Below are 57,671 nucleotides of genomic sequence, written 5' to 3'. Positions count from 1 at the left end.
GGTCAAAAGCGCTTCTTTCGTCGAGGCTAAATCTTGATTTTTAGTACTAACATGTAAATAAGTATCCCACTTAAATAACGGTGACAATATTAGAAACAAACAGACAAGCGCCAATGCGGCTGTAAAACTCATTGAAATGATTGTGATATCATGCATTTTGTTCACATCCTAAAGATACTTTTTGCGTTCTTCATCGATCATAGAAGAAAGAATTTCCCCTTCTACTTCATCCTCGGTGTTCTCATATTCAGTGACTACTACTTCTTCTGCTCCTTTTTTCTTCACCCATTTCCGAATGATGATAAACAAAGCCGCTGCACCTGCTCCTAATACTACAAATGGAAGAACCCAAGCCATTAAGCTAAAACCGCTTTTCTCTGGAGAAGTCAATATTTCTTCCCCATAAATATTGACATAGTATTTACGGATTTTATCCTTATCCCAGCCCTTGTTCATCATCTCAACAAGGTCTTTTTTAAACTCGGTTGTAAGATTACACGTATTGGGATCGCATTCATAATGATCTTGTCCGCAGCCGCATGTGCAGGCGAATTGGGAAGCGACGGCTTTAAATTCGGCAGATTTATAGTTTATTTGTCTGGCCTCCACCTGGAATATTGATCCTTGAAAGATAAACGCTATAAGGAGGAGCCCTATATAAATTTTATTTTTCATATTAAGACACCTCTCTACGTACTCCTGTGTATCTCGGAGTGACATTACCATATTTTCCGTTCCAAACCGCGAACAGAGCACCAATGACAATCATGAAAGAACCAAACCATAACCAGTTCATCATTGGATTAACCTTTACGACAAAGGTTGCTTTGCCATCGTCTTCCCAAGCACTTAATACAATATATAAGTCTTCCTTGATTGAAGAGATGATGGCTACCTCGGAAGAAGGCTGTTCCCAGTTGCCATAAAAAACTTTTTCCGGTTGGAAGGAACCAAGTTTTTTACCATTTTTGAAAACCGTTATATCTGCATAAACAATATCGTTAATACCTTCTCTTTTTTGATCGAGACGCTCGTAATTGAGTCGGTAATCCTTAATTTCAATCGATTGTCCCAAACCAACTGTCTTCATCGTCTCTAAGTCATAGTTTTGTGAGCCGATAATCCCCATGGTAATAAACGCGATGCCAAGGTGGACGATGTATCCTCCATACCTGCGGCGATTTCGTATCATTAATCGGTACAACGCAACAAAAGGTGTTTCTTTCGTCATTTTCCTTCTAGCTTTGACACCTCGATAAAACTCTAAGTAGTGGGTGATTAATAATAGAATAATAACTCCGTAGCCAATGACTGCCCATGCTTTTTGGATACCTAACAAAACCATTAGAATCATCCCAAGAACAGCAAGGATAGCAGGCATCATGAAGTTTTTCTTCAAATTTTTTACCGTTGACCGCTGCCAGGCAAGCATTGGACAAACTGCCATAACAAACATCATTGATAATAGGATTGGCGCTTCTACTTTATTAAAGAATGGAAGCCCCACTGTTACCTTCGTTCCACGGACAGCTTCAGAAACTAGTGGGAAAATCGTTCCCCAGAAGACAGCAAATGCGGCACCAACTAATAATAGATTGTTAACCAGGAAGCTGCTTTCTTTTGAGACAAACGATTGGAATTCACCGGCGCTGCGTTTAAGCATATTGTAGCGGCTCATTAACACATATAATGCTAGGATTACGGCTACAGCCATAAAGATTAAGAAGTATAATCCTAGATTTGAATTAGCAAACGCATGGACTGAAGTCAAAACGCCGCTTCGTACTAGGAATGTTCCAAAGAGTGTCAGTGCGTAAGAAACGATGATTAGGCTGATATTCCATATTTTCAGCATGTTTTTTCGTTCTTGAATCATGACGGAATGTAAGAAGGCAGTAGCCGTCAACCATGGCATAAACGACGCATTTTCAACTGGATCCCATGCCCAGTAGCCGCCCCAGCCAAGCTCTACATATGCCCACTGGCCGCCAAAAATATTTCCAAGACTTAAAAACAACCAAGCAATAATTGTCCAGCGTCTCGTTGCTTTTATCCAGAAATCATCGACATTTTTCAAGATTAGGGCTGCCATCGCAAAGGCGAATGGAATGGCAAGACCGACATACCCAAGGTACAGTGTTACTGGATGAATAATCATTCCAGGGTTTTGGAGCATTGGATTTAGACCTTTCCCTTCGATTGGAACAGTATCTAATAGAAGGAAAGGTTTTGCTACAAACCCTAGGATAAAGAAGAAGAAAACCGCGTTAGCCAAAAGAATAGCTGAAATATACGGAACCATCGGATTTCCTTTCATCTTCCTTGAAAAAACAATCATTACCAGGTATAGCGTTAAGAAGAAGGTCCACAATAGCAAGGAACCAGCGTTACCAGCCCATAAGGCAGTTAATTTATAAATGATTGGCAGCTCACTGCTGGTATAATCATGAACGTATTCATATTGAAATTGTGATGTTGCTAAGAGGTAGAACAAGGAAAGCATTGCAAGTGCTGCACAGACAAATAATGCAATCAAACCGCCTTTACCGCTGTTAATAAACTTCTGATTTTTTGTACTAATCCCCAATGTGATAATGAGGAGTGAATAAATTGCAATGGCTAATCCGATATAAATGGTTGCGTTAGCAAATAAAAACATTTCGTCACCTTCTTAAGTTTGCCTGTTATTTTTCTTTCGGTGGTTGATTTAACATATCTTTATGTGTTTCAGGATCATAGTCCTTTACATCTTTTCCTTCGTATTTTGAAGGACATCTCGTTTTCACTGACTCTGCTTCAAAAGTATCTTTCTTTGTAGGAGATCCTTGAAGAATAGTGATCACACCTTCAGAGAAGTTATCTGGTTTTGGTCCGTTATGAATAACATGCATAACCTGGCCTTCGTTATTTTTCACATCAAATTTCAACTCAATTTTGTCAGGATTCCATTTAATCGAGTCTTCAATTAATAAACCTTCTACCGTAACAAAATCATCTTTATGCTGATTCTGAGTAGCGAGCAGCTCTTTCATTGTCAACTCCACCCCACTAGAGCCAGGTGTTGCTGCCATCAGTAAGAAAACAATGGCCCCTGCAATAATAAAACCGCCTAGCATGACAATCGTGTTTTTTTTCATCCTTCACACCTCATTAGATTAATTTCTTCATTTCTTCTTCGTACATTTCTTGGTCTATCTTTCCGGTTAAGAGTTTCTTGCGGAGTTCCTTTTTTTCCTCAGCATTTGCAACTTTGTTATCTCTTTTTTCAGTTGGTTTCTTTGGCTGCTGTTTATTATGTTTTGGACCCTTTGCTGCTGTAGGAGTTGACTTTGCGTTACCTTTCAATCCCAGGTAAACGAATAGACCCGCGATAATAATCGCGATTCCAATAATCGATGCACCGCCAACTCCGATAATTGGACGTTTTGAGCTGTCCTTTCCGCCACTCAAAACTTGATCTGTTGCAGTCCCATTTACTCCTGTATGGTTTTCATCATTTGGCGGCTGCGCTTTGTTAATTGCTTCCATTGTTGATTCCGTGCCATCTTTCTTATATGTGAAGGTATAGTTCAAGTTTTCTCCGGCTTTTACATTTTTGTATTGATAGTAGTAAAGCTCTTCTCCATAGTCATTTTTGGAATTGTTTGGCGCCTTCGGTTCTAACTGAATATCCATAGCGTTCATTGGCGCATAGAAGATAACATCAAGCAGATCGATATCAGCATTGTTGATGAGTTGATATGTAAAGCTCTTTTTGTCCCTTACATCAATTGTTTTCGTGTAATATTCGATGACAAATTTGTAAGCCTCGTTATTTTTAATCGGTTTTGCTGGTTTCCAGCTAATGATTCCCTTTTCTTTATCAACATCAAATGGACGCTGTACTTCTGGTTTGTTTTCCTCTGGAAATTCTGCAACTAAAGCAGCTTCAAAGCCTTTATCATTAGCAGGAACGGAAATTTCAATTTTTCCATCATAATCTTGGCCGCTTTTGTTTGTAATCGTTCCGTACTGACCTACTAGTAATGAAGGAACATCTCTGGATTCCCAATCCTCGGGGTAATCAAACTCTGGCATAACTTGAACTTGCATTTCCTTCATCGGAAATTTTTCTGCCTGAAAGGCTGTTTCAGCACTTGCCTTTGGTAGGATAAAGCTAGAGACAAATGATGCAGTAACGAATAATGCCAACCACTTTTTCTTACTCATATTAATCCTCCTTGATATGGAAAACTCATCACTAGGGAGCATTATTTTCCACTATAGTCCTCTTTGAAATAAATATAATCGTTATCCAACCCTAATTGTTGAGACACTCTTGAACATTTTGTTAAAGGATGAAAAACGTTCTCTTTTCGTCAAAAAACCACCACAAAGTTGACACAATTAGAAAAGCGAAAGCGCCATTTATATAAAAAAACCTCGAGCCCATTTGCATGGCTCAAGGTTTCAGGTAATCGTTAGGGGCGCGCTTTTTTTCTTTTATTGAACGTATATAACTTATGATGTCTGAAATATCTTGCTTCTTTAACTGGCGCACACCTTCCTGGCCCTTTAATGACGGACCCATCTTTGTTTCTTCGCGCCCATATGCGGTGGCAATCCAGATTTGCTTATCTGTTGTATATTTTAAATATTGCGGATTAGAAAGAGCCGTGCCCATTTTAATTTTGCCAGCTCCTGCCTCACCATGACAGTTTAGACAATAGACATTGTATTGTTTCATACCACGATCAGGATCACCGGGTACCGTTTTTGGCACATTAAATTCAAGCTCTTTTGTTTGCCAATTTCTCATAAACGCTGTTAGGTTGTCCAAATCCTTTTCCGACAATCTTGGACCATAAGCAGGCATTGCGGTACCTTCTCTGCCATATTTCACGTAATTATAAAGGTCTTTATCGGATACAACACTTAAAAAATGCTGATTATTAATGGCAGTCCCCGCGTTTGACCCTTCGCCTTTTCCTGTTTCACCGTGACAGACAAGACAATTTTTGATATAGACTTTTTCCCCTGAAGCAATCGCTTTTGAATTCTCGCTGTCAAAAATACCACTATTTCCAATGCCAAAAATAACTCCAATAATAATCAAAACATAACTTCCGATTAATATTTTTTTCATGGCTACTACCTACTTTGGTTCAGGTGTTGGAGTTGGTTCCCCGTAATTTTCATATTTCTTCGTGATTAAATCATGAATTTTCTTGGGGCTTTTACCGTCAAGATGCATATCTACTGCATCCCTGGCTATATCAACACAGGTGTCACATGATATACCGTGCGAATCCCATTCTGTTACTGCATTTTCTCCACCAACTTGCTTAACAAAACAATCAAGATTACTCTTATGACCCTCTACACTGCAACCACAATAGCAAGGGACAGATGCTATGACTTCAGGATACGTTGCTGCCATTACGTATGTTTCTTGAACTTTTTCTGAAGAACTTAAAACATAATCAGGTAATGGCTTATGCTTTTTATCAAGTGCCCATTTTTCGTTATCGAGTTTGGAACCGCAGCCTGCAGCTATCAGGGCTATTGTAAAACAGAAAAATAAAAGAGCGGTAATTCGTTTCATTGTTGTATCACCTCTTCCTATTCATTTATACAATATAATCTTAACAAAAAGCGATTACATAAATAGTTGCAAATTCTTACTATTTAGTGAAGTTTTTAAGATAGATTCCTTTAATATAGAAAAAAGGCCTTTCTCCGATATTTTCGGAGTAAGACCTTTAAACTAATTACGCACGAGAAACGTAAGCTGCTTCTGATGTATTAATGATTAACTTGTCACCTTGGTTGATAAAGAAAGGAACTTGCACATGAAGTCCTGTTTCAAGGGTAGCGGACTTTGTTCCGCCAGAAGATGTATCCCCTTTAATCCCCGGCTCAGTTTCCGTTACTTCTAAAACAACCGTGTTTGGTAATTCAACACCAAGGGTTTCATAATTAAACATCATAATGTGTACTTCCATGTTTTCCTTTAAAAACTTTAGTTCATATTCAATGTTCGCAGCAGGAAGTTCTACCTGTTCGTAGGATTCCATATCCATAAATACATGTTGATCACCGCTTGCATACAAATATTGCATTTTGCGGTTATCAATTTGTGCTTTTTCTACTTTCTCGCCAGCACGGAAGGTTTTTTCTTGAATCGCTCCATTACGAAGGTTACGCAGCTTGGAGCGAACAAATGCTGCTCCCTTACCTGGCTTAACGTGTTGGAAATCCAAAACGCGCCATAGGCCGCCATCCACTTCAATTGTTAAACCTGTTTTAAAATCGTTAACAGAAATCATCTTTAATATCCTCCTATGGTTTTACAATATAATTAGTTCTTTTGTAGAATGAGTAAGGGCTTGGTTCCCATCTTCGGTTAATAACGTATCATCTTCAATACGAACGCCGCCTAGTCCGGGAATGTAAATACCTGGTTCACATGTTACCATCATTCCCGTTTCTAAAATAACTTCAGATTTCATCGAAAGACTAGGACCTTCGTGAACCTCAAGTCCAATACCATGTCCTGTTGAATGCCCAAAGTATTCTCCATAACCCTTTTCTGTTATGTAGTCTCTTGTTAACGCATCTGCTTCCTTACCTGTAATCCCAGGTTTGATTCCAGCCATACCTCTTAGTTGTGCTTCAAGAACAATCTCATAAATTTCTCTTAGCTTCCCGTCCGGGTCACCCACAGCAACTGTCCGTGTGATATCAGATACATACCCATTATAGTAAGCACCATAATCCATTGTGACGAAATCGCCAGCTTCAATTACTTTATCACTCGCAACACCATGTGGAAGTGCAGAGCGATACCCTGAAGCAACAATCGTATCAAAGGAAGATGAAGTCGCGCCGGCCTTTCTCATAAAGAACTCTAATTCATTCGATACCTCTAATTCCGTTTTTCCAGGTCGAATAAAATCCAAAATATGTTTAAAAGCTGCATCGGCAATATCTGCCGCTACCTTTAATATCTTAATCTCTGCATCGGTCTTTATCAAGCGTAATTTTTCAATGACTCCTGTGATAGGAACAAGTTCAGCTTCCACTTCTTTATCATATAATTTAAAAGAGGAGCATGTTAAGTAATCCTCTTCAAAACCAAGTTTCTGAATCCCTAAATTTTTTGCAAGTCGCGCGACTTCTTCAGGAATGGAACTAGAAAATTTTACAATTTCAAATCCTTGGCATTGCTTTGCGGCCTGTTCAATATAACGGAAATCGGTAATAAACTGTGCCTTATCAGCACTAATTAATACAACGCCGGCAGAGCCAGTAAAGTTTGATATGTAGCGGCGGTTAAATGGGCTTGTTATCAGAATCCCATCAATTCCGTGATTTGAAAAATTGGATCTTAGTCTTTCTATTTTTTCCAATCGTCTCCACTCTCCTTTTCTAATCCTATAAGGACAAAAATATTTTATCACAACCTAACAATTCCGACTAATCCGAACTTAAGTTGAAGCCTCTTTCTCTTGTACATTATTAATTTGATACTCGTAATTAATGGAATAACCAATGAAAATTCCATATAGGATATATAAGCAAATCGAGGTTATGATTGTATCGATGTTTAAATCGTTAAACGGTTTTATCCCGGGAAATAGAGGATTTAGAATAAAAAACACTAATAAGAACAAAACGATTCCATAGCCAATACCGAACCAATATCCTTTGAACTTTTTTAGACATGCATAATAAATAAAGGCAGCGACAACAGAAAACACGCCCAGGAAAATAATGGATATCACAGTTCCCAGCCACCCAATTTTCCAATCTCCCAGAGCCCATGGTTCCAGTATGACATTTGGACGAATTTCTGTAAAATTAAAATAGTAGGCAAAAAAGCCAACCGTTCCCCAAAAAACCCCTCCAAATAAACCGGTCCAAAATACCATAGCCAAAAAAGACATCGGTTTCGGATAATTTACACTTTCCTGTTCATTTACCATTGTACCATCCTCCGTTTACTTTAAGTTTTTGGGATTGTGCTTATCACTAGAGGTGATTGTTCAAGTATCACAATAAAAATGGAAAATCTATACTAAATTCGATAATATTATGCCCTTAGAATGTTAATCCTTACATGTAAAAATATTTTTTCTAATTTTAAATGGAAATATTATGTCATCCTAGAGGTTTTTTCATTTTTCTAGTAGAATAAAAGTAAGTACAAACAGATTTTATTTCTGCTATTGTGCAACTTTTGATATAGGTTGGTGTTAAACTACATGTCCAATTCTCAAAAACCTGTTTATGGCGGCCAAGCGGTCGTTGAAGGAGTCATGTTTGGCGGGAAACATCATTATGTGACTGCAGTTCGCAGAAAAGATCGCTCTGTTGAATACTTTCATTTACCGCGGAAAGCAAATCCAGCTTTAACGAGCTTAAAAAAAATCCCTTTCCTTCGTGGAATCATTGCTATTATTGAAGCTAGTGCCAATGGATCAAAACATTTAAACTTTTCTACTGAAAGATTTGATGTCGACCCAAAAGACGATGATACAATAAAGGAAAAAGAAGTCTCTAAGCTGACAATGTACTTAGGAGTTGCTGCGATAGGAGTGATTTCATTCTTATTTGGAAAATTTGCCTTTACATTAGTCCCTGTTTTCCTAGCAGTTCTAACGAAACCAATATTTCCATCGGATTTTGCACAGGTTTTAGTGGAGGGGTTTTTTAAGCTTGTACTGCTCCTATGCTATATCTATTTTGTCTCGCTAACCCCGCTTATCAAAAGAGTGTTTCAATATCATGGTGCTGAGCATAAAGTAATTAACACCTATGAATCAGGGGCAGAGCTGACCGTTGAAAATGTTCAGGCCCATTCCCGCCTGCATTATCGCTGCGGCAGCAGTTTCATCCTATTTACTGTCATCGTTGGTGTTTTTGTCTATATGCTGGTTCCTACGACACCGCTCTGGTTAAGGGTTGTCGATCGTCTTCTTTTAATACCTGTTGTACTGGGCATTTCTTTTGAAGTCCTTCAGGTTACTAACAAGCTAAGAGATATTCCCGTGTTGAAGTATTTAGGCTATCCCGGACTTTGGCTCCAGCTGTTAACGACAAAAGAGCCAAATAATGACCAAGTTGAAGTAGCAATTCTTTCCTTTAATGAACTGCTAAGAAGAGAAAAGGAAACTGAGTACGAAATAGAAAATAAAGAAATTGTCTAAATCTTAGTTTTCATGTGTTTAAAAGCTAGTAAAAATGCTTATGATGCTCTTAGGGAGGTGGCTTTCTTGAAAAATCGGACATCAGTTTTTATTGTTTGGGGACTTATCATTCTAGCCTTACTTGGTTTATTTAGTTCATTTACAGCTAATCCTGCCGGTTTCCTACAGAAAATAGCTGTCTTTGCCATAATCGGTCTGCTCATTTTTTTCCTTGTTCGGAAGTTTTCATCTTCAAGCCCTCAAAAAAAAGAGCAGCGAGCATTTCTTAAAGCAGCAAAAAAGTCAAAAAAGCGATTGCAGCAAAAGAGCGGAGACGGGGCTGCTAAGACCTCCTCTATTGGGGCGTTAACAACTTTAAAGAAGGGCAACAAGATAAAAAAGAAATCTCCTGCTCACCTAACCGTTATCGATGGGAAAAAGGGGAAAAAGAAAAATCGAGCGTCTTTATGACACTCGATTTTTTTAATAACCCCAATTATTTAAGAATTTTTTTGCATGTTCTCGGCCTATTTCAAATAATTTCTGCTTTTTTTCTTCGGTTAAATTAAATTCGGTTAGCGAAACTCCTTCCGCCGTAATAAAAATAATATTCTCCACATGCTTTTTGGAAATATATCTTTGATCATGGGCATCCTTCATCGTCTCAAATAATGCGCCAAATAATTGAATACCATTTTTTATTTTATGTTTTTCATGTTCATATTCACTTGGACTAAGTTTGATACCTAGTACAGGTCTGACCTTTTTTACATTATCCTTATCAAAAAGCCACATTGGAAAATTACTAAGTACTCCCCCATCCACGATTATGCTCATTCCATCCAGCGAGCGCAATTTAACTGGTTCAAAAAAATAAGGGATACTGCAGCTCATTCTGATGGCTTTTGCGATAGAGAACGAACCTGGTGGTATCCCGTATTTTTCTAAATCATCCGGCAAAACAATCATTTGTCCCTTCGAAAGGTCTGAAGCAATTACCCTAAGGGCTTTGGGAGGTAGATCTGAGAATGTTCTTATCCCCTTTGCTTCCAGTTTCTCTTTCATCCATTTTTCAAGCTCATTTCCTTTATAAAGTCCTAATCTCCAGTATAAGAGCAGCCATTTAGCAATCGAAAAAGGAATGATGGATTTACGGGTATCGAGCATTTTGGGCAGATCAAACTCATCCACCAATTGATAAATTTCTTTACTCGTATACCCAGCCGCAATTAAGGCGGCTACGATGGACCCTGCACTTGTTCCTGCGACCCTCGCAAACTGAAATCCCCTGCTTTCAATTTCTTCATAGGCACCAACGAGTGTAAATCCTCTAATTCCGCCTCCTGCAAAAACACCATCTATTTTCATGGCAGTCACTCCTAAAGATGAACTCATTGTTACATCTTTAATCGGTATAATAAGAAAATAGTACGGTGGACGAGGATAAAATTTTTAGAATACAGGTTTTCGATAGTGTAAAAGCAGAAAAAAACTGACAATTTTTTTGTCAGCCTTTTTCATTCAGGTTTTCAATTTTTATAGTTTCACTTTTTGTAAACGCAATGCATTAAGAACAACCGAAACGGAACTGAATGCCATCGCTGCACCGGCCAGCCATGGTGCAAGGAACCCTAGGGCGGCAACAGGGATGCCAAGCGAATTATAGGCAAGTGCCCAGAATAGATTTTGTTTAATATTGGTAATCGTTTTTGTGCTCATGAAGATTGCGTCCGCGATACTATTTAAATCACCGCGAATCAGTGTGATATCGGCCGCTTCCATCGCAACATCTGTACCAGTGCCAATCGCCATTCCAATTTCAGCAATGGCCAGTGCCGGAGCATCGTTAATGCCATCTCCAACCATAGCAACTTTTTTGCCCTGAGCCTGCAATTTCTTAATTTCAATTGCTTTCCCCTCTGGAAGAACCTCTGCAATTACATGTTCAATCCCTGCCTGGGCAGCGATTGCCTTGGCCGTCTGCTGATTATCACCGGTAATCATGATAACATCAAGTCCCATTTTTTTGAGGCGGCTAATCGCTGTTTTAGAGGTTTCCTTAATTGTGTCCGCCACCGCAACCGTACCGGCATATTGACCGTCAATAGCAGCAAGCATCGCAGTCTTTCCGACCTTTTCCAGTTGATCCATTTTAGCTAGGGCATCCTTTATTTCTACCTGAGATTTGTTCATTAATTTTCTTGTTCCAACTATTACTTGTTTTCCATCAACGACTGCTTTAATTCCAAAACCCGGAACGGCTTCAAATTCTGTGACATCCATTAAAGAAATCCCTTTATCTTTAATCCCTTGAACAAGCGCTTGGGCAAGGGGATGCTCTGATTGTTTTTCTGCAGAACCTACTAATGCTAAAAATTCTTCCTCAATAAAAGAAGTTTCCGTAATAACATCCGTTAAAACCGGTGTTCCATTTGTTACCGTACCAGTTTTATCCAAAACAACCGTGGCAATCCGGTGAGTCATTTCCAAATGTTCTCCACCCTTAAAAAGGATTCCGTATTCAGCCGCCCGGCCGGAACCAGCCATTATAGATGTTGGTGTTGCCAATCCTAATGCACAAGGACAAGCGATAACAAGGACAGCAATCATTTTTTCTAAGGCATCTGCAAAATCTCCAGGGGCTACCCATACATACCAGATAATAAAAGTGATAACGGCAATAACAACAACAATTGGAACAAATACGCCAGAAATCTTATCGGCTAGTCGTTGGATGGGAGCTTTTGACCCCTGCGCTTCTTCTACCACTTTAATGATTTGTGCCAGGACTGTATCCCGGCCAACTTTTGTCGCTTCAATTTGCAAGAAACCATTTTTATTCAATGTTGCTCCGACTACCTCGTCCCCGATACTCTTATCCACTGGCACACTTTCACCTGTCAGCATTGACTCGTCAACAGCAGAACGCCCTTCAATAATTTTTCCATCCACAGGTATCTTTTCACCGGGCTTAATATACAGGAGATCACCGGCAACTACCTCTTCGATTGGAATTTCTAATTCTATTCCATTCCTAACCACGGTTGCAGTCTTTGCCTGTAGACCCATTAATTTTTTGATTGCTTCTGAGGAGCGCCCTTTTGCTTTCGCTTCAAAAAGCTTCCCTAATATAATTAATGTAATGAGGACAGCACTTGTCTCAAAATATAGATCTACGCTATGAGCACTTTCGATAAGCGACATAATTGATAAATATAAACTATAGAAATAAGCTGCCGATGTACCTAAGGCAACAAGTACATCCATATTGGCCCCTTTATTTTTAATTGCCTTGTAAGCTCCTACGTAAAACTGACCTCCAATAACAAATTGAACTGGTGTAGCCAAAATTAACTGGAACCAAGGATTCATAAACATATTGGGTACATAAATAAACGAGGTAAACGAAAAGTGACCTACCATTGCCCATAGAAGGGGAAATGACAAGATGGCAGAAAAGATGAACTTTTTTGATTGTTTGGCAATTTCTTTCTGGCGATGGTCGCTCGTATCTTTTGCCTCTTCTTTTATAAGTGCACCGTAACCGAGGTTTTCGACCTTTTTAATAATATCACTGATTGAAAGTGCGGAATCGTTGAACTCAACGGTTGCTTTTTCAAGCGCCAGATTCACGTTTGCTTTTACAACGCCATCTAACTTATTTAGTCCCTTTTCAATTCTGGTTGCGCAGGCAGCACAAGTCATCCCGGTAATGTCCAATTCCGCCTTTTCTGTAACGACATCGTACCCTAGGTCTCTGATCTTCTTTTCAATATCTTCCACTTTTATTACTGTTGAATCGTATTTAATCGCTGATTTTTCCAAGGCCAGATTGACCGTGGCTGTCTCTACTCCTGCTAATTTCTTTAGACCCTTTTCAATTCGTGTTGCACAGGCTGCACAAGTCATTCCAGAGATTTGTAAATTTGTTTCCTTTAAACTTTGACTCATGAATGTCAGCTCCTCATACCCTATAGAGGTATATTTTGTTGAGAAAAGAACGTGCTAGCAACTAGCACGTCTTTATTACTAACTATTTCACATCGTATCCTTGGTCTTCAATTGATTCTTTAATTTCATCTAATGATACCACTTGTGTATTAAACTCTACATCAACAGTAGCTCCTTTTAAATTTACCTTTACAGAAGAAATGCCTTTAAGTGCACCAACATTTCCTTCTACCGCTTTCACACAGTGATCGCATGACATTCCTTCAACGTTTAATATTACTCTTTCCATCGATAATCTCTCCCTTTTATCAGCTTTTAAATATGTCTCGCTTAACCTTATCTTACTATACCCCCCTACCCTATGTAAAGGGGTTTTTCAACTTTCACAATTTGTTTATAAAGACCAATACGTTATCGTATCAAATATTCCTAATAAAAGTATTACAGCGCCTGCCACCCGTTGAATAGCGATACCAAACTTTCTACCTTTTTTCATTAATGCACCGCTTCCGCCAAAGTACCAAATTAGGGAAATGACAAATAATACTGGCAAGGCGGTACCTATCGCAAAGATGGACGGGAGAATAACTCCATAGGAACTAGATAAGACGAGTGGCATTAAAGTAACAAAAAACAAAATGAACATAGTTGGACAAAAAGCAAGCGAAAAACTAAATCCCAGCATAAAAGAACCGAATGGATGTCCAAGCTTGTATTCCTTTGACCTCTTAAACAAATTGAATGTCCCTGTTAATTTGATGAAACCTAACAAATAAATACCAACAATGATTAATAACGGACCCATTAGCTTGCGGATCCAAGGAAAATAGAGTATTAAGTTTTGTTCGATTCCCTTTCCGAGCAGCCACACTAGACCGCCTAATAAGGAGAAGGCAGTTATTTTTCCAAGTGTAAAACTGAAAACTTCTTTCCACAGGATTTTCTTTTGGATGGAACTGTTCCCATAAAGTGTAACAGCACTAATATTGCCTGTAAGCTGACACGGCGCAAGTGCACCCACGAGTCCTAAAATAAAGGCAAAAAGAATCGGCCAGGATTCCAGACTACTTGCCATCTCAAAAAACGGCTTACTTATAAAAGAACTGAATTGACTCATTAAATTGTACATAGGATCACCATATTGTTTTCCCTTGTTTTTAATAAACTACATTTGTCTTGTTAATACAATAGTAACCTGACAATATGAAGAAAATATGTAGAGATTTCGACAATTTTGCGGCAGCTCCTCAATTAATTTGAAACAGAAAAAAACATCGGCCGGGCCGATGTTTTCATCCATTGCTTATATACGTTTTGCACCAATAAATTTTGGATTCCAGTAGCTGTTATTAGTATAGGTTATCATTACGCCTTTTGACGAAGAAGCCATAATCATCTTACCTGCTCCGATATACATCGCGACATGTGTTGGTTTACTTGCTTTACTTGGTGCGTAAAACAGTAAGTCTCCTGCTTGTATAGAACTTACTCGATATCCTTTTGTATAGTACATTTCAGCCGCTGTTCGTGGTAAAACTTTACCTGCCTGAGCGAATGAATATTTTATAAGACCGGAGCAATCGAAGCCTCTTGGTGTTATTCCGCCCCATTTATATGGAACACCGAGATTCGCTTTGGCAACCGAAATTGCTTTTGTATGATAGTACGCCGCTTCAGCTTTATCACCCGTAGTGGCAAACACCGAGCTAAGTCCAATTGTAATCGCAAGTGCTGTGATGAATTTTTTTAGCATAATGTTATTCCCCCTTGGTGTGATTTGATACTCATACTATACAAGGAAAGGATAACAGGGACATCACGTAGAGATTACAATTTGGTTACAAAGTTATATTGATATAGTTTATTGATGCTGTGTATTCTTCTTAGTGAGTGACTGGGCGACAAGGTTCTTTTTTGAAGCAGCTTGAACACTTCTTTGGGTAGAAAAAAGGATGGAAAAATTAATCTCCATCCCTTTTGAAATCCTTATAGACCGCACCTTAATTGGGCACCGCAGTTTGTACAGGTATTACAGCCGCCGATTTCTTTTACTTTCCCTTTACGGCAGACTGGGCATGTGTTGCCAACTTCGGAACCTATTGTTACATCCGTTGATCGTAGGTCAGTGATGGTATCAATAAGAACAACATGTTGCTTTGGTTTTTCATCAAACATTGATAATTGTTCATTGGTATTTTCTTCAGCTTTAAGTGTTAGGACCTGGGAATCCCTTGATCCGTCTACATAGACAGTACCGCCTTTGGCACCGCCAAGATAAAGGCGCTCGTAAACTTTTTCGACCTGTTCTACGCTATACCCTTTCGGCGCATTGACGGTTTTACTAATCGAGCTGTCAATCCAGCGCTGAATCACACATTGTACATCTGCATGGGCTTCTGGCGCCAGCTCCATCGCTGCTACGAACCAGTTCGGAAGATTGTTTGCATCGGCTTCTGGATGCTGATCTAAATATTCTTGCACGATATCTGCTTTTACTTCGATAAACTTACCAAGACGTCCACTGCGGAAATAAGAGAATGAGAAATAAGGCTCTAATCCTGTAGAAACGCCAACCATTGTTCCAGTACTCACTTTTGTTACTCTCTATAAAAAACTTACAGAGGGCGGGATTATCAGTACCCGCTCCATATGTCGCCATATGGGTCAGACTCTATCACCAACCATTTAAAATGGTTGCTCAGCGTAATAGTCGTTGAGGGGTCAGCCACGACTTCCCTGCGGATTGTCTGGTAGGCTATATCGCCAACACTCTTACATTTTTACCTATTAATTGTTGGCAAGACAAGGTAATAAGAGATACGCCAGGGTTTCCCGCATATAGCTAAGTTTACGCAGCGCTCTTACGAACACTGGGGGCAATATGTTTACCCGTTGGAGCAACAGTTAGCAAATGTGAATTTCTAATTCCGTTTTCTAAAATCGATTGACGGACATCTTCAGGCATTTTTTTCATAAAGCCAGTATCGATGAAAGCTTGTCGTAACCGATTTGTATCATTTTGTGTATCACCGGTTAAGAACGGGAAGCTTCCCTTTTCTTGAGCTAATTCAATCGATGTTCTATAGGCAGTAGTAGCAATCGTTTCAAATACTTGATCAACTAGTTTGTTTCCTTCAGGCGAACCATACTCCGTTTCGCAGTATATAAGCAAATCGTGTAAGCCCATAACACCTAAACCGACACGGCGTTCACCAAGAGCTTGCTTTTTATTTTCATCCAAGAAATAAGGGGTAGCGTTGATGACATTGTCCTGCATCCGGACGCCGACCGCAACTGTTTTTCTTAACTTTTCAAAATCAACTGTTTTAGTTTCCTTATCTGCCATTTCTGCAAGGTTAACAGCAGCGAGGTTACACACTGAAAATGGTGCAAGTGGCTGTTCCCCACAGGGATTTGTTGCAACGACCTGTTGTCCATACGCTTTTGCGTTCGTCATATCGTTAGCATTATCGATAAAGAATATTCCTGGCTCGGCGGAGTAAGTAGCACAGATGTTTATTAAATTCCAAAGCTCTTTGGCTTTGATTTTTTTATAAACTCGCACTTTGTGTCCGAACTTTTCCCACTCACGTACATCACCAACTTGATGCCATTCTTCATTGTAGATTTTCATTTCCTCTTCGTTGTAGTGTTCAACATAAGGGAATCGAAGCTCATATTCACTATCTTTTTCAACAGCTTCCATAAACTCCTTTGTCAAACAAACGGATATGTTTGCTCCAGTTAGGAATTCAGAATTATGAACAGTATAGGTACCACCGGTTGCTAATTTTTCTTCTGCATCAGCAATAATCCTTTCATCAAACCCACCATAGCCAGGAATATTTTTGTAATTCACAATTCCCTGGTACATTGCAGTTTCCTGAAGTGTTAATGGTGTAAATTTTAGTTTATCTTTTGCATGTTTTTTAATCGTTTCATCATTTGTATTTTCAATTAAGAATCGAAGAATTTTCGGATTTTGCATTTTAGAAATAATAAATTCAATAATGTCTGGATGCCAGGACGATAACATGATCATTTGTGCCAGAATGTTACATTGATTCGTTACATCAACTCTCTAGGTCACCCTAGATGCTCAGACCATATCTTACACTCAACGAGTGCCCTCGCGCTTCGGAATCACTTGATCCCTACTCTACTTGCTTCCACATTTTAGTGTGCTTTCGATGGCCGTTGAACCTTCACCTTTTTACAGGTGCTTGGCTGCTGATTGTCTTTATCCACTTACTGTTTTTAAGCATTCACGCTCACCGTTTCCAGTCACGTTGTAGCCAGCAAGCCATAAAAGAGTTCCCAGCAATTCACGAGGTTAATTTATAGACGAGGCACTTTTGCTGATTTACCACGTCTTGATCCACCCTGCTCAACCAAATGCGTCAATTTCGCAATATCATCCAGCCATGAAACCGATCCGGAAGATTTTCCATTTACGCCTCTAGCCAAGGTGTTTCGCGGTCTTAATGTCGAACCATTTGTGCCGACACCACCGCCCCGGCTCATAATCTCCATTACCTGCTTACGATGGTCGGAGATGCCTTCACGAGAGTCTGGAACAAACGGCATCACATAACAATTAAAAAAAGTGACGTCAGTATTTGCCCCGGCTCCATACAAAACGCGCCCTGCCGGAATAAAATTCATTGTCACAAGCTCTTGATAAAACTTATCGAACCACTCAATGCGCTTCTCTTCCGTTTCTTCCACCAAAGCAAGACCTGTGGCATTCCGTTTGGCTATTTGCTCGTAGAAAAGCTCCAATGGCTTTTCAATGATATCAAGTGACCGCCAAATAAGTCCTGAACTTGTTTCCTCGGGATCATCAAGGACACCCCTAAATTCCTCTTCAACCAAGACCTTGGCTTTTTTCCTCTCCCAGTCAATTTCCACAATGGTGCCAAGACCGCGTGCTGGAAATTTTGGATCCTCTTTAATTGTCAAAACAACAAAGTCGCCATTTGTCAGGGTAATTTTTGCCGTGTCTTTAAAGGTGTAGCGGTCAAGCATGACCAATCTTGATACACCCTTGTGAGTTATCTTCATATCTGGGGTAACTGGGTGTACACTGGGGAATAAGCGGATATCCTCATTCAACCTATCAAAATCAATATTCATTTTTTGTCTAAAAACTACAGACATGAGAACAACTCCTTGTAATAGATTCTAGTAAGTTATGCTTTATCTTGTTGCCTTAATATCCACTAGGTTAACATAGAGAAACACCATAAATCAATATATAGTACCGAAAATATTTTCGACACCACTATATATTGTAGTTAAGGCAAATAACAATGATTTTGTCAAACTTAAAAAAAACTAGATTTTGGAGAAAATGAAAGCATTCAACTTGTTTTCGTTAAAAAACAGGATATTTTAACAAATTTCGCGCCTTGCCTCTTTTTTTAAAAAGTAATAGCCGCAAAAACGAAAAAAGCGGCCAGCGCCGCTTCCATCTACCGTTTTAAATTCCATTCATCACTTTCGTAACGCGCACTCGCTAACCGCTGAACGTAGACCAGTTCTTCTTCGGTTAGTTGATACGGTTCAAGTTCAATATTCAACCCTTCAGCAAAGCCCTTATAAAAAGCCTCTTTTGCTTCATCAAGGGTGATCCTCCGCGAGCTAATCGCATTGATGGCCACCGCCTTATCCTTAAAGGCCTTCTTCATTCGTTCCTTGACCCGTTCATTAGAGTATTTGAATAGACTGAAAAGCTTATCTTCGTCTAAATCCAATAGAATCGAGCCGTGCTGCAGAATAACACCCTTTTGCCGCGTCTGTGCACTTCCTGCTACCTTTCTGCCTTCGACGACAAGCTCATACCAGCTTGGGGCATCAAAACAGACAGCAGAGCGCGGGTTTTTCAACGCATCCCTTTCCTCTGGAGTTTTTGGAACCGCGAAATACGCCTCAAGCCCTAAATGGTGAAAACCTTTTAATATTCCTTCCGAAATGACCCGGTATGCTTCGGTAACGGTCTTAGGCATTTCCGGATGTGCTTCTGATACAATCACACTATATGTAAGCTCATGTTCATGAAGGACTCCACGCCCGCCAGTAGGTCTTCGGACAAACCCCAGCCCATGTGCCTTTACGGCATCCATATCAATTTCTTTTTCAACGTTTTGAAAATAGCCCACAGATAAGGTTGGAGGGTTCCAGCCATAAAAGCGGATTACCGGCGGAAATTTCCCCTCGCTGTGCCAATCAAGTAACGCTTCGTCTAAAGCCATATTAAAAGCAGGTGAACTATTTCCGGAATCGATAAATCTCCAAATTTCATTATTCATTCAAAAACCTCATTTTAATAAAATCATATCAATTTTAGTCTACCAAAATCTGATAGGAATTCAAAATGAGATGATTCTGCTATAATTAAATAAGGCAAAAATGAAAAGAATTTTCCTATTCATCTTTATCTTTATGGAAATGACTTATATAATAAAAACTAGTGCAGGAAAGCTTGAAAGGAGCAAAAAGAAGTTGAGTTCACTTTATGTCTTATTAATCATTTTGGCAGCAGTAATTATTTACTCCGTTTTCACCTACTTCTATCAGAAGAGGATTGTTAAAACGGTAACCGAAGAAGAGTTTCGTGCCGGATACAGAAAGGCACAACTAATAGATGTTCGGGAAGCAAACGAATTCGATGGCGGCCATATTTTAGGGGCACGTAATATCCCAATGTCCCAGATGAAAATGCGAATGAAGGAAATTCGCCAGGATATGCCTGTTTACTTGTATTGCCAAAGCGGCATGCGCAGCGCACGTGCAGCACAATTTTTGCACAAAAAAGGTTATAAAGACCTAACCCAGCTGCAAGGCGGGTTCAAAAAGTGGTCTGGCAAAGTAAAAGTTAAGAAGTAACATTAAAAGAGGATGTCTAAAAAAGGTCTGACCTTTTGACATCCTCTTTATCGCGATAATCAATCTTTATGTGCTAGTCAGTTTTCGTCTATCTTCGATTTGCGGAGGCTCCTCCATCCAGCCGTTCTTTATCATGATTTCCCCGCCTTTTTTGGCAAAAGCGTAAATGTCTAATGCAATTCGAGCCATTGTCATTGGTAAATCACTTCGTAAGCTAAATGCTCCCCCGAGTGCATTACTCCCAAGACCAAAAGTGCTTAACAAGTTGGTGATATACATCATCAACTTATCTGAAAATGGGGCTACTGTGGAATTAGTGGCTTTCCCTGCAGGTGTAGCCGGTGGTTCAATAAAATCTTCACGTAAAAATTCACCTAATGTGGTTTCAATTTTCATTGATAATTGCATACCCTTAACAAAATATTCTTTGACCTGTTTATCTTTTGCAACTTGGGCGAAGCCAATCATTAATTGCAAACCCACTAAGTTTGTCTCAATCGCATGATGGATCAGTGAAACTTCAATTGTATTTAAGGCTCTTGTCTTATTTAAAATGTTATAACCAGATAAATAATCATTATCTTGAACAAATGTAACCTCCTTTGGCATGGACACATATGGCGCACGAACAAGAACCCCTTTCTCCAAAAGAACTTTTGTTGCCCTTTCTAATTCCTCTTGGGAGTTATCAGTCAATAGCTTAAAAAAATCTCTGATATCTTGACGGAACGACATCGTTGAGTAGAGCGCAAATAGACTAATTCCGATTTTATTGATCATTTGTAAAAAAAACAAATCATAAAGATAATCGAATAATTTTGGCTTATTTTTATAAACATCCTTTTCAGTGAAACCAATCGGGACAACTGCTCCCTCTTCCTTAAAAATAGTACTAATAGTCTCGACGGCTTGTTTCGAAAAATCGTGACTTGATTGCAATAGTTGTTGAATTTCTTTTTCTTCAACATGTTCAAGTAAATGTTCGAGTACCCTCATGAGCATCGTTTTGTCCTGATAGGTCATCCATAGGTTTCCTAATTCAGATGCAGTCAATGGAATATGGTTTGAATCAGCCATTTTTTGCCCTCCTTGTCTAATTTTTATTATTTACCTAAGAATAAAAAAAAATAATACTCACCGTCGAGAAAGAAAAAAAGAGTCAGATTCATTATCCGAATCTGACTCAATCCTTTTTAATTCTTTTGATATTTTAATATTGGCTTCCGTGCTGCCATCGTTTCGTCCAATCGCCCCACAACCGTCGTATGCGGCGCCTCTTGCACAACCTCTGGATTTTCTTCCGCTTCTTTGGCAATTTGAATCATGATATCGACAAATGAATCGAGCGTCTCTTTTGATTCTGTTTCTGTTGGTTCAATCATGATACATTCTTCCACGTTTAATGGGAAGTAGATGGTTGGCGGATGGTAGCCGAAATCAAGCAGGCGCTTCGCAATATCCAATGTTCGCACACCTAATTTTTTCTGGCGTTTACCGCTTAGGACAAACTCGTGCTTACAATGCTGATCAAATGGCAGGTCGTAATGCTCAGCTAATCTTCTCATCATGTAGTTGGCGTTTAATACCGCATATTCCGTTACCGCTTTTAAGCCATCTGGCCCCATGGAGCGGATGTAAGTGTAGGCACGAACATTGATGCCGAAGTTGCCGTAGAATGGCTTCACACGGCCAATCGATTGCGGGCGGTCATAATCCAGCACAAACTCTTCGCCACGTTTCGAGATAATTGGCTTCGGCAGGAATGGAATTAAGTCTGCCTTGACTCCAACCGGACCTGAACCAGGACCGCCGCCACCGTGCGGGCCAGTGAAGGTTTTATGAAGATTTAAGTGGACCACGTCAAAGCCCATATCACCAGGTCTAGCTTTTGATAAAACCGCATTTAAGTTAGCCCCGTCGTAATAAACCTTACCGCCGGCATCGTGGACAATATCGGCAATTTCAAGAATATGTTCTTCAAATAGTCCAAGCGTATTTGGGTTTGTAAGCATAAGGGCAGCCGTATCTTCCCCGACAACCCTTCTTAAATCTTCAAGATCTACAAGGCCCTGATCGGTTGATTTTACTGTAATCGTATCAAAACCTGCGATCGTTGCAGATGCCGGGTTCGTGCCATGGGCGGAATCAGGAACGATTACCTTTGTTCGTTTCATATCACCGTTTGCTTCATGATAGGCACGGATTAGCATTAATCCGGTCCATTCCCCATGCGCACCTGCTGCTGACTGTAATGTCACTTCATCCATGCCGGTAATTTCAATTAAATGCTGCTGCAAATCATACATTAAACCTAATGCGCCCTGGACAGAGCTTTCATCCTGTAGTGGATGTACATGGGCAAAGCCATTAAAACGGGCAACATTTTCGTTAATTTTCGGATTGTATTTCATCGTACAAGAGCCTAATGGATAAAAACCTGAGTCCAAGCCATGGTTTCTTTTTGAAAGGGCGGTATAGTGACGCATGATATCAAGTTCAGAAACCTCTGGGAGCTCAGCTTCTTCTTCGCGTAAATACCCCTCCGGAAGAAGACTGGCCAAATCTAATTCTTGTACATCCATTTCAGGGAGACTGTATCCAATTCGGCCAGGTGTACTAGATTCAAAAATGAGTGCTTGATCTTGATTATGCATGCAAATCCCCCAATTCTCCTACAAAAATATCGATTTCTTCCTTCGTCCTTTGTTCTGTTACCGCAATCAGCATATGGTTAGCAAGCTCTGAATAGTCACGTCCTAAATCATAGCCGCCGATGATTCCATTTTGTAACAGTTTTTGATTTACTTCCTTCACTGGCTTGTTTAATTTGACGACAAATTCATTGAAGGAATGACCATCATAAACGACTTCAAAACCGGCGTTTTTAAAAGCAGTTTTTGCATAGTGAGCCTTCTGTAAATTAGCGGCTGCCATTTCGCGGACACCTTTTTTACCTAGGGCTGTCATCGCTACAGAGGCGGCAAGAGCGTTTAGGGCTTGATTAGAACAAATATTGGATGTCGCTTTTTCACGGCGGATATGCTGCTCACGCGCTTGGAGTGTTAAAACAAATCCACGGCGGCCTTGATCATCTACTGTCTGTCCAACAAGGCGGCCTGGAACTTTTCTCATTAATTTATTCGTGACAGCAAAATACCCGCAGTGCGGTCCGCCAAATGCAGTTGGGATTCCGAACGGCTGTGCATCGCCAATGACAATATCTGCTCCAAATTTGCCCGGAGGTGTTAATAGCCCAAGTGATAGCGGATTACTGTTGACCACAAGCATTCCTTTGCTTGTATGTACAATCTCCTCAATCTCTTTTAACGGCTCAATTCTGCCGAAGAAATTTGGATATTGAACGATAAATGCTGCAACATCATCATTGACTAAATCTTTTAATATTTCAACATCTGTTACTCCATCTTTTATAGGGACTTCGACAACCTCTAAATTCTGTCCTTTTGCATAGGTTTTCAGGACATCACGATACTCGGGATGAACAGCAGTTGAAACAAGAATGGTTTTTCGCTTAGTATGACCGGCACTTAGCATTGCTGCCTCAGCTAGGGCCGTTCCGCCATCATACATTGAGGAGTTGGCAACATCCATTCCTGTTAATTCACAAATCATTGTCTGGAATTCAAAAATCGCTTGCAGCTCACCTTGAGAAATTTCCGGCTGATACGGTGTATAAGCTGTATAAAATTCAGAACGAGAAATAACATGATCCACGATAACTGGCATGTAATGGTCATAAACACCAGCACCTAGAAAAGAGACATTTCTTTTCAAGTCGGCATTGCGGTCTGCTAACATAAATAGCTCTTTCATTAATGCCGTCTCAGACTTAGCCGCTTTAATATTATATTCTCCCTTAAACCTTACTTTTTCTGGGATATCGCTGAACAGTTCATCAATCGAGGAAACACCAATAGTATCAAGCATTGCCCTCTTATCTTCTTCAGTCATAGGTAAATAGCGATGTTTCATAAACCTAACTCCCTTCATGTTTTACTTTTCTCTTTTATAAAAAGGTGTTGGAACTACTGCAGCTTTTAAACGTTTGCCGCGAATTTCCACTTCGACCTCAGTATCAAGACCCGCAAATTCAGTTTTAATTAGTACAAGGCCAATATTTCTCTTTGATGTAGGTGGCTGCGTGCCAGTTGTTACTTCACCAATTAGCTCATCACCAATATAAACAGGGTAACCGTGACGAGGAATTCCACGGTCAATCATTTCGATTCCAACCAATTTTCTCGATAAACCATTTTCCTTTTGCTGTTTTAGTGCTTCTTTCCCAATAAAATCAGCTTCTTTATTCAATTTCACCGCAAAGCCAATCCCTGCTTCAAGCGGAGAAATTTCTGGTGAAAGCTCCTGCCCGTAAAGGGCTAGATTTGCTTCAAATCTTAGCGTGTCGCGAGCTCCCAACCCAACCGGCACGACGCCGTCTTCTTCACCTGCGGTTAAGATTGCTCTCCAAAGTTCAACAACATCACTCGCGTCACTATAAACCTCAAAGCCATCTTCACCGGTATAACCCGTCCTTGATACAAGTGTCTTTTTACCATTTATGATTACTTCTTGTTGAAATTTGAAAAAGCCGATTTCACTTAAATTGCTGTCAGTTAGTTTTTGCAATATTTTTTCAGCAAGCGGTCCTTGAAGTGCAAGCTGAGCCGTTTTCTCTGACAGGTTTTCAATGCTCACATCACCCTCTAAATGCTCTTCCATCCATTTGTAATCCTTATCAATATTGGATGCGTTTACAACTAGCAGATAATGGTTGTCTTCGATTTTATAAACAAGCAGGTCGTCGACTGTACCGCCGTCTTCATAGCACATCGCTGTGTACTGAGCCCCGCCATTTTTTATTTTGGATATGTCATTAGTCATCATTTTTTGCAAGTAGCTTAAGCTGTCACTGCCTTTTACCACTACTTCTCCCATATGGGATACGTCGAATAAGCCTGCACGAGTACGAACGGCTTCATGTTCTTCCTTTATGCTTGAGAATTGGACTGGCAGCTCCCATCCTCCGAAATCAATCGTTTTTCCACCGTATTCCTTATACACTTCAAAAAGCGGAGTACGTTTTAATTCGGTCACGATAAATCCCCCTTTGATTTTCTAATTATTGAATTATTTGTAAAATACCAAAATAGGACAAGCAAAAAAGGACAGAAACCTCCCTTGAATCATAAGAAGGTCTCTGTCCTTGCACCTGAAAGTTTACCATAACGGCTTTCCCCTTTGGTGGCTCACATCAATGATGAGCTCTCTCCAGAGCTGCGTCAAACAAGAGTTCTTTTGCCTGAGAGATTCACATCATCTGCTTGCTCCTTCGGCGCTACAAAGGTAGTCTCTCCCCTTGTTATCATTCGCATTTATAATATTATCCAATTTGGTCATACTAATTATACTTGTAAATTAAATTACTTTATTAAAATATTTTAAACTTTCAAAGCTAATATCATCCTACCATTAAAACAATACATTGGGCAATATCTTTTGTATCAAAAGGAGCTGAAATAATGTCAGTCGAAATTGAATTTGATTCCTCTTGGCAGGATGATTTTTTACATAGAATTGAGAATGATGGTCCTTGGGGTAATTGGGAGCTTTTTAAACTAGCAATCGGCGTCGAAATCCATCTGGTCATCCCAGAGTTCGAGGGCTTAATGGCCCCTAGTCATTTGTCTAATTTAACCCCGCTCCCCCACCAGCTTGAAACGGCTAAACAGGTAATTGAAAACATGAATGGAAAAGCCATTCTAGCTGATGAGGTTGGATTAGGAAAGACAATTGAGGCTGGATTAATTCTAAAAGAATACATGATTCGCGGCCTAGTGAAAAAAGTGTTAATTCTCGTCCCGGCCTCTTTAGTTACACAATGGGCGATTGAATTAAACAGCAAGTTTTTTATTCCAGCGATTACCCAAAGAAAAAGCTATGTTTGGGAACAGTGTGATATTGTTGTTTCGTCAATCGACACAGCCAAGCGTAATCCTCACAGAGAGATCATCTACAAGCAGGATTACGATTTAATTATCATTGATGAAGCCCATAAGCTGAAAAATAATAAAACGAAAAACTACGAATTTGTTCAAAACCTGAAAAAGAAATTTTGTTTATTATTAACGGCAACACCCATTCAAAATCGAATCGAAGAAATTTTTAACCTTGTCTCCCTGTTAAAACCGGGTCATTTAGGAAGTGAGACTAGCTTTTATGAAAAATATAAACGCGATGCAAGGTCGTTAAATGATGATGAGCATTTAAAGGAATTAGTGAACAAAGTCATGATTCGAAACCGGCGCGCCGATACGGGCATTGAATGGACAAAAAGGCATGTTGAAACAATTCCAATTGAATTTTCAACAGCTGAGAAGGATTTGTATGAATCGATAACTGCTCTTAAAAGTGAGGGAGATTGGTTGCAGACAAGTGCTTTCTCAGTGATGACATTGCAGCGTGAAGCCTGCAGCAGCAGAGAGGCTGTTTTTTATACACTTAAGAATATGCTTCAGAAGAAAGAGAATCCGACACCGGCCTTTGAGAGTCAAATTCAGTACCTGATAAACAAAGTCGAAGCCGTCGGGCAAAACTCGAAGGCAGAAAAGGCCCTTGAATTGATTCAAAAGGTAGATGATAAAGTCATTATTTTCACTGAATATCGCGCCACGCAAATGTACCTGCAATGGTTTTTAAAGCAGCATGGCATCTCCTCTGTCCCTTTCCGCGGCGGGTTTAAGCGCGGCAAAAAGGATTGGATGAGGGAATTATTTCAAAAACATGCCCAGGTTCTCATTGCAACTGAAGCAGGCGGCGAAGGAATTAATCTGCAATTTTGCAACCATATAATTAACTTTGATTTACCGTGGAATCCCATGCGACTTGAACAGAGAATTGGAAGGATTCATCGTCTTGGCCAAGAAAAGGACGTCATGATTTATAATTTTGCGATTAAAAATACTGTCGAAGAACATATCTTAAAGCTTCTATATGAAAAAATTGAGTTATTTGAGCGGGTGGTCGGCGAGCTTGATGATATCTTAACAAAACTGGAATTCGGCAATATCGAGGATCATTTAATCGATATTTTCGGTCAGTCCGCGTCAGAAGGCGAGATGAGAATTAAAATGGAAAACTTATCATCCATGATTGAGTTTGCAGAAGGAATGAAGAAAGGGGATTCACATGCAGCAGCCGGAAATTCATAATTTTCTTTTGAACTATTTTCAGGCAAATGAATGCCCGATCCTTGAAAACCATCCAGGATATTTAACAGTAAAATTAACCATTGAACTTGATAAGGAACTCATGAACCGCCCTTTTTACTGGCATTATTTAGAGAAAACCGGCGGGGTTCCAAACCCGATGAGCCTTACCTTTATTATCAACAAGGAGGCAGTTCCCGAGAAATTAAAGGGTGAAATTATTCATTTTGGATCACCAAGGCTCCATCAAATTTTTGATTCGACAAAAAGCCTATCCCGTTACATTCGTCTTTATGAAAACCATCCGTATCATAATAGTCAAACCCCTTTGCTGCCATGGCTGTGCATGAACGTGAAAATTTCTTATCAATGTGACCGGAAGCGCGATGTTTTTAAGTCCATTGGCCTTCAGCTAATTAATGGACAAATGGTCGAAAACTTCCATGACCGCCTGCAGCAAATAACGCTGACACCCAAAATACCGGATTATTCCTTTACCCTTTCCCCGCTAGTAAAGCCAAAAAGCGGGATGTCGAGAATTGAAAATTATTTGAAATCAGTAATTGAAGGCGAAGAACATTCATGGGCTGAGGAAGCAAGAATACGCTGGAATCAAGATTTGCGGCTATTAGATCATTTTTATGAAGACATAGAAGAAGAAAATGAGAGCTATGCAACAGAAAAAAAAGCTCTCCAGGAACAATACGAACCCAAAATCAACATATCCTTCATCAACGGCGGACTCTTTTATCTAACTGAAAAAGCCATATAAACAATTAGGGTGTCAGGCACCATGTGAATTTTTCACATGGTGCCTGACACCCTTGTCCATTTTTTGACAAAAATAAACTAATAAAAAATAAATAATTTTAAATTTAAAGAAGGAAAAGGTGGAATGTTGTCGAATATATGCAGAGACAAAATAAAAAGGTGGTGTTACTCATTGTTAGTGCAATTGAAATTTTAGCAAATCGGATTGTAACAGATGCAGCACGGAACCAGGCGACAGATATTCATATCGTTCCAAGGAAAAAAGACACACTCGTTCAGATCCGTTTAACAAACAAACTTATTCCCCGGCTATCCCTTCCTAAAGATGAATGCGACAGATTAATCTCACATTTTAAATTCACAGCCAATATGGATATCGGAGAAAGACGACGCCCGCAAAGCGGGGCGATTTTTTGTGAAGTAGACGGACAATTAATGGGCCTTAGACTTTCAACACTGCCATCAAACAACAGAGAAAGCCTTGTGATTAGGCTTTTACCTCAACAAGAACAGATTCCTTTTCATCAGCTCTCATTATTCCCTGCAATGACACGAAAACTGCTAGCACTTCTTAAACACGCACATGGATTAATCATATTCACCGGGCCGACAGGCAGCGGCAAGACCACGACACTTTATTCCCTATTAAACGAAACGGCCCACTTATTTCATCGTAATGTCATTACACTTGAAGATCCTATCGAAAAAAACTATGACTCTGTCCTGCAAGTTCAAGTGAACGAAAAAGCGGGGGTTACTTATGCTGCCGGCCTGAAGGCGATTCTTCGCCATGACCCCGATATTATCATGGTGGGTGAAATCAGGGATGCAGAGACCGCGAAAATCGCCGTCCGTGCGGCGCTTACCGGGCATTTGGTGCTTTCAACGATGCATACCCGGGATGCTAAGGGAGCGGTATATCGCCTCCGTGAATTTGGTGTGAATTGGTTGGAGGTCGAGCAGACATTAATCGCCGTTACTGCCCAAAGATTAGTAGAACTTACCTGCCCATTTTGCAATGGCGAGTGTACGCCATTTTGTTATTCTTACGGCAGATGGAAAAGGGCCAGTGTGTTTGAGCTTTTATCCGGCAGAAATTTAAATGCCGCCATGAAGGCAGCAAAGGGCGAACAAATTGAAACACATTACCGTACGATTAAAGACGTGATTAACAAGGGAATCGCTCTCGGATACATCCAGGAGTCCGAATATGAACGGCTGGTGTATGATGATGAAACGTCCTAAATGGTCTGTAAATGAACAAGCACGTTTCTTGAAAAGAACAGGTGAATTACTAGCAAGGGGATATCCAATTGCGGAAGCAATTGAGTCCATAGCATTACAATTAGCGACTAAACGAAAGGAGGAATTAAATGGATGTTTAGTAGAGTTGAAAAATGGCTTACCGTTTCATGATGTCTTAAGCAATCTCGGTTTTCACAAAGACTTAATTGGTTATGTTTATTTCGCTGAGCAGCATGGCAGTTTCGCCGATGCCTTACTTGAGGGCAGCGAACTCGCGTTATTAAAGGATAAGGATTTACGGAAACTGTTAAAATTACTTCAATATCCATTACTGCTTATTACGATTACCGGCTTTCTATTTGTATTTGTCGAAAACACATTGCTGCCAAAGTTTACAAGCCTTTTTTCATCTCTCGGTCTTGAAGCCAATTTTTTCACGAAGGTGATTTATGCTTTTGATCAATATTTCCCCATTATGATTGGGTCTGTGCTGATTATCCTTTTAATAGGGGTATTCTATTATTTGCTTGTATTTCGTAAGCTCTCCGTTCTAAAGCAAAGGTCACAGCTCGTTCGCATTCCAATTGTCGGCAAGATCCTCAAATTATTGCTTACCCACTACTTTTCCATTCAACTAAGCTTCCTATTATCCGGTGGAATATCCGTCTCTGAAGCCCTGCTGCTTTTTGAAAGAAACAAAAGACAACCTTTTTACAGCGGGCTGGCACAGGAAATAAAATTTAAACTTATGACCGGAGAAAAGTTGGAAACCATTCTCGGAACTTTTTCATTTTTCGAAAGAGAATTCCCAATGATTGTTAAACACGGTCAAGAAAATGGAAAATTAGAACAGGAATTGTTATTTTTCAGCAAACACTGTGTAACAAATATGGAGGATATGATTGAAAAAAGCTTCAAAACCATCCAGCCGATTCTTTATCTCTTTATTGGATTTCTGGTAGTCTCGATGTATTTAGCAATCCTATTACCTATGTTTCACCTGCTTGATGGCATATAAAAAATGGAGGTTTCAAAAATGAACGTTCAAATGAGAAACAATGAAAAGGGTTTCACTTTAATCGAAATGATGATTGTCATGCTCGTCATTTCTGTTTTGTTAATTGTTACAATTCCAAATGTCGCCAAACATAATTCCAATATCAACAATAAAGGCTGCCAGGCATATGTGAAAATGGTTCAAGCCGAAGTCCAAGCATATGAAATGGATAATAATAATAAAGTGCCGACACTTGAGGACCTTGAAAAAAGTGGATATTTAAAGGATAAAAAAGGCTGTCCAAACGGCCAGGAAATTGCCATTGATTCAATAGGAAATGTCACAGCTGTTGAAAAAAACAACTAACCCAAAATGAACTATAATCAAAAGGGTTTCACCCTAATTGAGTCATTAGTGGTTCTCTCGATATTTATGATTATTTCCTCGGTTACCGTCTTCTCTTTAAAGCCGCAGCAGCCCATGATTGAAGAGGAGGCATTTATAACCCAACTGAAAGCGGACCTATACTATGCACAAAACTATGCGATATCCCATCAGCATGAAGTATCGGTTGTATTTATGCCTAGTCAATTTAAGTATTATATGTATTTGCGAACGGATATTCCGCCATTTATCGTGAGAAATTACTCAACAAATATTTATGTTAATGAAGGTTCTCTTCCGTTATATTTCAAATTCCTAATCGATGGAAATGTAAACAAGTTTGGCACCCTCTTTATCCAAACAAAGAGGAAAGATTATAGGTTAACCGTTTTGATTGGAAAGGGACGGTTCTATGTTGCGGAACAATAAAGGCTTCTTTTTACTTGAATTGCTGTTGTCTTTATCAGCATTATTAATGCTCAGTTTATTTTTGCTGCCGTTGTTGATGGATTTAAAGGGTCAATCACGGCAGCTTGGAGTCGAAAACAAGGCACGGCAGCTGATGTATGAAGAACTGCAGGCAAAATTAATCGCTAATCCAACCTTTACTAATTACACATTCGTTGAAAATGGTGTTGAGTACAAAATCATTTGGAAAGATTCTCGTACAGCTGGTCAAAAGGAGGTGTGCGTAAGAGTTGAAAGAAATTCCTTTCTTCCACAAACCGAAATATGCGGTGCGCTCGAATGAGAAAGCATTTACGCTTCTTGAGGTGCTGTTTGCATTTTCAATCTTTACAATCATTATTTTCTTTATAACACCAGTTTTTCAAATTATCCTGAACAATAAGGGGTCTCAGGCACAATTACAGGCAATGGAGTGGCAAGTTTTTTGTAGCCAAATAAAAAAAGAAATTCGCCTGTCTAACCGTGCTGAGGTCCTATCTGGCCGGTTAATCTTAACAAAGGACACTGAAATCGTCCAATATGAAAAGTACGGTTCGAACCTGAGGAGACGTGTGAATTCCACTGGACATGAAGTTATCCTCCAAAACGTTTCACAATACTCCTTCACGACTTTAAATAATGCAGTTAAGGTTGTTGTTACGGATCTTTGGGGAAAGGAATATTCAGTTATCATATATCCGTTAATCAACTGGAATGCAGTCCCATGAAAAATAATCAGCAAGGGTTTACCTATCCGCTTACATTGTGCTTACTAATACTTTTTATCATATTTTTCTCGATGCACATTGAACGATTGCAAACCGAAAGAATGTTGGCACATGAAACAGCCGCTATTTTACAACAGGAATATTATTTCCTCTCATCCGTTAAGAAAATTGAAGTGATATTTCAAGCTGGCGGCAGCATCCCTTCCAAGGGCACTATTATCTTTTTAAACGGAACAATGAACTACCAGGCAGAGACCCCGTCCGGATATGTTCAGAAAGTTAATTTCACCCTCCGCACTAAGGCGGAGGAATCTATAATCGGTCGAGGATTTTTTGACACAAGAACCAAAAAACTAATTAAATGGGGAGAATAAGAATAAACTACATGGACATACTGTAAGTTGAATAAAAAGGAAGGTGTGTCCGTGAAAACAAATGATTATGTAAAATACATGACTCAAACGATTGTTAAATACGCCGATCAGCCAAAAGAAGAACGAAAACGACTCCGCTCAGAACGAAAAAATAAGAGAGCATCCTTTTGGTACCGCTGGTTCGGAATTCTACCCTATATCCTTTACACGGAAGTAAAGAAAAGACGTAAGGTTTAAGGAAGCGATTGATAGACATCGCTTCCTTTCTTTATTAAAGGCTATGTAAAAGAACATTGTTGATTTTGAGCACAATGTTGATTGGAGTGGAAGGCGCGAGACTCCTGCGGGAGCAGCGGGACAGGTGAGACCCCGCAGGCGCTTTAGCGCCGAGGAGGCTCACCGCCCGCCCCGCGAACCGCTCGCGCCTGGAACGGAAATCAACATTCACTTTTAACACAGCCTTATTAAAAAGCCAAAAAATATCTATTGACAATTAGCAAGTGTTCTGAAATTACTACAATTAATCATATTTTTACAATATAAAGACCGTAATTGTGAACATTTTCTAAACATATAGTGTTAACATTGTTAACTTCATTCCCTTGTTATTATGGCTGTATTATAATGGAATAAATTATGGGGGTCCGAGGTGAACAGAGATGGAACAAACATTAAAAATAACAAACGTTTTGTCAGATCCAACACGGTACTACATTTATCAATACATTACCAAACGACATCAAGAAGTCACCGTTCAAGAAGTTGCAGATAATTTTAATATTCATCCGAATGTTGCCAGACTGCATTTATCGAAGCTTGAGGATGTTAATATGTTAGCATCCGAAACGAAGAAAACGGGTAAAGGCGGCAGACCAAGCCGATTATATCGTTTATCCGACGATGTCATTCAACTTCATTTTCCTTTCCGTGACTATATGCTTTTATCAAAAGTCGCGATTCAAACGATGATATCACTTGGGGAAGTTGGGAAACAAGCACTTTTCTTAACAGGAAAACGGTTTGGTGCCGAGGTGATTGAGCAGGAAATGGCAAAAAAATCACTTGGTGAGGAATTAGAATTTGATCAAAAGCTAACAATATTGAAAAGTGCTGCAACCCTTGCCGGTTTTTATCCTGAATTTGAAGCAAATGGTGAAAAGACTAAAATCTACTTCCAAATATTCAATTGTCCATTTAAAGAAGTGGCCGAGGAACATTCGGAAACTGTTTGCAGTATGCACCATGAATTTCTAAAGGGAATGTTTGGTGCCCTGTTTGGCTCCGTTGAGTTAATAGAAAAGACAAACATGATTTCAGGTTGTGATACTTGTTCATATCAAGCACTTGTAACAAACTAATTCGAAACCATTATTTACATTACACCTCCTTTTACTTTATAATATTGTAATGATGGTATCGAAGGGGTAAAAGGAGGGATACATATGGATCGCATGTTCAGAGTATGTGGTTTCTGGACGGGCATTTTTACCGTTATGTTTTATCTAGGTGATATGGATAAGACTGCAATGCTGTTCTTAGCCCAAACTGGATTCTTTGTTCTGCTTAGCTATCTTAAACTTTCTGAGCGTATGTATTTGTACGTGTTCGGAGCATATTTAACTGTTTTCTTCGCAGGCTTCACTTATTGGACTACGTTCATGATGCCGCTTGGCGGAGGGCTATAAGAAAAGCGAAAGCGCTTTGATCAGTCGAATCGCTAGAAAAGGAAAAATGCCGGAATTTAGCTCCGGCATTTTTCTTTTTAGCCAGTGAACACGTCAGTTTCACTTATTTCAAGACCTTTTTGTTGAATAATGATGTGAAAATAAGAACTAATCCCAGCGGGCATAATTAAGCTGCGAATTGCCCGGTTGCGCTTGCTGACTGCTGAAAAAGGATTCGGATCATAATGATTTTCTAATTCCTTCAATATACCTGCTTTCAATAAAAATTCATCCTGCCTTAGCGTTGTTACCAACTTCAAATTTACTTGCTCGCCTTTTTGAATCAGACAATCAAAATGGATGTGGGTAGTAATGTCCATTTCTCCCGGGCTTTCAAGGATATTTTCCATCATTTTATGTTGATAATATCCTCTTAAGCTCCCGTTTGCTCTTAGCGGGTTCTTCCACTCCTCGTTTGTATAGCCATAATCTGCTGTTACAACTATTCCCTTTTTCAATGTCTTCGATATTTCGTGGATCATCTTCACCATTGCTAAGGGAATCTCAATCCGCTGCCTTTCTACTAATTCGATTTTACTTTCTTCAATAAAAGAAATAATCGCCGGATTTATTAATCGAATTTTCTGTTCAACCAATTCCTCATTTTGACAACCAACCATCACTTCAAAAAGTTGACCGTCAACCATTTCAACGACATGGACAGGGAGCGCGTCGAAAAGCTCGTTTGAAAAGATGACACCCTCAAATTCCTTTATTTCATCAAACCGTTCTACCTGGACAACCGAATAGTCGGGCATTAGTAATTCCCTTTGTAACTTTCGATGATAAGGACTAGCCTCAACCATAATATATTGTAAGGGAGTATTTATTGATTCATGCCATTCCTGTAAAAAAGCCTTGGCAAATCGGCCATTCCCACCGCCTATTTCGCAAAAGACTGGTGACAAGTTTGTTTTTTCACAGACGGTTGAAAACCATTTTGCAATTAATCTGCCGTAAACATCAGAAATATTGCTAGTTGTAATGAAATCTCCCTTCCGGCCGAGCTTTTGTTTCTCCTTCATATAATAGCCATATTCGTGATGATAAAGGACGGTCCCTATATAATCAGCGTAGGAAATTAACTTCGTTGGTGAATTTGAAATTAAAGTTTGTAAATAGTTAATCATGATATCTCCTTTTTAAGTTAACACCATTGACATAGTGTTAACTTTATTATATTGTTAGGATAGTAGCTTAACAATATCCCCTCCCATTTTTTGAAAAAGAACATCCCCCAGAAAAGCCCTTCTCTTAACTGAGAAGGGCTTTTCTTTTTTTATGGAGTCTAGCTCAGCACCAAGGCGCTTCCGCATTTCTTAAAACCCATTCAAAAATGGGTTGCTGTCCATTTCATCACCAATTGTTGTTACTGGACCATGGCCTGACAAGACATAGGTGTCCTCTGGTAAGGTTAACAGCTTGTCATGAATGCTTTTGATCAGCTGTGAGTGATTCCCTCCAGGAAGGTCAGTACGGCCGATACTGCCTTGAAATAAGGCGTCACCAGAAATAACAAACCCTTCCTTCTCAAAATAATAAGAAATACTTCCTGGCGAATGACCAGGGGTATGAAAAACGCTGAAAGCAAAATCATTGATTTCCATAGCCCCTTCGTTTTTTATGATATGGTCGGCATCACTAACCTTAATTGAATTCTGATGCATAAATAATTGTGAACCGTTTAACGCTGGGTCACCTAACCATTTTTCTTCTTGTTTGTGAATATAAACGGGAATTTGATAAGCATCTCTAACCTCGGTAACTGCTCCAATATGATCGAAATGTGCATGTGTTAAAAAAATTGCACTAGGCTTTAATTTTCTTTGATTCAGCAAATGAATCAGTTTTTTCCCTTCACTGCCAGGATCGAAAATCAAACAGGACCGATCAGGATTTTCTACTATGTAACAGTTGGTTTGTAAACTGCCTAAAGGAACTTGCTGCCATTTCATTAAAAGGACCTCCATTACAAATTGCGATACCCTCATTTTACACCATAAAACAAGTGGAGTGAAAGCAGTGTTATTTTATTAGTGCGTTTTTGCCCTCGACAAATGCAAGAAAAAAATATAAAATAGGATTCGAATGTATATAATATAGTTACATAATTTTTTTGAACATGTTAGGCTCTAGCCTGCTTATACTAAAAAGGGGGATTTACTTATGGGTTTAGTTATTATTTTTGCGATTGTAACCGTGCTTGCCGCCTATGCTGGATTTAGCGCACTAAAGAACAAAAACCTCTTAGCCGCATTTTGGGGAGTGGCTTCATTCTTGGTTTTTGGCTGGTTTACCGTTATGACAATTTTTAAATCTGGATTCCCAACTGGAACACATTAAAAAGACTGTCCTCGACAGTCTTTTTTTGTTTCACTTATTCTTTTATCAACTCATATATTTTCTTGGCATTTAGATCTATGATTTTTTCGAAACGATTGCCATAGAGTAATGCCTCTCCGGACGGGGAAAAACTAATTTGCTCATTTTCCATATCAGCCATTATCAATGCCGGGTGTGACCCCTTCTTAAGATTATAAAGCATGAGTTCAAAGCCAGCCGAGTAAGAATCCGCTTCCCCGCTTTTTACAGGCATGAAGGTGATAAATTGCTTCTTGTGTTCATTATAGTCATAAAAGGGAACTAACCAATCTGAAAACTTTGTAAGCTGCGGCTGAGAAAATGAAAAGTATTCCTTTAGTTCCTTATCAAAAAAAGAATACACAGCATTCGTTCGATCTTGTTCATTAACTGTAACAATCATTAGTTTACCGTGAAACGTTGTAAATTGTAATACTTGGTTAAATAGCGTTTGTTCAAATCCCTTCTCTAAATCCCTCACAATTAGCGGGGCAAATAAAGTAGGATTATCCTCATCCCAATCTAAAAACGCAATCTTTCTCTCATCCATCCACCTAATAAAAGGCTGCCGTATCGAAAGCTCCGTCATTTTTAATTTATTCATGTCCAGCAATGCTATTTGAAAGGTCCAGTCTTCATTAAATGTTGATACTAGTACTTGTTCTTCATTATAAGGATTCCACTCAAATGCAAGTTCATAAGATGGGATTGATTCCCTTATTTTTTCAGTACCCTTGGTATCAATAATGGTGATTAATCCTTCGTACGATGAAGGCGATGAATGGATCAATATATACTTTTTCGAGGGGCTGATTTGCACGGTGACAATTGGGTGTTCCGTTTTATATATTAATTCACTTTTACCTGTTCGCAGATGATAGCGAAAGACATTTGATGTCTGTTCCAGGTTGGTGATGTATACAATCTCATCCTCTGAAAGCCAGCCGCCAAGCCGATCAAATTCTCCTTCGGGAACGGAAATAGGTAATTTCCATTCACTTCCCACTGAAAGCTTGGATTTTGGTTGTTCATTTTTCACAGGAATTTTTGCTTTAGGCTGTTCATTACCAGTACACGCACCTAAAAGGAGAGTCAAAAAAATGAGAATAAAAATAAGCTTTCCATACGATAACCTGTTCAATTTAAACCAATTGCCCCCTCCCTTTATACCTCACATATGTTAATACGTTTTTTTGACAAAAATGTTTCATGGTTTTCAAAACATTTCAATAAATAGGAAAAAAGCCGTAGAATACTGGCTTTTTTCCTATTTAACCTATCGATTTAATTTATTCTTAATCAGCCATGCAGCGCCAAGCACTCCAGCGTCATTTCCTAATGTAGCCAAGGCCAGCTTTGTAGAATCTCGAACCGCTGAAAAGGCAAACTTAGCAAAGTTTTCAGTTACAGCATCTAATAAAATGGCGCCTGCTTTTGAGACCCCGCCGCCTAAAACGATTTTATCCGGATTAAGCGTATTAGCAATACTCGCTAAGACAAAGCCCAAATGGAAGGTAACTTCTTTTAAAACCTTATTTGCCAAAGGATCACCATTTTCAGCTGATTCAAACACATCTTTAGAAGTAATTTTGCCGTTTGCAGCAAGCCTTTCAGCAAGTTCCCCTTTTGATTCACCTTTTAAGAGTTCCTCATTCGCTAGACGAACAATACCCGTTGCAGAAGCCACGGTTTCTAGACAGCCTGTTTTACCACAATTGCATGGTGCACCACCATCAGGGATGACCGTAATATGACCTATTTCTCCAGCTGCACCGTTCTTGCCCTGGACAATACTTCCATTCGCAATCACCCCGCCGCCAACACCTGTGCCGAGGGTAACACAAACAAGGTTCTTCGCTCCATTCCCGGCACCCTGCCACATCTCACCCAATGCCGCGCAGTTAGCATCATTTTCAACCGCAGCTGGCAAAGAGGCTGCCGCTTCAAGACTTTCCTTAAGAGGATAGTTATCCTGCCAGCCTAGATTCACCACATTTAAAATAATCCCTGTTTCATAGTCTACTGGCCCGGGCGCCCCCATACCGATCCCTAATAAGTTGTCTTTCGATTCACCAAGTTCATTCATTTTTTCATTAATGGCTTTAGCAATATTAGTCGTTATGTTCTGGCCTTCATTCGAATTATCAGTGGGTATTTCCCATTTATGAACGATATCTCCATCCATTGTAATAAAGGCTATTTTTGTAGTGGTCCCGCCCAAGTCAACGCCTGCAATCCATTGATTTTCCAATTTATTCACCTATCTTTGTTTTTTCTTTTTGAAGTTGGATTTCGTGTCTTAAAATTAATAATGCTGTTTGAAATTCACGTGTTTCGATCAACTGTGATTGATAGAGCTCTTTTAGCTCTGTTTCCATTAATTCAAGGTCTGCCACTCGATCACCTATATAAATAATCGTTCCAAATTGCTTTAATAATTGCTGAATTTCATAAACCGTTTTCATCCTGTGGCCCCCCCTTCATTTGAAGTAATTGATTAATTTCGCGGACTAGATCTTCATATTCCTTTTGCTTTGGTTTTAATTTAGCTGCCTTTTCTGCATTAACTTTTGCCTGTTCAAAATCCTTTTGCTCATAGTTAATAATCGCTAGATTAAAATAGGCTTTATCAAAATTGGGGTCTAGCTGGATTGCCTTCTGTAAATGCGTCTTCGCTTCAGAGAGCATCCCCTTTTTAATTTCCGAAAAGGATAAAAGAAAATAGGTTTTCTCAGACAGATTCGTTGAATTCTCCTCAAATTCCTTTAAGATACTGTAGGCCTGGTCATATTTATTTTGTTTAATATATTCTTGGGCCATTTGTAGATTTGAAGTTTCATCCTGAAATTTCCCAGCCGGACTAAATCCATATGATAATGAACCCCAAACAATTGCAGCCGAGCCAATTAAAAAGATTAATTGTAACCAAAGCTTGCTTTTTTTCGGAAAGTGGACAATACCGGCAGCGAGGAATCCTCCAGCCAATCCTCCTAGATGTGCGGCACTATCGATTCCTGTTACTGAGAAACTAACAATCAAGTTAATTCCAAGAACAACGATTAAATTCATTCCCATTGTCCTAGAAAATAATTTTGGATAGACCATACCAAAATATAATAACGCACCGAAACAGCCGTAGATGGCACCACTTGCTCCAACTGATAGGGAACTAAAGATAAAACTGGCAATACAACCTGCGACACCTGCAAATAAGTAAATAAATAGGAAACGAACATTACCAAATATCTTTTCGACCGTCGTACCAAGAAAATACAATACCAAGGTATTCATTGCCAAATGCAAAAATCCACTATGCAAGAAAATAGGTGTAATAAATCTCCACCATTCTCCTTCATAAATTAATTGGTTAACCTTTGCTCCGTATTTAATAAGAGTAGAGTTATTGCTACTCCCGCCGTGTATTTCAAGCCAGAAAAACATAACAAGCTGGATAGCTATGAATACATATGTAAAAATAGGCTTGCTATTCAACAGAATAGGTCTTTCGGTTTTCACCTTTATTATCGCATGTTCCAGCGTTGCTTTCTTTAATGATTCAACTTCCTGTTCAGAATAATCGTCAGAAATCGGAAAGTGAATCACTTCCCCGAGCCTCGTGGAAAGTTGCTGAAAACCAGTGTCAAAAACTTCCTTTGCTAAAAGAAACGAACTGACGGTTGTTTTATTTCCTTCCGGATGGACATATGGTTCTGCCAGACGATATTCATATTCATCAACAGGTGGAAATTGGCTTATGTAAACATTGATAATATTTAACTCTGGGCGGCCAATTTGCCTGCGAACCTTTTCTCCATTTGAAGCAGTAAATTCGATATCTCTTTGCATCGCATTACTCCAATCTAAGTCATGGAGCAACATGCGAATAATTGGTGCTTTCTTATTTTCTATCTTTTCAAGCCATAATTCCTTTTGATTTTCAAATAATTGAATAATCCGATAACCGTGATCCGAGATGAAAGAATTGGCAAGTCTCCAAAAAACGTATCCTTCTTTATTACCCATATCCCCCCTACTTTCCATATAAAATGCTTGAGCCTCCATTAAATAAGGGATTTTAGTTTGCTTGCATATTCATTATAAACGAAATAAGCAGTTTTCATTAACAAAACAACCTCAAATGTTATCTTTTAGACATAAAAGAACCATCTGTGGTTTTCACCAGTCAGATGGTCCTCCAAATACCGATTGCATCATTTTACGTTTTACCCCTGGGAAGCTCATTATGGAGCCAACAGTAAGCCGGCGCATCCAACTAGAACCAAGCAGGACATTGATAATTCGATACCTGTACCGGAATGCAAAATAACCTATTGACCCAATCATTAAAATGGATGTTAACATACGCGACATTCAAATCCCTCCTACACCATATTCTGTGATAATTACCAAAGTCTTATCCGAAAATTTCACCAAAACTTATACGGCGTTCCAGCAACCATCTAACATGGAAATAAATTCAGAGAATCATCCCTGCCAATAAAGGCGGTGTGAGCAGAGCTAAGGTTCACCTCGTTCATTTCCTGAAAATGTATATTACCAACTAAACTTATTTACACTGTTTCGCTTTTGCGGCGCTCCGCCCCTTTTCTATACAAAAAGGATTAGACTCATTTGGTAGAATCTAATCCTATAAAAGCTTAAATATTCTTAAACACCGGCTCCATCGTATTCTTTAAGACATTGACAGATTTTGTGAATTTTTCACGCTCATCATCACTTAAATCAAGTTCGATGATTTTCCTAATCCCATTCCGGTTCACTACCGCAGGTACACCAATGTAAATATCTTTTTGTCCATATTCACCTTCAAGATAGGCAGACACGGTAAGAACAGAATTTTCATTCTGCAGAATTGCTTTCGTCAATCTCACTAAGCCCATGGCAATTCCATAAAAGGTTGCACCTTTTCGCTCAATAATGTGGTAGGCAGCATCGCGGACATTTAAAAAAAGTTGATTAAGGTCCTCTTGATTAAATCCATCCTTATTTTTTGTCCATTCAGAAATCGATAATCCTGCGATATCGGCGCGGCTCCAAACAGGAAGCTCTGTATCCCCATGTTCTCCAATAATATAGGCGTGAACATTACGGGTATCCACATCAAAATATTCCCCGAGCAAGAAGCGGAACCGGGCTGTGTCAAGAATCGTACCGGACCCAATTACCCGTTCTTTTGGAAGACCCGAAAACTTCCAAACCGCATAAGTTAATATGTCCACTGGATTGGTAGCGACAAGAAAAATGCCATCAAACCCGCTTGCCATAATCTCTTCAACAATCCCCTTAAAAATTCTTGTATTTTTCTCGACTAGATCAAGCCGTGTTTCACCGGGTTTTTGGTTGGCGCCAGCGGTTATGACAACAAGATCCGCATTGCCGCAATCAGCATAGCTGCCATACCAAATTTTTGTCCGTGACGGTGCGAAAGGAAGGCCATGATTCAAATCCATTGCATCTCCTTCAGCCTTTTCTTTATTTAAATCAATTAAGACAAGTTCTTCGGTTATCCCTTGATTTAACAAAGCAAACGCATAGCTGGAACCAACAAAGCCTGTTCCAATAAGAGCAACTCTATTCACCCGATTTAACATAAAAACTCCCCCAATCCATTTAATACAACATATATTTTTTAGTGACTGAAAAAATCATTAAATAAAATGAAAAACTCCAATCGCCATCAATGCCGCTAAAAAGCCTGAAAGAAAATTAACCATATCATTATCCACGATTGGAAATCCTTTGATTCGGGTCGTCGGCAAATGACAATGAACTCTTTTTTCAGTTTCAATTCCGCAATGGTTACACTGAAATACTTGTTGATAAAAGGCACCCATCAATGTATCGATGACATTCCCGAAATAACCAAATAAAAAAATGAGCCAACAAAACAGGAAATCCAAATCGAACAACCAAAAACTAATAAGTGATATGAGAAGAGAACCAGCAAGTGCGGCTAGACTTCCTAACACACTTACAGCGCCTGATGTACCTTTGTCAATTCGTTTAAGGGTACGTATGTAAATTGGATTCTTTTTGCTTAAAGACCCAATTTCTGAAGCCCATGTATCAGAATTAGCACTGGCAAGGCTTACTGCAAATCCAACTAACCAGGAACTATCATCCGAAACGTAATGGGCGATACTAAATAACCCTGCTGCCCCGCCGTTTGCAAGTACTTGACGCCAATCCCTTGTTGCTCCCTTAGCCAGTTTTTCTTCCATCGTCCTTTTTTGCGAACTTTTATATTTGGACCAAAGACTTGAAGATAAAAAGAAGGCACCGAGCAGGAGCAGCCCTTTTACACCAAATCCAAGATAGACTGCTAGTCCAACTAAAACAGCAGCAACAGCACCTGATATCGTCAATAACTTCAATAAGTAACCTGCGAACCCTGTTAAGAGAATGACGGAGAAAATAATCATTGTTTCCATCATTTTGTTTGGATAACCTCAAGATTGGTAATGATTTTCGAAACGGGTATATCGTGCTCTTCGACTGGGAATTGAGGGATAATTTGCTCGTTAAAGGCTAGTGATACCGTTTTACCATAATAATTGGTCAAATACCGGTCATAATAACCTCCGCCAAACCCTAAACGATACCCTTCTCTCGTATAAGCCGCTCCAGGAACAATTAAGAGATCTATTTCTGCTGAAGGAACTTCCGTTGTCATTTCTACAATCGGCTCCAATAACCCGTAGTATACGGATTCCAGCTGAGAGAATTCGCTTAAGATTCTGAAAGATAACTTCCGTTCCGCCGGGTAACATTTCGGAACAGCCACTTGTTTTCCTAATTCCCATGCTTTACGGATAATTTGATAGGTATCTACTTCTGGTGCCTTTGAAACAGTCAATCCAACGACTTTTGCTTGTATCCAGTTTTCATCTTCAAAAAGCTTAGCCGCAATTTTATAGGAATAATCTTCATAGGTGGGCTTTGAAAGCATTGCGAGTGTTTCTTTCATCTGTTTTCGAAGGGAAATTTTATCACTCATTTTAGCAGCCTCCTTATTTTTAGGCAATAAAAAAAGCAACAGGAAGCCCTGATGCTTATTTTGTTTCGCGGTGTGCAGTTGTACGTTTTTCTCTTGGGCAATATTTTTTAAGCTCAAGACGATCTGGATTATTACGTTTATTTTTTGTTGAAATATAGTTACGATCTCCACACTCAGTGCAAGCTAATGTAATATTCACACGCATGTTTATTTCCCTCCAAACGATTAAGCTATTCAATCATACGACTTTTCTATAATATCATTTATCAAAAGGAAATGCTAGTCTGTTTTTAAAGAAAAGAGAAACGCTTTTTGTAACTTACACTAGCCGTTGGGTGGATACATGACAGTTATCGAAGTTAAAGGGATTCTAATCTTTTTAAAAGACCTTCCTCCATGGAAATTAATTCATTTTTGTTAGTGCCCGTTATAGTCCAAGTGGTCATTCTACTAGTCTCCCTTGGCTCCACTGACACTTTCATGGCGAATATACTCGCTGCAGGACCTTTGGCTAATGGCTGATACTTTAAGGAACCCCTTTGCACGGAACTCCAAATTTGATCTGTATATGCATACCATTGCGGTATTGTCGTATACTCTTTCAACCCTTCTCCATGAAATTGCCCATTAACAAGAAAAACATTGTTATTTGAATGGTGAAAAATCCTTTTATCTGTCGGTGAAATAAATGTTACGTTATCTTGTCTTATGTTCGAATAATGGTGCATCGCTAAAACTTTTATTTCTTTTTTTTGCTCGCTGTGATTACTCACATAAATATGAGCAAGACGAATTTTCGAGTGGACTTGCTCCGGTTTCACTTTAATAACTAACTCTTCATTGTAAATGACCTTTTCTGTACAATTTTGCAGCCAAAAGGACATGCCATTTACCCATATCCCAGGATTAAATTGCAGTGTTTCGAATGGCGGCTGATGTTTAGGAATCTGCTGATTATTTTGTGATTCTGTTAGATTTATCATCATTTACACCTTATTTACAATTTATTTGGTGTTTCTGCTTGCTTAAACTCATTCATTCGTTTGTTTAACAACGTATCTTCCATAACTCTGCTTGTTTCTGTAGCTATCCTGTTCCAGCCATACAAACTTTTTACAATTTGGCTTCCCCGCTTACCAATTTCCCCTGCTCTTTGGGGATTTTGCAATAAAAAGTCAATCTGTTCTAACAGGCTTCGTGCATCACCTGGGACCATCAATAATCCTGTTTGCAAATGCTTCACAATCCCTTTTATTCCGCCTGTATTGGACACAATCGTGGGTTTCCCAAGAACCATTGTTTCAAGGGCGGCAATTCCGAATGGCTCATACAAACTTGGAATGACAGCCATTTCGCATCCTTCGATGAGTGCATTCCTTTGTTCATCGGTAATATAACCTATAAATGCCACAAAGTTTTCTAATTTCCAATCAACAACCTGACGCCGGTATGTCTCAAGCATCGGTCCTTTACCTGCAATAACGAAAAAATAGCTTAGGCCATTCTCTTTAGCATTGAACGCCGCCTCAATAATGGTTTCAAATCCTTTTTCTTTTACAATTCTCCCAAGCGAAAAAATATACTTTTTTTGCTTTAGGTCGGGACAAATTTCTTCTGTTGTTCGTTCTGCTGTCAACGGGTCAATCCCATTTGGGATAACCGCTATCCTATCAGCTCGAGCTTTAAAAACCAAAAGGAGTTCATCCCTCATGTATTCACTGCAAACGATTAATTGATCTGACTCTGTAATTAACTGCAGCTCTTTTTCATGGATAAATTGCTGCATTTCCGTATGAATGCCATTATGGCGTCCATGTTCTGTAGCATGAATTGTCACAATGAGCGGAATGGCCAGTAAATCCTTCAAAGCAATAGCAGCGGAACCGACCAGCCAGTCATGAGCATGAATAAGGTCAAAATTTATTTCTTCTGCTAATTTTTCCACCTTAAAAGCCATTGCTAAATTAAGCCCGCCTATCCAGGAAAGAAAATTATCATCCTGCTCATTAATTGGTTTGACACGATGAACATTCACACTATGACTTTTTTCAAAAGATGAAAGGCTCTCATTTCCAGCCGTTACTACATGAACCTCATGACCCATTGCTGCCAAATGAACCGACAATCCGAACACGTGACGCGAAAGACCGCCAACTACATTAGGGGGATATTCCCAGCAAAGCATCAATATTTTTAATCTCCTGCTTTTTTGGTTCATGTCAACTTGTTTGGAGAATGCTTTATCCATTTTTCTCCTCCAGAAGGTTTGATTCCAGATAATAGCTGTATGTGCTTACATGATCCACCCATTTTGGCGGGTTGTCCTCATATTGCTGATATTGAATGATATCCCGACTTATCTCAATCCCATTTAGCAATGTCAATGCTGGGGTTTGAATGCAGTTTGACCTGAAGAGAGGAAAAAAGTTAGCATCCGATAAATGAACGCCTAATTCAGCTGTATAGCACCGATTTGGTGCCAATCCTTTAATAAACCAGTGTCCACTCTGATAGGGAACGGTAATTTCATAATAATGGCCGGCATTTTTCCCATTAAAAATGATATCCGTAACATCATAAATCCGAACAACTGGAACAAGGTTTTCGAACCTGCAGTTAAAAAATAGTTCAATAATTTTTTTGGGTAATTCGGATACCTCCCAGAAAAGAATCATTTTTCTAGGGGTCACAAGTTTCGCTGCAAGTTCACCCTTTAATGGAACAAACTCTGGGGGTGCTGGGCTGACAATATCCTTAATCATAGCTTCCTCCATTCTGCAAACTATCAATATATGCTATAACAAGAAAATTATTCATATTAGTTGTTAAGTTAATCGTATCACCAGATGGGCAGGCAGACAATAAACACAATTTGTCGGATTTTGCCGGTCCTACGTACAGATGATGTTCAGTTATAAAATTTTTATGAAGTATAAAAAAGAAATGAATTTTATTGGCTTTTCGACATTCATTATGATATTTTCCTTTTTCATTTTTGACAAAGTTTTCAGCCAAGACAAAAAAAGATGAAGCCTAAACGATCGGCTTCATCTTTCATTTATTCAATTTAACCACTAGGCATTTAAATTAATGCGTTTTCCTGTCACTAGGTATACTACATTCTCTGCGATATTGGTTGAATGGTCTGCGATTCGTTCGATAAACCTGCAAACAAATGCTAACTGGATAATCTGGTTTGTTGCGTTAGGATTTTGCGGGATAAAGCTTAGGAGCTCATGTACCAAGTCTCCGAACATTTTGTCTACGGCATCATCTTTATTGGCACATTTTTTAGCCAGTTCAATATCTTCGGAATAGTAGGCTGTTATTGATTCAGAAACCATCTCTAATGCTAATTCCATCATTTTTGGAATATCAATGATTTCTTTAAAGTGCTTTTCATTACCTATGTGCTCTGCCGATTTGGCAATATTTACGGCGATATCCGCCAACCGCTCCACTTCTGAAGAAACTTTTAATGCGACACTAATTTTTCTCAGATCGGTTGCCACGGGAGATTCCCTGGCAATTAATAATAATGCTTTATTGTTAATTGCATCTTCCAAATCATCGATTTCATTATCGCCTTCAATGACTTTTTTTGCCTTTTTCATGTCCTGGTTTAGTAAAGCAATCATTGCTTCTTTAATTGCCTGTTCTGACTTATGAGCCATGTCTAAAAGCAGTTCTTTTAATTCTTTTAAATTGTTATCAAAATTAGCTCTTGTACTCATTTATGCCACCCCATCATCCGAATCTTCCTGTAATATAGCCTTCAGTTCGTGAGTCTTTTGGATTTGAAAAAATAGTCGAAGTTGAATCCAGTTCAATTAATTCACCCATTAAAAAGAAAGCAGTCTTATCGGACACACGTGATGCTTGCTGCATATTATGGGTAACAATGACAATCGTATATTTTTCTTTCAATTCTAAAATCAGTTCTTCGATTTTCAAGGTTGATATCGGGTCCAATGCCGAAGTTGGCTCATCCATTAACAAAACATCCGGTTTTGTTGCTAAAGCTCTAGCAATACAAAGCCGCTGCTGTTGCCCCCCGGATAACCCTAAGGCAGGAGCAGTTAAGCGATCCTTTACTTCTTCCCATAAAGCGACATCCATAAGTGCTTTGATGACAAGCTCATCAAGATGTTTCTTTTTAGTGATTCCATGAACTCTCGGACCGTAAGCGACATTATCATAAATCGATTGTGGAAAAGGATTTCCCTTCTGAAAAACCATGCCAACATGTTTGCGAAGTTCTACAAGGTCGATTTTCTCGTCTAATATATTTTGGCTGTTAAAGTTAATTTCTCCGGTCATTTTCACCTTCGGAACCATATTAATCATTAAATTTAGCGTTTTAATAAAGGTGGACTTGCCGCACCCGGATGGTCCGATAATCGCTGTTACCTCTTTTTTATTAATCGGAAAGTTGATGTTTTTTAAGGCATGATGATCACCATACCATAAATTCAAATCCTTTATATCAAATACCTGTCTTGTCAATGTCGGAGTTGACATTCCATTTCCCCCTTATCCAAACCTTCCGGAAATATATTCTTCCGTCTTTTTAACAGAAGGATTGGTGAAGATTTTTTCAGTTGCATCATATTCAATCAAATCACCGCTTAAAAAGAAGGCCGTTTTATCGGAAATTCGCGATGCCTGCTGCATATTATGAGTGACAATGATGATCGAATAATCCTTTTTCAATTCCACAATTAAATCTTCAACTTTTGCGTTAGAAATAGGGTCCAATGCCGAAGATGGTTCATCAAGAAGCATGACAGTCGGTTTCATCGCAATTGTTCGAGCGATGCAAAGCCGCTGCTGCTGCCCTCCCGAAAGTGATAAGGCGGATTTATGAAGTCTATCTTTTACTTCATCCCATAATGCCGCTTTTTGCAGACTTTCCTCAACAATTTCATCAAGCTGACTTTTCTTTTTGATTCCACTGAACTTCAAGGCATGCGTTATATTTCCATAGATTGATTTTGGAAAGGGATTCGGCTTTTGAAATACCATCCCAATTTCTTTTCGTAATGCCACGACATTTATTTGTTCTGACAAAATATTAAGGTCCTCATACATAATCTCACCTTGTGCTCTTGCACTTGGAATTAGATCATTCATCCGATTAATGCTTCTTAAAAATGTCGACTTTCCACAGCCTGAAGGTCCTATCAAAGCCGTTACAGCATTTTTTTCTATATCCAAAGAAATTCCATTAACGGCACGTTTTTCACCATAGAATATTTCTAAATTATGCACATTTATAATATGTTCCATTTGCAACGGGACGGTTGATTGTATTGTTTGTTCTGTAATTTCTTTTTCCAAAAGCGTCGTAACCATCCGTTCTCACCTGCCCTTTATTTAGTTGCAGTAATTTTCTTCGTAATGATACTTCCAATCCATCTAGCTAATAGGTTAAAGAGTAGGACTGAAATGACTAATACCGCAGCAGAACCATTCGAGACCGCTTCAACATCGGGAATTAATCCTTGTGTATTGACAGACCAGATGTGAACGGCGAGCGTTTCAGCCGGTCTGAAAATATTTAATGGAGATTGCTCAGAAAATGGGTTCCAATTTGCATAATCGAGTCTTGGTGTTGAAAGACCTGCTGTAAACAATAATGCTGCTGCTTCTCCAAACACACGTCCAGCTGCAAGAATAATCCCTGTTAATATGGATGGAAAGGCACTAGGCAATAAGACGGTTTTTATTGTATGCCAATGGGTTATACCCAAGGCAAGACTAGCCTCTTTCAGATCACGAGGAACAGTCCGAATAGAATCCTCACTTACCCGTACGATAACAGGCAAATTAAAGACTGTAAGTGCTAGAGCTCCTCCTAAAATCGTATATCCCCAGCCTGTTATGTTAACAAACATCAGTAATCCAAACATGCCGATTACGATAGATGGGAGTGATGCTAACACTTCGATACAGGAACGAATAGTGTCTGTTATTTTTCCTGGCTTCGCATACTCCGCCATATAGATTCCCCCGCCAACTCCAAGAGGAACAGCAATAATCATGGTTATAAGTAAAATATAAAACGAGTTAAATAACTGGTCGCGAATCCCTCCACCCGCACGAATATTGCTTGAAGGTGTAGTTAAGAACTCCCATGAAATGTGTTTAAATCCATTGACTAAAATATAAGAGAATAGTCCAATAAGAATTGAAATAATTATGATGGCAATAGCAACAAATACTCCGGTTGCAATTCGGTCAGCTGTTTTACTTTTCATTACAGCTTCCTCCTTGATGATAGATAGCGAATGAGTAGAATAAAGGCAAATGACATAATTAATAAAATTAAGCCCATCGACCATAGGGTATTATTTTCTACACTTCCGTAAGTGGTATGACCCATATTTAATGTGATAATCGTTGTTAAAGTAGCTGAAGCATCTAAAATACTTGATGGTAAATTCCTTACATTTCCGATGACCATTTGAACAGCTAATGCTTCCCCAAATGCCCGAGCCATCCCCAAAACAATTGCAGTCAGTAGGCCTGGAAGGGCAGCAGGAATTAACACCTTTCGAATCGTTTGCCACCGTGTTGCACCAAGTGCGTAAGAGCCTTCTCTTAAATTTTTTGGCAAGGTGCCCATTGCATCTGTTGCAATCGAAGTGATCGTTGGCAAAATCATAACCGATAGCACGATCATCCCGGATAGCAAACTAAAACCTAGTCCACCCACATGTGCCCTTACAAATGGAACTAACACTGTAAGCCCGATGAATCCATAAACGACAGATGGAATCCCCACTAATAGCTCAACGACTGGCTGTAATATTTTTCTTCCCCATGAAGGTGCAATTTCCGTCATAAAGATTGCAGCCCCAATTCCTAATGGTGCCGCGATAAGCGCTGCAAGAAATGTGACGGCAAATGAACCGAAAATAAACGGCAGGGCGCCATATTCCGGATTGGCTTGATTTGTAGGATTCCAGTGTGTACTGGTTAAGAACTCAATAAGACTGACACCATTGTTAATAAATGATTGTAAACCTTTTGTGCCTAGAAAAATAGTAATGGATATGGTTGCAGATATCATAATTACGGCACATAGAATAACTAGAATCTTTCCACGTAATTCCCCATCCATCCTATTTTTTGAGGATTTTATCAATCTTTCCTTTGCAGGAATAATCTTTTCCATAATGCACCAAACACCCCTAAAATACGTCATAATAGGGTAAATGCATATCTGCACTTACCCTTTTTTATCCATTTATTGATTCAGCTTATAGATCTTTTTGATTTCCTTTTGCATCACGTTCTACCTTCATTTTTGTGACAGGAAGGTAGCCCTGTTCTTTTAATAAAGTAGTTTGAATCTCATCTGACATTAAATACTCTAGGAATGCTTTTGCTACACCATCAGCTTCACCTTTAGTATAAGAATGTTGGTAAGCCCATACTGGGAATTTGCCCGATTGTACATTTTCTTCATTTGGTTCTACACCATCAATAGCAAGTGGTGTTACGGCATCATCAGTGAAGTATGAGAAAGCAAGGTATCCGACTGCTCCGTCTGTTTCATTGATAATCTTTTTAACCGTGTTTGAAGAATCCTCAGTAATACCTTCAGCAGGAGTTGCGCCATCAAGAGCAAACTTATTGAAAATTGCGCGTGTACCTGATGAATCAGGACGGTTAACAAGAACGATCTTTTGGTCTTTTCCGCCAAGTTCTTTCCAGTTAGTAATTTTTCCAGTGAATACTTTAATTAAATCTTCTTTTTTAATATCTTTAATGCCGACTTTAGGGTTAACCGCTGCAGTCATACCTACAACCGCTACTTTGTGGTCAACAAGCTCACTTGCTTTATCAGGAATTTTTTCTTCAGCGAATACGTCTGAGTTACCAATTTGTACAGATCCTTCAGAAACTTGTGATAAGCCTGTACCAGATCCGCCAGCATTTACTTGTATATCAACTTTAGGATTTGCATTCATAAATTCTTCAGCAGCTGCTGCTACTAATGGTTGCATGGCAGATGAACCAGAAACAGTTAATGAGCCAGAAAGTTCTTGTTTTTCTTCCGTTTTTGGTGCTTCGTTTGTCTTGTCTGTTCCAGTTGTGTTGTCATTAGAAGCTCCGCCCCCACAAGCAGCCATGAAGACCATTGATGCTGCAAAAATTGTACCGAGGCTTAATTTTTTCAAACTTTTCATTTCCTTTATTCCCCCTAAGGTTTTTGATGGTGATGATGTTTGTCTGCCTTACATGTTTTAGAATAACGGATTACTGTAAACTGCGTTTTAATGAATTGTAAAGGTTTTGTAAATATACATTGAGCTTTTGTAAATTGGGAAATTGCTCCTATTGACTTCCTTAGCTAAATTGGATTAACCAATTGCCTATATTTATATTTCTCATTAATTTATTTAAATATGTAAAAAACACCTGCCTCAACTTTGAGACAGGTGTTTCGATAAACTATTATTGGCCAGTTTGCTGGCTGTTTTGAGTGGTGTCAGCATTCTCTGCTTGTTGCGTACTATCCGCAGTTCCTTCATCTAGAGGACGTGATTTCTTCAAGTCAAAGTATGCATCCATTACTCTCTTGCCGATTTCCATATTAATACTTGGACCAGTACTTCCTTGATATGCCCATGGGACAACAACGGCCATAGCCACTTCTGGCTTATCAAATGGCGCAAAGGCGACAAGACTTAGGTTCATAACATCTGTATTCTTTTGCGATTTAACAGGACCGTCATAAAATGCTTGTGCTGTTCCTGTTTTTCCAGCCGGGTTATATGCAGCACCTTTAAATTTAGAAACACCTGTACCATCACCAACCTGCATAACCATTCTGAATCCTTCCTTCACCCGATTGATCCATTCATCTTTCAAATCTAAATGATTCAACACTTTAGGTTGGATTTCTTGGATTATCGGACCTAATTCATTACTATCCATGACCGGTTCACGAATTTCCTTTACAACATGGGGCTGCATACGATTACCTCCGTTTGCAATCGTGGACACATACTGTGCGAGCTGTATCGGTGTATACGTATCATATTGGCCAATAGCAAGGTCTAGAGCTAAACTTGACTGGGCATTTGAACCTGGAAAACCGCTCATTTCATTAGGGAGGTCAATCCCTGTCCTCGTTCCTAGACCGAATTGTGCGAAGGATTGGCGCAGCGTGCTGAACGTCTTCTCCGCATTTATTAGAAGTGGACCGTTTGGAACATACCTTCCACCTCCCATAGCAATAACCGTTTTCCACATATACACGTTGGATGAAACCTGTAATGCCCTAAGGTCATTAATGGAATTAAAATTCTTCCAGGATTTTTTTGGTTTTGTATTTTTGAATACTAATGGCTCATCAAAAAGATAATCTCCTGGACTAATTGCTCCTGTTTTATAGCCGGTTAAAATGGTTGCCCCTTTGACAGTTGAACCAACGTTATAGGAAGTGGTAATATTCCCACCGGCAAAGTCTCTCATTTCCGTTTTGCCGTCTTCCTTCGTAATTTGCCTTCCGGCAAGCGATAACACTTCTCCAGTATTAGGATTCATTAAGACCACAAAAGCACGATCCAAAAGAGCGGTGCCTGGCTTTTGCTTGGCCTTCCACATCTCCTCTTCAATGATTTTTTCTACTTGCTGCTGCAGATCCATATCAATTGATAATACAAGATCTTTTCCCCGCTTGCCTTCCGAAATTACTTCAGTAGAAAGGATTTTTCCTGTTTTATCTGTTACATTTTTTACTTTTGCCTTTTGACCATGGAGAACATCTTCATACTTAAGCTCGAGATAACTTTTTCCTACTCGGTCGTTTCGGCTGTAATCACGAACAAGATATTTTTCTAACTGTTCCTTAGGTATGCCTGCTTCGGAGGTAGTTACGTCTCCCAGAATTGATTTTAACGTATTTCCAAAGGCATACATTCGGTCCCAGTCGGTTGTGGTATCGACACCAGGAAGATTCTCTAAATTTTCACTGACAATGGCAAATTCTTCTGAAGTTACATCTTTATTTTTGACAATTTGCGGTGTTAAGGCGTATCCACTGTTAAATTGCTTTAAAATCGCAATGGTTTTGAGGTCATCATTTTTGTAAGCAGCGATTTCAGCTGTCGGGATTCTTTTAATCTGCAAAGCATAAATTTGCTTATATTCCCATTGTTTATCGTCGTATAACTTCCATTCTTTTTCTGTAATTAATGCCTTTGCTTTGTCGGGATTTTTTAAGATCCAATAATCCTCTTTGTCACGATCACGGACCTTTGTCGTATCAACTGTAATGATTTTTGCTAATTTTTCTGCCGTATCAAGCATTTCCTTTTGATTTGTATTTTGATATTTTGTATACGTAATCGCATTTAACGGGGTATTGTCAACAATGACTTTCCCATTTCTGTCAAACATCTTTCCACGCGGCACTGGATTACTAACCGTAATATCTTCGGTCCGCTGCAACTCCCGTTTAAAATCGTCACCGAAAACAATTTGTATTTCACCAAGACGCAAAATGAGAACGGAAAATAGCACAAAAACCACAAAGAAAACCATGTTCAAGCGAAACGGGACATGTGTCTTCTTCTTTTTCTTTTTATTATTCAAAGTCTATATACACTTCCTTTTTTCTAGCCATAAGATAACTTCCTCTATTCTATAAGATAATGCGCCTTTTTTCTATGAATAACACTTACCATTTTAAAAACTTCAACTAAAAATGCGATGAGCGGAAACTCATCGCATTACGCAGCAGGTAATTGAACCTTTCTGATAAACAAGTAAATCAATGAATGACCAGCACCCAAAACCAATAGTAAAATCGGAATACTTTTTACATCATTAAACCTTGTTACTGCTACTAAAAATGCTAAAATCGAAACAATTCTGCCAAGATTTAAGAATATTTCTCGGACGACAATATACTCAATTCGCATTTCTGCAGCTTTCCAGCCAATTCCAATCACATCGTATGTAGTTGACATATACGGAACGAGCAACAGTGGATAGGCGATCGCAATCATCCCTGCGTAGATTAACAGTTTGGCGAAATTCACATCCCATACAATCACTAGGACTGCAGCATAAAGAAGAATCCCGCCCATAAGGATCGCTTTTTTCCGATGATTTTTTTTAATTAAGCGCGAGGCTAGATAATAAGCAATAAATGAAATCCCCGAATTAATCAGACCAAATGTCCCTAATGCCATTTCACTATTTGTCGAAATGTAAACAAAGACGGAGATGATAAATAAAAACGTCCCTTCTCTTAACCCCTGGAAAAAGTGGGCATTTGTAATGAGACGCCAATTTTTATTATGTTTTCTTTCCTCCAAAATCCGCTTAAAGCAATATCTCCCCGCTGCTGGCCGTGGTTTTAACGAAAAACTCATGAACACAGCAAGTGCGAATAAGGCTAATGACAAACCAAAAACAAACGTGTACCCTGTGAATTTTTCAAATCTGGTAATAATGAAACCGGCAGTCAGCGGACCAATCATTCCTCCCGCAGACGTTAACGCTCCCAAAAACCCATTAAAAAAATCCCTCGTCTCAGGTTCTGTGATTTCAAAGGTTAACACATTGTAGGCTAACCAATAAAACCCGTATCCTATCCCAAGCAGGCTCCCCAACAGTAGTAAAAAGGTGTGTGCTTTCGTCCCTGTAATTAATACAGACAAGTAAAAAACAGCCAAAAAGATAACACCAATTCTTAGCACAATGACCCTGTCGATTTTCTTAGCCCATCTGCCCGCTAAAATAAACGTTAAGGGCTGTAGGACCACAATTGAGAGATTATAAAGGGCCAAATCAGAATACTTTCCCGTTTGTTTCCAAAGATAAATATTCACAAATGTGTTGGAAAGAGCAACACTCAATGAGTATAACCCGCCAATAATAAGCAACAGTGATAGATCTTTGGTTAACTCTACTTCACCTAATAATTTAAATTTTTTTGCCATAAAAAAACTCCCCTTTGTATAAGGGTAGTCTTTATCTGGGCGCTTGTTCTTATTCAATAATTTCGGAAAACGAAAAAAGGCAGCCAGCGGCCGCCTTTTTCGTTTTCCATTTATTTTGCTTCGTTATAACGTTTAGAAACTTCGTCCCAGTTTACAACGTTCCAGAATGCACCGATGTAGTCTGGACGCTTGTTTTGATATTTTAAGTAATAAGCATGCTCCCACACATCAAGACCAAGGATAGGAGTTTTGCCCTCCATTAATGGTGAGTCTTGATTAGGAGTGCTAGTTAATTCTAATTCCCCGTTGTTTACAGCAAGCCAAGCCCAGCCAGAGCCGAAACGAGTTGTTGCTGCTTTGGCGAATTCTTCTTTAAAACTTTCAAAGCTGCCAAATTTATTGTTGATTGCGTCAGCTAGTTCACCAGCTGGTGCGCCGCCGCCATTTGGAGAAAGGATTTGCCAGAATAAAGAATGGTTTGCGTGTCCGCCGCCATTGTTGCGTACTGCTGTACGAGCAGCTTCTGGAACCGAATCTAAATTGGCAATTACTTCTTCCACTGATTTAGATAATAATTCTTCGTTACCAGCTAGTGCATTGTTTAAGTTAGTAACATAAGTGTTGTGGTGTCTAGTGTGATGAATGTTCATTGTTTCTTTGTCAATGTGCGGTTCAAGTGCATCTTCTGCATAAGGTAATTGTGGTAATTCAAACGCCATATTAAACTCCTCCTATGTATACATGATTTTGGCCTCAGAGATATTAAAAAAACCAAACTGATTTTTAGAATATTTCTAAAGCTTTGTTTTAAAGATACCAAAGTTGGTTCATCGTTTCAAATAAAATGCTTACAGTCCCACCATAAATACAATACCCATTTGAAAGATTTTTATTCTTTATTTTACAACGAATGGTCATCTATCATTTTTCGAAAAATTGTCATGATTCACCTAAACGGCATTCTGTCAACGATTTTTGTCATATCTTACTCAAATTATTCCTAATACTGGTAAATACTCTATTGACATGTTGTTAATAATTCATTTTAATCAAGTTGAAAGGGATGAAAGGAGTGTCTGATATGCAAGATCCTCATTTTTCAATATATAGTTCAATGGTTCAATTTTTCCAAAAAAAAGAGCCCATTCAAAAATTCAAATCTGGATCCGTTCTTTTTCAAGAAAAGGATCCAGCCCAATATGTTTACTTATTGCTTAAAGGAAGTATTGCACTTGGAAGAGTCCATTTGCGCGGAAAAGAGTTTATTTTAAAAATCTTAAACGATAGAGAACTAATTGTTGAGTATCAGCTTTTTAAAGCAAATCCCCGTTATCAGTTTTACTCTAAAACATTAAGCGACTGCGAGCTTCTGGTCATTAAAAGAGAACAATTTGAAGATTTTATCTTAACCGACCCCGAAGCAATGAATGCTTTTGTTTCCTGGTTAAGTACCGGATATTTAAAGGCACAGATGAAATGCCAGGACTTAATTATGAACGGGAAGAAAGGCGGTCTATACTCCATCCTCATCCGTCTTTGCAACACCTATGGCATGAAAACTGAAGATGGCATCCTTATTGATCTGCCCCTAACCCATCAAGAGTTAGCCAATTTAACATACGGGACAAGAGAAGTCATTCAACGTTCATTAAAAGAGCTTCGCGAGAAGGACATTATTTTGTATGAAAACCAAATGTTTACCGTAAAAAACTTAAACTATTTAAAAGAAGAGGTAGATTGTCAAAACTGCTCTTTTGAAATTTGCGGGATAAATTAATCAGCCAAAAGCCACCAAAGCTTTATTAAAATGGTGGCTATTTTTATTTAATCACTATAAAAAAGTAGGCAATCATAATGACTTGAACGATCGCTTTGGTCAGAACACTACTGATAAAACCAATAACAGAGCCGAAACCGATCTTTAAGCTATCACCAAATTTTCTTTTGTTGAAAATCAATTCAGCCGCTATCGCTCCGATAAATGGGCCAATGAGGATTCCGAGAACAGGGATAACAAATGGGCCAAGGATAATGCCAATCGTACTTCCCCAAACTCCTGCTTTCGAGCCGCCATATTTTTTTATTCCAATCATATTGGCAATATAATCTGCGATAAACAAAAGAACAATAAACAATCCCTCAATCACCCAAAACAGCCAATGGAATGACTCGAAACCAAAGAACACGCCGTATAATAAAAATCCTGCTAACAAGAATAATACACTGGGGATAATGGGGTACACCAGCCCAACGAAAGCAACAACAAAAAGAACACCTATGATCAGCCAATAAACAATATCCATCTCATCCAACCTTCTTTATTTTTAGGCTGTGTTAAAGCACATTGTTGATTTTGAGCACAATGTTGATTGGAGTGGAAGGCGCGAGACTCCTGCGGGAGCAGCGGGACAGGTGAGACCC

At 39.2% G+C, this 57,671-nt stretch carries 61 protein-coding genes, 3 pseudogenes and 1 riboswitch (1 of these 65 running past the window's edge); of the genes and pseudogenes, 17 read left to right on the top strand and 47 right to left on the bottom strand.

Translation table 11 applies throughout. The annotated features are described in order from the left end of the window. The 10 genes from ACFVSW_RS16185 to ACFVSW_RS16140 form a co-directional block, all read right to left on the bottom strand. Positions 1 to 156, bottom strand: the start of a protein-coding gene (locus tag ACFVSW_RS16185; protein WP_387317693.1) for a hypothetical protein. The gene continues 219 nt to the left of window position 1, outside the view; only the first 156 of its 375 coding nucleotides appear in the window; the start codon lies at positions 154 to 156; its stop codon lies beyond the left edge, outside the window. Between the two features lie 12 nt (positions 157 to 168). Next, positions 169 to 675: a cytochrome c-type biogenesis protein gene (locus ACFVSW_RS16180; RefSeq protein WP_387317692.1), complete on the bottom strand. Its 507-nt coding sequence runs from the start codon at positions 673 to 675 to the stop codon at positions 169 to 171. Position 676: 1 nt separating this feature from the next. Then, positions 677 to 2,659: a heme lyase CcmF/NrfE family subunit gene (locus ACFVSW_RS16175; RefSeq protein WP_387317691.1), complete on the bottom strand. Its 1,983-nt coding sequence runs from the start codon at positions 2,657 to 2,659 to the stop codon at positions 677 to 679. Between the two features lie 25 nt (positions 2,660 to 2,684). Beyond that, positions 2,685 to 3,137, bottom strand: coding sequence for a cytochrome c maturation protein CcmE (locus tag ACFVSW_RS16170; RefSeq protein ID WP_387317690.1), 453 nt, complete (start codon positions 3,135 to 3,137; stop codon positions 2,685 to 2,687). A 13-nt stretch (positions 3,138 to 3,150) separates the two neighbouring features. Next, positions 3,151 to 4,209: a hypothetical protein gene (locus ACFVSW_RS16165; RefSeq protein ID WP_387317689.1), complete on the bottom strand. Its 1,059-nt coding sequence runs from the start codon at positions 4,207 to 4,209 to the stop codon at positions 3,151 to 3,153. 232 nt (positions 4,210 to 4,441) lie between these two features. Next, the gene (locus tag ACFVSW_RS16160; RefSeq protein WP_387317688.1) at positions 4,442 to 5,125 is read right to left on the bottom strand and encodes a c-type cytochrome; all 684 of its coding nucleotides are present in this window, start codon (positions 5,123 to 5,125) and stop codon (positions 4,442 to 4,444) included. A 9-nt stretch (positions 5,126 to 5,134) separates the two neighbouring features. Beyond that, positions 5,135 to 5,584, bottom strand: coding sequence for a PCYCGC motif-containing (lipo)protein (locus ACFVSW_RS16155; RefSeq protein ID WP_387317687.1), 450 nt, complete (start codon positions 5,582 to 5,584; stop codon positions 5,135 to 5,137). A 166-nt stretch (positions 5,585 to 5,750) separates the two neighbouring features. Beyond that, positions 5,751 to 6,308 carry an elongation factor P gene (gene efp / locus ACFVSW_RS16150; protein ID WP_387317686.1) on the bottom strand — a complete coding sequence of 186 codons (558 nt, stop codon included), beginning with the start codon at positions 6,306 to 6,308 and terminating at the stop codon, positions 5,751 to 5,753. Positions 6,309 to 6,329: 21 nt separating this feature from the next. Beyond that, positions 6,330 to 7,391: a M24 family metallopeptidase gene (locus ACFVSW_RS16145; RefSeq protein ID WP_387317685.1), complete on the bottom strand. Its 1,062-nt coding sequence runs from the start codon at positions 7,389 to 7,391 to the stop codon at positions 6,330 to 6,332. 78 nt (positions 7,392 to 7,469) lie between these two features. Next, entirely contained in the window at positions 7,470 to 7,967 is a 498-nt protein-coding gene (locus ACFVSW_RS16140) for a YqhR family membrane protein (RefSeq protein ID WP_387317684.1), read from the bottom strand. Positions 7,968 to 8,246: 279 nt separating this feature from the next. Here ACFVSW_RS16140 and ACFVSW_RS16135 point away from each other — a divergent pair, with 279 nt between their 5' ends. Then, the gene (locus tag ACFVSW_RS16135) at positions 8,247 to 9,191 is read left to right on the top strand and encodes a DUF1385 domain-containing protein (RefSeq protein WP_387317683.1); all 945 of its coding nucleotides are present in this window, start codon (positions 8,247 to 8,249) and stop codon (positions 9,189 to 9,191) included. A gap of 57 nt (positions 9,192 to 9,248) precedes the next feature. Then, positions 9,249 to 9,641, top strand: coding sequence for an SA1362 family protein (locus ACFVSW_RS16130; RefSeq protein WP_387317682.1), 393 nt, complete (start codon positions 9,249 to 9,251; stop codon positions 9,639 to 9,641). Positions 9,642 to 9,653: 12 nt separating this feature from the next. On the opposite strand, the gene ACFVSW_RS16125 is transcribed toward ACFVSW_RS16130, so the two are convergent. From ACFVSW_RS16125 to ACFVSW_RS16085, 9 genes and pseudogenes are all read right to left on the bottom strand, one after another. Continuing rightward, entirely contained in the window at positions 9,654 to 10,538 is an 885-nt protein-coding gene (locus ACFVSW_RS16125) for a patatin-like phospholipase family protein (protein WP_387317681.1), read from the bottom strand. 168 nt (positions 10,539 to 10,706) lie between these two features. Beyond that, positions 10,707 to 13,121 (bottom strand): heavy metal translocating P-type ATPase, encoded by a 2,415-nt coding sequence (locus ACFVSW_RS16120; RefSeq protein WP_387317680.1) that lies wholly within the window; start codon positions 13,119 to 13,121, stop codon positions 10,707 to 10,709. Positions 13,122 to 13,203: 82 nt separating this feature from the next. Further along, the gene (copZ, locus tag ACFVSW_RS16115; protein ID WP_387317679.1) at positions 13,204 to 13,410 is read right to left on the bottom strand and encodes a copper chaperone CopZ; all 207 of its coding nucleotides are present in this window, start codon (positions 13,408 to 13,410) and stop codon (positions 13,204 to 13,206) included. Between the two features lie 105 nt (positions 13,411 to 13,515). Beyond that, on the bottom strand, positions 13,516 to 14,250 hold the full coding sequence (locus ACFVSW_RS16110; RefSeq protein WP_387317678.1) for an urease accessory protein UreH domain-containing protein: 735 nt from the start codon (positions 14,248 to 14,250) through the stop codon (positions 13,516 to 13,518). 174 nt (positions 14,251 to 14,424) lie between these two features. Beyond that, a complete protein-coding gene (locus ACFVSW_RS16105) occupies positions 14,425 to 14,874 on the bottom strand; it encodes a C40 family peptidase (RefSeq protein ID WP_387317677.1) in 450 nt (149 codons plus the stop codon). A gap of 233 nt (positions 14,875 to 15,107) precedes the next feature. After that, a pseudogene (locus ACFVSW_RS16100) lies at positions 15,108 to 15,710 on the bottom strand (hypothetical protein); the annotation flags it as partial. A 298-nt stretch (positions 15,711 to 16,008) separates the two neighbouring features. Beyond that, positions 16,009 to 17,160: pseudogene (locus ACFVSW_RS16095) on the bottom strand (vitamin B12-dependent ribonucleotide reductase); the annotation flags it as partial. Between the two features lie 326 nt (positions 17,161 to 17,486). Beyond that, a pseudogene (locus ACFVSW_RS16090) lies at positions 17,487 to 18,281 on the bottom strand (ribonucleotide reductase N-terminal alpha domain-containing protein); the annotation flags it as partial. 314 nt (positions 18,282 to 18,595) lie between these two features. Further along, positions 18,596 to 19,432 carry a lipoate--protein ligase family protein gene (locus ACFVSW_RS16085; protein ID WP_387317676.1) on the bottom strand — a complete coding sequence of 279 codons (837 nt, stop codon included), beginning with the start codon at positions 19,430 to 19,432 and terminating at the stop codon, positions 18,596 to 18,598. A gap of 193 nt (positions 19,433 to 19,625) precedes the next feature. Between ACFVSW_RS16085 and ACFVSW_RS16080 the strand changes: the two genes are divergently transcribed. Next, positions 19,626 to 20,009 (top strand): rhodanese-like domain-containing protein, encoded by a 384-nt coding sequence (locus ACFVSW_RS16080; RefSeq protein ID WP_024029764.1) that lies wholly within the window; start codon positions 19,626 to 19,628, stop codon positions 20,007 to 20,009. 66 nt (positions 20,010 to 20,075) lie between these two features. On the opposite strand, the gene ACFVSW_RS16075 is transcribed toward ACFVSW_RS16080, so the two are convergent. From ACFVSW_RS16075 to gcvT, 4 genes are all read right to left on the bottom strand, one after another. Beyond that, positions 20,076 to 21,086, bottom strand: a complete 1,011-nt coding sequence (locus ACFVSW_RS16075) for a DUF3231 family protein (protein WP_387317675.1) — start codon at positions 21,084 to 21,086, stop codon at positions 20,076 to 20,078. 116 nt (positions 21,087 to 21,202) lie between these two features. Next, positions 21,203 to 22,663, bottom strand: coding sequence for an aminomethyl-transferring glycine dehydrogenase subunit GcvPB (gene gcvPB / locus ACFVSW_RS16070; RefSeq protein ID WP_387317674.1), 1,461 nt, complete (start codon positions 22,661 to 22,663; stop codon positions 21,203 to 21,205). Continuing rightward, positions 22,656 to 24,002, bottom strand: a complete 1,347-nt coding sequence (gcvPA, locus tag ACFVSW_RS16065) for an aminomethyl-transferring glycine dehydrogenase subunit GcvPA (protein ID WP_387317673.1) — start codon at positions 24,000 to 24,002, stop codon at positions 22,656 to 22,658. The genes gcvPB and gcvPA overlap by 8 nt, the downstream gene beginning before the upstream one ends. Before the next feature lie 21 nt (positions 24,003 to 24,023). After that, entirely contained in the window at positions 24,024 to 25,124 is a 1,101-nt protein-coding gene (gene gcvT / locus ACFVSW_RS16060) for a glycine cleavage system aminomethyltransferase GcvT (protein WP_387317672.1), read from the bottom strand. Positions 25,125 to 25,307: 183 nt separating this feature from the next. Next, a riboswitch (glycine riboswitch) is annotated at positions 25,308 to 25,396 on the bottom strand. 153 nt (positions 25,397 to 25,549) lie between these two features. Here gcvT and ACFVSW_RS16055 point away from each other — a divergent pair. From ACFVSW_RS16055 to ACFVSW_RS16000, 12 genes are all read left to right on the top strand, one after another. Next, a complete protein-coding gene (locus ACFVSW_RS16055) occupies positions 25,550 to 27,238 on the top strand; it encodes a DEAD/DEAH box helicase (protein WP_387317671.1) in 1,689 nt (562 codons plus the stop codon). Next, positions 27,216 to 28,007, top strand: coding sequence for a YqhG family protein (locus ACFVSW_RS16050; protein WP_387317670.1), 792 nt, complete (start codon positions 27,216 to 27,218; stop codon positions 28,005 to 28,007). The genes ACFVSW_RS16055 and ACFVSW_RS16050 overlap by 23 nt, the downstream gene beginning before the upstream one ends. A gap of 137 nt (positions 28,008 to 28,144) precedes the next feature. Beyond that, complete coding sequence (comGA, locus tag ACFVSW_RS16045; RefSeq protein WP_024029757.1) at positions 28,145 to 29,251, top strand: competence type IV pilus ATPase ComGA; 1,107 nt, start codon at positions 28,145 to 28,147, stop codon at positions 29,249 to 29,251. Continuing rightward, a complete protein-coding gene (gene comGB / locus ACFVSW_RS16040) occupies positions 29,217 to 30,269 on the top strand; it encodes a competence type IV pilus assembly protein ComGB (RefSeq protein WP_387317669.1) in 1,053 nt (350 codons plus the stop codon). The genes comGA and comGB overlap by 35 nt, the downstream gene beginning before the upstream one ends. Positions 30,270 to 30,287: 18 nt before the next feature. Beyond that, the gene (gene comGC, locus ACFVSW_RS16035; RefSeq protein ID WP_387317668.1) at positions 30,288 to 30,614 is read left to right on the top strand and encodes a competence type IV pilus major pilin ComGC; all 327 of its coding nucleotides are present in this window, start codon (positions 30,288 to 30,290) and stop codon (positions 30,612 to 30,614) included. Positions 30,615 to 30,620: 6 nt separating this feature from the next. Then, a complete protein-coding gene (gene comGD / locus ACFVSW_RS16030) occupies positions 30,621 to 31,061 on the top strand; it encodes a competence type IV pilus minor pilin ComGD (protein ID WP_387317667.1) in 441 nt (146 codons plus the stop codon). After that, positions 31,048 to 31,383 carry a hypothetical protein gene (locus tag ACFVSW_RS16025; RefSeq protein ID WP_387317666.1) on the top strand — a complete coding sequence of 112 codons (336 nt, stop codon included), beginning with the start codon at positions 31,048 to 31,050 and terminating at the stop codon, positions 31,381 to 31,383. Before comGD ends, ACFVSW_RS16025 begins: the two co-directional genes overlap by 14 nt. Beyond that, on the top strand, positions 31,331 to 31,807 hold the full coding sequence (gene comGF, locus ACFVSW_RS16020) for a competence type IV pilus minor pilin ComGF (RefSeq protein WP_387317665.1): 477 nt from the start codon (positions 31,331 to 31,333) through the stop codon (positions 31,805 to 31,807). The genes ACFVSW_RS16025 and comGF overlap by 53 nt, the downstream gene beginning before the upstream one ends. Beyond that, entirely contained in the window at positions 31,804 to 32,181 is a 378-nt protein-coding gene (gene comGG, locus ACFVSW_RS16015) for a competence type IV pilus minor pilin ComGG (RefSeq protein ID WP_387317664.1), read from the top strand. The genes comGF and comGG overlap by 4 nt, the downstream gene beginning before the upstream one ends. Positions 32,182 to 32,232: 51 nt before the next feature. Beyond that, a complete protein-coding gene (locus ACFVSW_RS16010) occupies positions 32,233 to 32,418 on the top strand; it encodes a YqzE family protein (RefSeq protein ID WP_387317663.1) in 186 nt (61 codons plus the stop codon). 422 nt (positions 32,419 to 32,840) lie between these two features. After that, positions 32,841 to 33,539, top strand: a complete 699-nt coding sequence (locus tag ACFVSW_RS16005; RefSeq protein WP_387317662.1) for a helix-turn-helix transcriptional regulator — start codon at positions 32,841 to 32,843, stop codon at positions 33,537 to 33,539. A gap of 84 nt (positions 33,540 to 33,623) precedes the next feature. Continuing rightward, entirely contained in the window at positions 33,624 to 33,866 is a 243-nt protein-coding gene (locus ACFVSW_RS16000; protein ID WP_024029748.1) for a DUF2626 domain-containing protein, read from the top strand. 77 nt (positions 33,867 to 33,943) lie between these two features. On the opposite strand, the gene ACFVSW_RS15995 is transcribed toward ACFVSW_RS16000, so the two are convergent. Both ACFVSW_RS15995 and ACFVSW_RS15990 read right to left on the bottom strand, forming a co-directional pair. Further along, a complete protein-coding gene (locus ACFVSW_RS15995) occupies positions 33,944 to 35,035 on the bottom strand; it encodes a class I SAM-dependent methyltransferase (RefSeq protein ID WP_387317661.1) in 1,092 nt (363 codons plus the stop codon). Positions 35,036 to 35,224: 189 nt separating this feature from the next. Beyond that, positions 35,225 to 35,860: an MBL fold metallo-hydrolase gene (locus tag ACFVSW_RS15990; protein WP_387317660.1), complete on the bottom strand. Its 636-nt coding sequence runs from the start codon at positions 35,858 to 35,860 to the stop codon at positions 35,225 to 35,227. A 211-nt stretch (positions 35,861 to 36,071) separates the two neighbouring features. Here ACFVSW_RS15990 and ACFVSW_RS15985 point away from each other — a divergent pair, with 211 nt between their 5' ends. Continuing rightward, a complete protein-coding gene (locus ACFVSW_RS15985) occupies positions 36,072 to 36,248 on the top strand; it encodes a DUF2759 domain-containing protein (protein WP_387317659.1) in 177 nt (58 codons plus the stop codon). A 34-nt stretch (positions 36,249 to 36,282) separates the two neighbouring features. On the opposite strand, the gene ACFVSW_RS15980 is transcribed toward ACFVSW_RS15985, so the two are convergent. The 21 genes from ACFVSW_RS15980 to ACFVSW_RS15880 all read right to left on the bottom strand — a co-directional run bounded on the left by ACFVSW_RS15980 (position 36,283) and on the right by ACFVSW_RS15880 (position 55,969). Beyond that, complete coding sequence (locus ACFVSW_RS15980; RefSeq protein ID WP_387317658.1) at positions 36,283 to 37,407, bottom strand: YqgU-like beta propeller domain-containing protein; 1,125 nt, start codon at positions 37,405 to 37,407, stop codon at positions 36,283 to 36,285. Between the two features lie 135 nt (positions 37,408 to 37,542). Further along, on the bottom strand, positions 37,543 to 38,517 hold the full coding sequence (locus ACFVSW_RS15975; RefSeq protein ID WP_387317657.1) for an ROK family glucokinase: 975 nt from the start codon (positions 38,515 to 38,517) through the stop codon (positions 37,543 to 37,545). 1 nt (position 38,518) lies between these two features. Then, positions 38,519 to 38,731 carry a YqgQ family protein gene (locus ACFVSW_RS15970; protein WP_387317656.1) on the bottom strand — a complete coding sequence of 71 codons (213 nt, stop codon included), beginning with the start codon at positions 38,729 to 38,731 and terminating at the stop codon, positions 38,519 to 38,521. After that, complete coding sequence (locus ACFVSW_RS15965) at positions 38,715 to 40,289, bottom strand: rhomboid family intramembrane serine protease (protein ID WP_387317655.1); 1,575 nt, start codon at positions 40,287 to 40,289, stop codon at positions 38,715 to 38,717. Before ACFVSW_RS15965 ends, ACFVSW_RS15970 begins: the two co-directional genes overlap by 17 nt. Before the next feature lie 153 nt (positions 40,290 to 40,442). Next, a complete protein-coding gene (locus ACFVSW_RS15960; RefSeq protein ID WP_387317654.1) occupies positions 40,443 to 40,637 on the bottom strand; it encodes a hypothetical protein in 195 nt (64 codons plus the stop codon). Between the two features lie 287 nt (positions 40,638 to 40,924). Further along, positions 40,925 to 41,878, bottom strand: coding sequence for an L-lactate dehydrogenase (locus ACFVSW_RS15955; protein ID WP_387317653.1), 954 nt, complete (start codon positions 41,876 to 41,878; stop codon positions 40,925 to 40,927). Positions 41,879 to 41,935: 57 nt separating this feature from the next. Continuing rightward, complete coding sequence (locus ACFVSW_RS15950; protein ID WP_387317652.1) at positions 41,936 to 42,721, bottom strand: DUF92 domain-containing protein; 786 nt, start codon at positions 42,719 to 42,721, stop codon at positions 41,936 to 41,938. After that, complete coding sequence (locus ACFVSW_RS15945) at positions 42,718 to 43,284, bottom strand: 5-formyltetrahydrofolate cyclo-ligase (protein ID WP_387317651.1); 567 nt, start codon at positions 43,282 to 43,284, stop codon at positions 42,718 to 42,720. The genes ACFVSW_RS15950 and ACFVSW_RS15945 overlap by 4 nt, the downstream gene beginning before the upstream one ends. Before the next feature lie 55 nt (positions 43,285 to 43,339). Next, on the bottom strand, positions 43,340 to 43,489 hold the full coding sequence (gene rpmG, locus ACFVSW_RS15940; protein WP_015594975.1) for a 50S ribosomal protein L33: 150 nt from the start codon (positions 43,487 to 43,489) through the stop codon (positions 43,340 to 43,342). Positions 43,490 to 43,643: 154 nt separating this feature from the next. Next, a complete protein-coding gene (locus ACFVSW_RS15935) occupies positions 43,644 to 44,267 on the bottom strand; it encodes a hypothetical protein (RefSeq protein WP_387317650.1) in 624 nt (207 codons plus the stop codon). Between the two features lie 14 nt (positions 44,268 to 44,281). Then, the gene (locus ACFVSW_RS15930) at positions 44,282 to 45,532 is read right to left on the bottom strand and encodes a glycosyltransferase family 4 protein (protein WP_387317649.1); all 1,251 of its coding nucleotides are present in this window, start codon (positions 45,530 to 45,532) and stop codon (positions 44,282 to 44,284) included. After that, positions 45,525 to 46,046 carry a DUF4912 domain-containing protein gene (locus tag ACFVSW_RS15925; protein WP_387317648.1) on the bottom strand — a complete coding sequence of 174 codons (522 nt, stop codon included), beginning with the start codon at positions 46,044 to 46,046 and terminating at the stop codon, positions 45,525 to 45,527. Before ACFVSW_RS15925 ends, ACFVSW_RS15930 begins: the two co-directional genes overlap by 8 nt. A gap of 312 nt (positions 46,047 to 46,358) precedes the next feature. After that, entirely contained in the window at positions 46,359 to 47,018 is a 660-nt protein-coding gene (gene phoU, locus ACFVSW_RS15920) for a phosphate signaling complex protein PhoU (protein ID WP_387317647.1), read from the bottom strand. 13 nt (positions 47,019 to 47,031) lie between these two features. Next, on the bottom strand, positions 47,032 to 47,805 hold the full coding sequence (gene pstB / locus ACFVSW_RS15915; protein WP_387317646.1) for a phosphate ABC transporter ATP-binding protein PstB: 774 nt from the start codon (positions 47,803 to 47,805) through the stop codon (positions 47,032 to 47,034). A 12-nt stretch (positions 47,806 to 47,817) separates the two neighbouring features. Beyond that, the gene (gene pstB / locus ACFVSW_RS15910; protein ID WP_387317814.1) at positions 47,818 to 48,573 is read right to left on the bottom strand and encodes a phosphate ABC transporter ATP-binding protein PstB; all 756 of its coding nucleotides are present in this window, start codon (positions 48,571 to 48,573) and stop codon (positions 47,818 to 47,820) included. An 83-nt stretch (positions 48,574 to 48,656) separates the two neighbouring features. Further along, entirely contained in the window at positions 48,657 to 49,544 is an 888-nt protein-coding gene (pstA, locus tag ACFVSW_RS15905) for a phosphate ABC transporter permease PstA (protein WP_387317645.1), read from the bottom strand. Further along, positions 49,544 to 50,464: a phosphate ABC transporter permease subunit PstC gene (pstC, locus tag ACFVSW_RS15900; protein ID WP_387317644.1), complete on the bottom strand. Its 921-nt coding sequence runs from the start codon at positions 50,462 to 50,464 to the stop codon at positions 49,544 to 49,546. Before pstC ends, pstA begins: the two co-directional genes overlap by 1 nt. A gap of 85 nt (positions 50,465 to 50,549) precedes the next feature. Continuing rightward, entirely contained in the window at positions 50,550 to 51,482 is a 933-nt protein-coding gene (locus ACFVSW_RS15895) for a phosphate ABC transporter substrate-binding protein (protein ID WP_387317643.1), read from the bottom strand. Between the two features lie 268 nt (positions 51,483 to 51,750). Then, on the bottom strand, positions 51,751 to 53,844 hold the full coding sequence (locus tag ACFVSW_RS15890; protein WP_387317813.1) for a peptidoglycan D,D-transpeptidase FtsI family protein: 2,094 nt from the start codon (positions 53,842 to 53,844) through the stop codon (positions 51,751 to 51,753). Positions 53,845 to 54,032: 188 nt separating this feature from the next. Then, a complete protein-coding gene (locus ACFVSW_RS15885) occupies positions 54,033 to 55,250 on the bottom strand; it encodes an MFS transporter (RefSeq protein WP_387317642.1) in 1,218 nt (405 codons plus the stop codon). Positions 55,251 to 55,360: 110 nt separating this feature from the next. Next, positions 55,361 to 55,969, bottom strand: a complete 609-nt coding sequence (locus ACFVSW_RS15880) for a superoxide dismutase (RefSeq protein WP_387317641.1) — start codon at positions 55,967 to 55,969, stop codon at positions 55,361 to 55,363. Positions 55,970 to 56,331: 362 nt separating this feature from the next. On the opposite strand from ACFVSW_RS15880, the gene ACFVSW_RS15875 reads away from it, so the two are divergent. After that, complete coding sequence (locus ACFVSW_RS15875) at positions 56,332 to 57,027, top strand: Crp/Fnr family transcriptional regulator (RefSeq protein WP_387317640.1); 696 nt, start codon at positions 56,332 to 56,334, stop codon at positions 57,025 to 57,027. Between the two features lie 43 nt (positions 57,028 to 57,070). Here the strand turns inward: ACFVSW_RS15875 and ACFVSW_RS15870 are convergent, their stop codons facing one another. Further along, on the bottom strand, positions 57,071 to 57,553 hold the full coding sequence (locus ACFVSW_RS15870) for a DUF456 domain-containing protein (protein ID WP_387317639.1): 483 nt from the start codon (positions 57,551 to 57,553) through the stop codon (positions 57,071 to 57,073). Between the last annotated feature and the right edge of the window lie 118 nt (positions 57,554 to 57,671).

Source organism: Neobacillus sp. NPDC058068, from assembly GCF_042885335.1.
Classification (GTDB): Bacteria; Bacillota; Bacilli; order Bacillales; family Cytobacillaceae; genus Neobacillus.
Note: the sequence above shows the minus strand (reverse complement) of the source record. Positions and strands in the feature narration are given on the sequence as shown.

Coding starts and splice junctions, on each gene's coding strand:
- ACFVSW_RS16180 (WP_387317692.1), bottom strand. CDS start 675: ATGAAAAATAAAATTTATATAGGGCTCCTCCTTATAGCGTTTATCTTT.
- ACFVSW_RS16175 (WP_387317691.1), bottom strand. CDS start 2,659: ATGTTTTTATTTGCTAACGCAACCATTTATATCGGATTAGCCATTGCA.
- ACFVSW_RS16170 (WP_387317690.1), bottom strand. CDS start 3,137: ATGAAAAAAAACACGATTGTCATGCTAGGCGGTTTTATTATTGCAGGG.
- ACFVSW_RS16165 (WP_387317689.1), bottom strand. CDS start 4,209: ATGAGTAAGAAAAAGTGGTTGGCATTATTCGTTACTGCATCATTTGTC.
- ACFVSW_RS16160 (WP_387317688.1), bottom strand. CDS start 5,125: ATGAAAAAAATATTAATCGGAAGTTATGTTTTGATTATTATTGGAGTT.
- ACFVSW_RS16155 (WP_387317687.1), bottom strand. CDS start 5,584: ATGAAACGAATTACCGCTCTTTTATTTTTCTGTTTTACAATAGCCCTG.
- efp (WP_387317686.1), bottom strand. CDS start 6,308: ATGATTTCTGTTAACGATTTTAAAACAGGTTTAACAATTGAAGTGGAT.
- ACFVSW_RS16140 (WP_387317684.1), bottom strand. CDS start 7,967: ATGGTAAATGAACAGGAAAGTGTAAATTATCCGAAACCGATGTCTTTT.
- ACFVSW_RS16135 (WP_387317683.1), top strand. CDS start 8,247: ATGTCCAATTCTCAAAAACCTGTTTATGGCGGCCAAGCGGTCGTTGAA.
- ACFVSW_RS16125 (WP_387317681.1), bottom strand. CDS start 10,538: ATGAAAATAGATGGTGTTTTTGCAGGAGGCGGAATTAGAGGATTTACA.
- ACFVSW_RS16120 (WP_387317680.1), bottom strand. CDS start 13,121: ATGAGTCAAAGTTTAAAGGAAACAAATTTACAAATCTCTGGAATGACT.
- copZ (WP_387317679.1), bottom strand. CDS start 13,410: ATGGAAAGAGTAATATTAAACGTTGAAGGAATGTCATGCGATCACTGT.
- ACFVSW_RS16110 (WP_387317678.1), bottom strand. CDS start 14,250: ATGTACAATTTAATGAGTCAATTCAGTTCTTTTATAAGTAAGCCGTTT.
- ACFVSW_RS16105 (WP_387317677.1), bottom strand. CDS start 14,874: ATGCTAAAAAAATTCATCACAGCACTTGCGATTACAATTGGACTTAGC.
- ACFVSW_RS16085 (WP_387317676.1), bottom strand. CDS start 19,432: ATGAATAATGAAATTTGGAGATTTATCGATTCCGGAAATAGTTCACCT.
- ACFVSW_RS16075 (WP_387317675.1), bottom strand. CDS start 21,086: ATGGCTGATTCAAACCATATTCCATTGACTGCATCTGAATTAGGAAAC.
- gcvPB (WP_387317674.1), bottom strand. CDS start 22,663: ATGCATAATCAAGATCAAGCACTCATTTTTGAATCTAGTACACCTGGC.
- gcvPA (WP_387317673.1), bottom strand. CDS start 24,002: ATGAAACATCGCTATTTACCTATGACTGAAGAAGATAAGAGGGCAATG.
- ACFVSW_RS16055 (WP_387317671.1), top strand. CDS start 25,550: ATGTCAGTCGAAATTGAATTTGATTCCTCTTGGCAGGATGATTTTTTA.
- ACFVSW_RS16050 (WP_387317670.1), top strand. CDS start 27,216: ATGCAGCAGCCGGAAATTCATAATTTTCTTTTGAACTATTTTCAGGCA.
- comGA (WP_024029757.1), top strand. CDS start 28,145: ATGCAGAGACAAAATAAAAAGGTGGTGTTACTCATTGTTAGTGCAATT.
- comGB (WP_387317669.1), top strand. CDS start 29,217: ATGAACGGCTGGTGTATGATGATGAAACGTCCTAAATGGTCTGTAAAT.
- comGC (WP_387317668.1), top strand. CDS start 30,288: ATGAACGTTCAAATGAGAAACAATGAAAAGGGTTTCACTTTAATCGAA.
- comGD (WP_387317667.1), top strand. CDS start 30,621: ATGAACTATAATCAAAAGGGTTTCACCCTAATTGAGTCATTAGTGGTT.
- comGG (WP_387317664.1), top strand. CDS start 31,804: ATGAAAAATAATCAGCAAGGGTTTACCTATCCGCTTACATTGTGCTTA.
- ACFVSW_RS16005 (WP_387317662.1), top strand. CDS start 32,841: ATGGAACAAACATTAAAAATAACAAACGTTTTGTCAGATCCAACACGG.
- ACFVSW_RS16000 (WP_024029748.1), top strand. CDS start 33,624: ATGGATCGCATGTTCAGAGTATGTGGTTTCTGGACGGGCATTTTTACC.
- ACFVSW_RS15995 (WP_387317661.1), bottom strand. CDS start 35,035: ATGATTAACTATTTACAAACTTTAATTTCAAATTCACCAACGAAGTTA.
- ACFVSW_RS15990 (WP_387317660.1), bottom strand. CDS start 35,860: ATGAAATGGCAGCAAGTTCCTTTAGGCAGTTTACAAACCAACTGTTAC.
- ACFVSW_RS15985 (WP_387317659.1), top strand. CDS start 36,072: ATGGGTTTAGTTATTATTTTTGCGATTGTAACCGTGCTTGCCGCCTAT.
- ACFVSW_RS15970 (WP_387317656.1), bottom strand. CDS start 38,731: ATGAAAACGGTTTATGAAATTCAGCAATTATTAAAGCAATTTGGAACG.
- ACFVSW_RS15965 (WP_387317655.1), bottom strand. CDS start 40,289: ATGGGTAATAAAGAAGGATACGTTTTTTGGAGACTTGCCAATTCTTTC.
- ACFVSW_RS15960 (WP_387317654.1), bottom strand. CDS start 40,637: ATGTCGCGTATGTTAACATCCATTTTAATGATTGGGTCAATAGGTTAT.
- ACFVSW_RS15955 (WP_387317653.1), bottom strand. CDS start 41,878: ATGTTAAATCGGGTGAATAGAGTTGCTCTTATTGGAACAGGCTTTGTT.
- ACFVSW_RS15950 (WP_387317652.1), bottom strand. CDS start 42,721: ATGATGGAAACAATGATTATTTTCTCCGTCATTCTCTTAACAGGGTTC.
- ACFVSW_RS15945 (WP_387317651.1), bottom strand. CDS start 43,284: ATGAGTGATAAAATTTCCCTTCGAAAACAGATGAAAGAAACACTCGCA.
- rpmG (WP_015594975.1), bottom strand. CDS start 43,489: ATGCGTGTGAATATTACATTAGCTTGCACTGAGTGTGGAGATCGTAAC.
- ACFVSW_RS15935 (WP_387317650.1), bottom strand. CDS start 44,267: ATGATAAATCTAACAGAATCACAAAATAATCAGCAGATTCCTAAACAT.
- ACFVSW_RS15930 (WP_387317649.1), bottom strand. CDS start 45,532: ATGGATAAAGCATTCTCCAAACAAGTTGACATGAACCAAAAAAGCAGG.
- ACFVSW_RS15925 (WP_387317648.1), bottom strand. CDS start 46,046: ATGATTAAGGATATTGTCAGCCCAGCACCCCCAGAGTTTGTTCCATTA.
- phoU (WP_387317647.1), bottom strand. CDS start 47,018: ATGAGTACAAGAGCTAATTTTGATAACAATTTAAAAGAATTAAAAGAA.
- pstB (WP_387317646.1), bottom strand. CDS start 47,805: ATGTCAACTCCGACATTGACAAGACAGGTATTTGATATAAAGGATTTG.
- pstB (WP_387317814.1), bottom strand. CDS start 48,573: ATGGAACATATTATAAATGTGCATAATTTAGAAATATTCTATGGTGAA.
- pstA (WP_387317645.1), bottom strand. CDS start 49,544: ATGAAAAGTAAAACAGCTGACCGAATTGCAACCGGAGTATTTGTTGCT.
- pstC (WP_387317644.1), bottom strand. CDS start 50,464: ATGGAAAAGATTATTCCTGCAAAGGAAAGATTGATAAAATCCTCAAAA.
- ACFVSW_RS15895 (WP_387317643.1), bottom strand. CDS start 51,482: ATGAAAAGTTTGAAAAAATTAAGCCTCGGTACAATTTTTGCAGCATCA.
- ACFVSW_RS15890 (WP_387317813.1), bottom strand. CDS start 53,844: ATGGTTTTCTTTGTGGTTTTTGTGCTATTTTCCGTTCTCATTTTGCGT.
- ACFVSW_RS15885 (WP_387317642.1), bottom strand. CDS start 55,250: ATGGCAAAAAAATTTAAATTATTAGGTGAAGTAGAGTTAACCAAAGAT.
- ACFVSW_RS15880 (WP_387317641.1), bottom strand. CDS start 55,969: ATGGCGTTTGAATTACCACAATTACCTTATGCAGAAGATGCACTTGAA.
- ACFVSW_RS15875 (WP_387317640.1), top strand. CDS start 56,332: ATGCAAGATCCTCATTTTTCAATATATAGTTCAATGGTTCAATTTTTC.
- ACFVSW_RS15870 (WP_387317639.1), bottom strand. CDS start 57,553: ATGGATATTGTTTATTGGCTGATCATAGGTGTTCTTTTTGTTGTTGCT.